At 48.3% G+C, this 54829-nt stretch carries 30 protein-coding genes (1 of these 30 running past the window's edge); 29 read left to right on the top strand and 1 reads right to left on the bottom strand.

The window, feature by feature from the left end; genetic code table 11:
* The 29 genes from MHI21_RS00275 to MHI21_RS00415 all read left to right on the top strand — a co-directional run.
* A protein-coding gene (locus tag MHI21_RS00275) for a serine/threonine protein kinase (protein ID WP_342420161.1) crosses the window boundary here: on the top strand, positions 1-296 show its end. Its footprint begins 643 nt before the window's first position; the window shows 296 of its 939 coding nt (coding positions 644-939); the start codon falls outside the window, past its left edge; it ends in the stop codon at positions 294-296.
* A gap of 66 nt (positions 297-362) precedes the next feature.
* Positions 363-1811, top strand: a complete 1449-nt coding sequence (tilS, locus tag MHI21_RS00280) for a tRNA lysidine(34) synthetase TilS (protein WP_053324327.1) — start codon at positions 363-365, stop codon at positions 1809-1811.
* A gap of 47 nt (positions 1812-1858) precedes the next feature.
* Complete coding sequence (gene hpt / locus MHI21_RS00285) at positions 1859-2398, top strand: hypoxanthine phosphoribosyltransferase (protein ID WP_025721686.1); 540 nt, start codon at positions 1859-1861, stop codon at positions 2396-2398.
* 97 nt (positions 2399-2495) lie between these two features.
* Positions 2496-4535: an ATP-dependent zinc metalloprotease FtsH gene (gene ftsH / locus MHI21_RS00290; RefSeq protein ID WP_069290759.1), complete on the top strand. Its 2040-nt coding sequence runs from the start codon at positions 2496-2498 to the stop codon at positions 4533-4535.
* A 277-nt stretch (positions 4536-4812) separates the two neighbouring features.
* The gene (gene nadB / locus MHI21_RS00295) at positions 4813-6426 is read left to right on the top strand and encodes an L-aspartate oxidase (RefSeq protein ID WP_342419181.1); all 1614 of its coding nucleotides are present in this window, start codon (positions 4813-4815) and stop codon (positions 6424-6426) included.
* Positions 6416-7306 (top strand): carboxylating nicotinate-nucleotide diphosphorylase, encoded by an 891-nt coding sequence (gene nadC / locus MHI21_RS00300; protein WP_061831244.1) that lies wholly within the window; start codon positions 6416-6418, stop codon positions 7304-7306. Before nadB ends, nadC begins: the two co-directional genes overlap by 11 nt.
* Positions 7307-7312: 6 nt before the next feature.
* Positions 7313-8080: a type III pantothenate kinase gene (locus tag MHI21_RS00305; RefSeq protein ID WP_076294550.1), complete on the top strand. Its 768-nt coding sequence runs from the start codon at positions 7313-7315 to the stop codon at positions 8078-8080.
* A gap of 218 nt (positions 8081-8298) precedes the next feature.
* Positions 8299-9183, top strand: coding sequence for an Hsp33 family molecular chaperone HslO (gene hslO / locus MHI21_RS00310; protein WP_061831243.1), 885 nt, complete (start codon positions 8299-8301; stop codon positions 9181-9183).
* A 20-nt stretch (positions 9184-9203) separates the two neighbouring features.
* Entirely contained in the window at positions 9204-10136 is a 933-nt protein-coding gene (locus tag MHI21_RS00315; RefSeq protein ID WP_342419182.1) for a peptidyl-prolyl cis-trans isomerase, read from the top strand.
* A 250-nt stretch (positions 10137-10386) separates the two neighbouring features.
* Complete coding sequence (cysK, locus tag MHI21_RS00320; RefSeq protein WP_342419183.1) at positions 10387-11325, top strand: cysteine synthase A; 939 nt, start codon at positions 10387-10389, stop codon at positions 11323-11325.
* A 126-nt stretch (positions 11326-11451) separates the two neighbouring features.
* A complete protein-coding gene (locus MHI21_RS00325; RefSeq protein ID WP_069290762.1) occupies positions 11452-13074 on the top strand; it encodes an anthranilate synthase component I family protein in 1623 nt (540 codons plus the stop codon).
* Positions 13075-13079: 5 nt separating this feature from the next.
* On the top strand, positions 13080-13655 hold the full coding sequence (gene pabA / locus MHI21_RS00330; protein ID WP_013308153.1) for an aminodeoxychorismate/anthranilate synthase component II: 576 nt from the start codon (positions 13080-13082) through the stop codon (positions 13653-13655).
* A 3-nt stretch (positions 13656-13658) separates the two neighbouring features.
* Positions 13659-14555 (top strand): aminotransferase class IV, encoded by an 897-nt coding sequence (locus tag MHI21_RS00335; protein ID WP_342419184.1) that lies wholly within the window; start codon positions 13659-13661, stop codon positions 14553-14555.
* Positions 14552-15418 carry a dihydropteroate synthase gene (folP, locus tag MHI21_RS00340; RefSeq protein ID WP_075153520.1) on the top strand — a complete coding sequence of 289 codons (867 nt, stop codon included), beginning with the start codon at positions 14552-14554 and terminating at the stop codon, positions 15416-15418. Before MHI21_RS00335 ends, folP begins: the two co-directional genes overlap by 4 nt.
* Positions 15419-15587: 169 nt before the next feature.
* Positions 15588-15950, top strand: coding sequence for a dihydroneopterin aldolase (folB, locus tag MHI21_RS00345; protein WP_023986457.1), 363 nt, complete (start codon positions 15588-15590; stop codon positions 15948-15950).
* A gap of 9 nt (positions 15951-15959) precedes the next feature.
* The gene (gene folK / locus MHI21_RS00350; RefSeq protein ID WP_069290765.1) at positions 15960-16508 is read left to right on the top strand and encodes a 2-amino-4-hydroxy-6-hydroxymethyldihydropteridine diphosphokinase; all 549 of its coding nucleotides are present in this window, start codon (positions 15960-15962) and stop codon (positions 16506-16508) included.
* A complete protein-coding gene (locus MHI21_RS00355; protein ID WP_235306857.1) occupies positions 16460-16660 on the top strand; it encodes a helix-turn-helix transcriptional regulator in 201 nt (66 codons plus the stop codon). Before folK ends, MHI21_RS00355 begins: the two co-directional genes overlap by 49 nt.
* 45 nt (positions 16661-16705) lie before the next feature.
* The gene (dusB, locus tag MHI21_RS00360; RefSeq protein WP_250259961.1) at positions 16706-17734 is read left to right on the top strand and encodes a tRNA dihydrouridine synthase DusB; all 1029 of its coding nucleotides are present in this window, start codon (positions 16706-16708) and stop codon (positions 17732-17734) included.
* 214 nt (positions 17735-17948) lie between these two features.
* Positions 17949-18425 carry a transcription elongation factor GreA gene (gene greA / locus MHI21_RS00365; protein ID WP_013308160.1) on the top strand — a complete coding sequence of 159 codons (477 nt, stop codon included), beginning with the start codon at positions 17949-17951 and terminating at the stop codon, positions 18423-18425.
* 110 nt (positions 18426-18535) lie between these two features.
* Complete coding sequence (lysS, locus tag MHI21_RS00370) at positions 18536-20056, top strand: lysine--tRNA ligase (protein ID WP_061831234.1); 1521 nt, start codon at positions 18536-18538, stop codon at positions 20054-20056.
* A 90-nt stretch (positions 20057-20146) separates the two neighbouring features.
* On the top strand, positions 20147-21484 hold the full coding sequence (locus MHI21_RS00375) for a TrkH family potassium uptake protein (RefSeq protein WP_342419185.1): 1338 nt from the start codon (positions 20147-20149) through the stop codon (positions 21482-21484).
* A gap of 293 nt (positions 21485-21777) precedes the next feature.
* Positions 21778-22311 carry a hypothetical protein gene (locus tag MHI21_RS00380; protein WP_165179770.1) on the top strand — a complete coding sequence of 178 codons (534 nt, stop codon included), beginning with the start codon at positions 21778-21780 and terminating at the stop codon, positions 22309-22311.
* Positions 22312-22771: 460 nt separating this feature from the next.
* Complete coding sequence (fabI, locus tag MHI21_RS00385) at positions 22772-23542, top strand: enoyl-ACP reductase FabI (protein WP_013308164.1); 771 nt, start codon at positions 22772-22774, stop codon at positions 23540-23542.
* A 12-nt stretch (positions 23543-23554) separates the two neighbouring features.
* Complete coding sequence (locus MHI21_RS00390) at positions 23555-25015, top strand: class I adenylate-forming enzyme family protein (RefSeq protein ID WP_053324333.1); 1461 nt, start codon at positions 23555-23557, stop codon at positions 25013-25015.
* Positions 25016-25059: 44 nt separating this feature from the next.
* On the top strand, positions 25060-26283 hold the full coding sequence (locus tag MHI21_RS00395) for an aldehyde dehydrogenase family protein (RefSeq protein WP_103049295.1): 1224 nt from the start codon (positions 25060-25062) through the stop codon (positions 26281-26283).
* Positions 26280-27980 (top strand): thiamine pyrophosphate-binding protein, encoded by a 1701-nt coding sequence (locus MHI21_RS00400; RefSeq protein WP_165179773.1) that lies wholly within the window; start codon positions 26280-26282, stop codon positions 27978-27980. Before MHI21_RS00395 ends, MHI21_RS00400 begins: the two co-directional genes overlap by 4 nt.
* 23 nt (positions 27981-28003) lie before the next feature.
* The gene (fabF, locus tag MHI21_RS00405; protein ID WP_342419186.1) at positions 28004-29245 is read left to right on the top strand and encodes a beta-ketoacyl-ACP synthase II; all 1242 of its coding nucleotides are present in this window, start codon (positions 28004-28006) and stop codon (positions 29243-29245) included.
* Between the two features lie 4 nt (positions 29246-29249).
* Entirely contained in the window at positions 29250-29657 is a 408-nt protein-coding gene (locus MHI21_RS00410; protein WP_025721676.1) for a 3-hydroxyacyl-ACP dehydratase FabZ family protein, read from the top strand.
* A 93-nt stretch (positions 29658-29750) separates the two neighbouring features.
* Positions 29751-53477, top strand: coding sequence for a non-ribosomal peptide synthase/polyketide synthase (locus MHI21_RS00415; protein WP_342419187.1), 23727 nt, complete (start codon positions 29751-29753; stop codon positions 53475-53477).
* Between the two features lie 110 nt (positions 53478-53587).
* Here MHI21_RS00415 and MHI21_RS00420 read toward each other — a convergent pair whose 3' ends face one another.
* Positions 53588-54622 carry an alpha/beta hydrolase gene (locus tag MHI21_RS00420; protein WP_165179908.1) on the bottom strand — a complete coding sequence of 345 codons (1035 nt, stop codon included), beginning with the start codon at positions 54620-54622 and terminating at the stop codon, positions 53588-53590.
* Positions 54623-54829 lie beyond the last annotated feature (207 nt).

Consider the following 54829-nt stretch of genomic DNA (forward strand, 5'->3'; position numbering starts at 1 on the left):
TGGAGAGCGAATCATTAAAGACCGCTGCGAGTAGGCTGCCTCAGTTGCGTAATACGGCAGAATTGACGGTCATCATTCGACGTAGCCGTGTATTGCGCCCCTATGCCGAATGGCTGCTGGGTGCAGTGCGTGGAGAATATTCCGATACTCGTGCAGCGGCCCGATCTTGGTCACGTTTGGCTTCCGCACATGTCAGGCAATCGTCGGTCAAAAAAGGGAACCCACGCTGGCTGGGATATGCTTTCACGGTATCGCTTTTGCTGCTTGCCGGAGCGCTCTGGATTGCGTTAAGGTAGCAGCATGACTTACATAAGATAACAGATGATCATCATTTTTACGGTCGGGAGAAAAGAGGGTCGTAAATGGGAACAACAAAACCGACCGGTGTTGTACAGGAAGTGCTCGCCTTGGCGCGAGATCATTCACTGTGGAGCCCCGGAGACCGCATTGTGGTTGCTGTATCCGGTGGGCCGGATTCGGTGGCCCTTTTGCACATTTTACATGAAATATCCGTTATACATATGCCTTTACAACTCGTCTGCGCTCACGTTCATCATGGCTTCAGACCAGAGGAATCGGATGCGGAGGCTGAAGAGGTACGCAATATTGCCCGAAAGCTCGAACTACCATTTGAAATGACTCGGGTGGATGTACCCGCTTATATGAAGGAGAGCGGGAAGGGACCACAGGAAGCAGCCCGCGAGCTGCGCTACAGCTTTTTACATGATATGGCTACAAAGTGGGAAGCACAGCATATTGCAATGGCTCACCACGGCGACGATCAAGCCGAAACGGTTCTCTTGCACTTGCTACGTGGTAGCGGCCCAGCAGGTTTGGCAGGTATGCGTTTGGCGCGCAGGGAAAAAAATGTGCAACTCATTCGCCCGCTGCTACGTATGTACAAGGCTGACCTGATTGAGTTTTGTAACTTTTATGATCTTTCCTATGTGATAGACAGCACTAATTTATCATCCAAATACCGTCGTAACGCCATTCGCATGGATGTGCTTCCTTTTTTGGGGCAATATAATGAGCGACTGACACCGTCCCTAAACCGGCTGGCCGAAACGATGGCTGACGAAAATGACTTTATGGAGGCATCCACGCTGTCGGCATACGAGAAAATGGTGCGCTTGGATAATGGCAGGTACATGTTTCCCATCGCTTCATACCGTAAGCTATCCGTTGCTTTACAACGGAGGTTGATTAAACTAATATTAAATTATCTGCCTTCGGACAGTGAAAATTTTGATTTTCGTAAAATTGAGACCGTTCGACTAAGACTTCTCCAAGAGGCATCGTCTACATGGAGTTTGGACTTAGGAGGCGGTGCGGTTGGAGTCCGCGAATATGACCAGGCGGTTTTGTTTGACCGTACGCAAGTCGTTATGGGCGAATGGTGCTATGGACTAAGTGTATTGCCTTTTTCCGGTGAGCTAGAGTTGCCTGAGGCAGGTGGTATACTTCGGTGGCGAAGGGCTTCCTATTCGGATGCGGACCATCCGGCGAATAAGGAGGAAGCGTGGTTCGACGCAGATCAATTGAGTCTGCCTTTGACTGTACGCTCGCGATTACCTGGAGATACCATGTATGTAATGGGATTAAACGGAAGAAAAAAGGTTAAAGATATTTTTATTGATGAAAAAATACCTCCTTCAATGCGTTCCGTTACTCCCATCGTCTGCGACCACGCTGGAGCTATTCTCTGGATTCCGGGCGTACGACGTTCTGTACATGCCGCAGTGCAAAAGCACACGTCTTCGGTTATATATATGTCATGGCAAAGACGAGAGAGTCCGGGGCACCGGTAATTGCGCAGGAACGGCTTTCATAGTATAAACTTAGGAGGTTTACACCGTTGCAAAATGATATTCAGGAAATATTGATCAGCGAAGAAGAAATTCAGAGTAAAATTAAGGAATTGGGTGCACAGCTCAGCGTGAAATATGAAGGTAAAAATCCATTGGTGATTTGCGTACTGAAAGGTGCGTTTATCTTTATGGCTGATTTGGTTAAAACCATTACAGTGCCGTTGGAGCTTGATTTCATGGCTGTATCAAGTTACGGAGCATCCACAAAATCCTCAGGTATCATCAAAATCATTAAGGATTTGGACGCATCTGTGGAAGGACGCGACGTTCTGATTGTCGAAGATATTATCGACAGCGGCCTGACGCTGACGCATTTGATTGAATTGCTTAAAAACCGTAATGCCAATTCGGTATGTGTCGTAACCTTGTTCGATAAGCCTGCACGCCGGACAGTTAATCTTGAAGCAGATTATACTGGATTTACGCTTCCAGATGCGTTTGTTGTCGGCTATGGTCTGGACTATGCCGAGCACTACCGGAACCTCCCATACATAGGGATTTTAAAGCCGGAAATCTACACCAGCTAATCTCAGCCTCCAGTCCTAGGACTAAATAAGGCCCTTTGTTGAGAAGGACTTACAGGCTATGGTAAAATAACTTAAGTGTCTCGAGAGGAGGTAGGGGATGAATCGGTTCATCCGGAATTCTGGTTTTTATTTGATTCTTTTTTTAGTTGTGGTGGGTATCGTTCAGTTTGTTAGCAACAGTAACGAAGCCTCCGATCTCCCTAGATATGACCAATTACGGCAAGAGGTTAAAGCTAATAACATCTCTAAAGTAACGGTCCAATTTGACGGTTACGCCTATCTTGTAACCGGTGCATATAAGAAGCAGCCGGCTAATGCTAAATCGACCAATTTTTCCGTATATGTTCCACCAACGGATCAAGCACTAAGTGAACTGGTGAACGCCAGCGAAACGAACGGGTTTGAATACGTGCAGAAGAAAATGGAAGGCGAAAGCATTTGGCTGACGTTTTTGACTTCTATCATTCCTTTGGTGATCATGTTCCTGCTGTTCTTCTTCCTGTTTAATCAGGCACAGGGCGGTGGCGGCAAAGTTATGAACTTCGGCAAGAGCAAAGCCCGTCTGTATAACGAAGAGAAGAAGAAGGTTACGTTCGAGGACGTGGCAGGGGCTGACGAAGAGAAGCAAGAGCTTGTCGAAGTTGTAGAATTCTTGAAGGACCCACGCAAGTTTGCAGCTGTGGGCGCTCGTATTCCAAAAGGTGTTCTGTTAGTAGGCCCTCCAGGTACGGGTAAAACACTCTTGGCGAGAGCTGTTGCAGGCGAGGCCGGAGTACCGTTTTTCAGCATCTCGGGTTCTGATTTTGTAGAAATGTTCGTCGGGGTCGGTGCTTCTCGTGTTCGCGATTTGTTCGAGAATGCGAAGAAGAACGCGCCTTGTATCATCTTCATTGATGAGATTGATGCCGTTGGACGTCAACGTGGCGCCGGATTGGGTGGCGGACATGATGAACGTGAGCAGACGCTCAACCAATTGCTCGTAGAGATGGATGGATTCGGTGCAAACGAAGGTATCATCATCGTAGCGGCTACAAACCGTCCCGATATCTTAGACCCGGCGTTGCTTCGTCCAGGACGTTTTGACCGTCAAATTACGGTTGACCGTCCAGATGTTAAAGGCCGTGAAGCAGTATTGTATGTACATGCTCGCAACAAGCCATTAACGAAGGATGTTAAATTGGACGTAATTGCGAAACGTACAACAGGCTTTACAGGCGCTGATCTGGAAAATCTGTTGAACGAAGCTGCTTTGTTGGCGGCTCGTCGTAACCGCAGAGATATCTCGATGCGAGAAGTAGATGAAGCTATCGACCGTGTTATCGTAGGTACCGAAAAACGCAGCCGCGTAATCAGTGACCGCGAGAAACGAATTGTTGCTTATCATGAAGCAGGCCATACGATTATCGGCTTCTTCTTGGAAAATGCGGATATGGTTCATAAGGTAACGATTATTCCACGTGGACGTGCAGGCGGATATGTCATCATGCTTCCGAAGGAAGACCGCATGTTGACAACCAAGCAGGAATTGCTGGACAAAATCACTGGATTGTTGGGTGGACGCGTATCCGAGGAACTGTTCATTGGTGAGATCGGAACGGGAGCCTATAGCGACTTCCAGCAAGCGACAAGCATTGCACGCAGCATGATCGTAGAATATGGTATGAGTGAGAAGCTTGGTCCGATGCAGTTCGGTACTTCACAAGGCCAAGTATTCCTTGGACGCGATATCGGTCATGAGCAGAACTACAGTGATCAGATCGCTTATCAGATTGACCAGGAGATGAATCGCTTCATCACTGAGTCTTATGAGCGTGCTAGAGAACTCCTGACCAAGTATTCCAAAGAGGTTCATTTGATTGCTCAAACCTTGCTGGTAGAAGAAACTCTGGAACTTGAACAAATCAAACGTTTGATCGAGACAGGTTCTTTGGATGGTGGCACGACTGAGGGAGAAGGAACACCGGAAAACGGTGAGCCTGTGATCGACAACATTGGAGACGTCCGTGTACGTATTCAAGGTAAGGATGACGAGCCTAAGAATACAACGGATCAACCGAATGATATCCCTAATCTGAAAAAGCCAGAGGATGATAACAATTCGGGCAACTCCGGTGGTACTCCACCGACAACAACCTAATCATCCGATGGATAGTTGAATAAGCGTATAGGTAAGCTCCGGGGAACCAGGTATTATTGGTTTTCCGGAGTTTTTTAAATGGAAGATTATTGCTAACGTGATTTGACAGACATCGGAACGTTGTGTACATTTATTGTTAAATAAACGGCTGTCGTCTTCTTAGCGTATAAAAGCCAACAGTCGCTGCAATCGACTCTCTATCATTTTGAACATATACGTGAGCGCATACTGTAGAACTTATGGTGTGCGCTATTCTTCTGTGAAATCAGGTGAAGGCATGATTCCAAGATATCTAGTTGATTTTGATGTAGCGGACTTGACCCGATTGGAGGCCGACGTGTTAATTATCGGCTCGGGGATTGCGGGCTTATATACGGCGATTAAGGCTGCGGAGAATCGGAAAGTGTTGCTGATTACCAAGAAGACTTTGATGGAAAGCAACACGCGTTATGCTCAAGGCGGCATTGCTGCTGTCACATCGGACGAGGATACACCAGCTTATCATATGGAAGATACTCTGATTGCTGGTGCAGGTCTGTGTGAATCTGAGGCGGTCAGTACCCTTGTCCATGAAGGTCCAGTTGGTATTCAAGAGTTAATACGTATGGGAACGGCTTTTGACCGTGTGGATGGTGAACTAGCGTTGACACGGGAAGGAGCGCATAGTCACCGGCGTATTTTGCATGCGAATGGAGATGCTACCGGTTATGAAATTGTACGTGCCTTATCAGACCAGGTTGCTGCCCATCCCGGTATCGAAGTGTGGGAAGAATGCATGGTAATTGATCTGCTGACGGAGCATGGTGAGTGTATTGGAGCCCTCGTCCAAAAGCCAGGTGGGGAAAGGTCGTATATCACTGCTAATGCAACGATTTTGTGCTCAGGAGGTAGCGGGCAATTATACCGTTATACGACCAACCCGGATATTGCAACCGGGGATGGTATCGCTATGGCATATCGTGCAGGGGCGATTGTACGGGATATGGAATTCATACAGTTTCATCCTACGGCGTTGTGCCATCCGGGCGCTCCAAGGTTTCTAATTTCCGAAGCTGTACGGGGAGAAGGAGCCGTATTACGCAATATTCACGGAGAACGCTTCATGGACAAGTATGATTCCCGGCAGGAGCTTGCACCCAGAGATATCGTAGCTCGTGCTATCATTCATGAAATGGAACGCACCCAAGCTGCGTTTGTATACCTGGATATTACGCATGAGCCACCTGAGCGGGTGAAGCAACGTTTTCCAACCATTTATCGGACATGTCTGTCATTTGGTTTGGATATGACGACAGACTGGATCCCCATTGCGCCTGCTGCCCATTATATGATGGGTGGTGTTCAGACTAATCTACACGGGGAAAGCTCCATTGCGCGTTTGTTCGCCTGCGGGGAAACTTCTTCTACAGGTGTTCACGGAGCTAATCGTCTGGCGAGCAATTCGTTATCTGAAGCTATTGTATTCGCCAGCAGGATTATTGAGCGACTGCATTCATTGCCACCGCTAGTCGGCCATACGTTGATATCTTATAGCGATAACCGTACAGAGTTCCCGGCTTCATCCGTCGCGGAGCAGCGGCATAGGCTGCAAGAAGCAATGGTTCGTTATGCTGGAGTTCGTCGGCACGGCGAAGGGCTGCAAGCAGCATTAGATGAGTTGCAAGGGCTAATGCCTATTTTTGAGGCTGCGATCGCTAGCCGGGAAGAGATCGAATTTGCCAATTTGCTCACCTGTGCTTTATTAGTAACAGATGGTGCGCTGCTGCGTGAGGAGAGCCGGGGAGCGCATTATCGCGAGGATTTCCCTGAGACAGATGATAGCGTCTGGCGAAAGCATGTTCAGCAGCGACGTGAGCAAGGGATAACGGAGGAGTACGTTCATGACATCTAACAGCGAGCTTTATGGAGAGTTTAGTGGATATCAGGAAGAACTGACGGCACAAATTCGCAGCTGGCTGCGAGAAGATACGGGCTCTGGCGATGTGACCACGCGCTGGACAATTGAGCAGGGCCACCAATCCAAGGCTGTCATTCATGCCAAGGAGAGCGGCGTGGTTGCGGGGTTACCCGTGGCTGCCCTTGTATTTCAGGTAGTGGACCCTTCCTTGTCGTTCACTCCGCTGGTAGTCGATGGACAGTGGATTGAAAAGGGGAGCGTTTTGGCAGAAGTAACGGGGAGTACCCATGCAATCCTGACCGGGGAGCGATTGGCGTTAAATCTGCTCCAACGGATGTCTGGTATTGCCACGCGGACTCGGGCTTTTATAGATCAATTGCATGGTCTGTCCACTCGCTTGGTGGATACACGTAAAACAACACCGGGACATCGACTGCTGGAGAAGTATGCTGTTCGTGTAGGCGGTGGCTCGAATCATCGTTTTGGCCTGTACGATGCTGTTATGATTAAGGATAATCATATTAAGGGCGCAGGTGGGATTGAACAAGCTGTGAGTCGAGCGCGCGCGAATATACCGCATACGATGACGATTGAAGTAGAGACGGAAAACATGAAACAAGTTCAGGAAGCCCTAGAAGCTGGGGCGGATATCATTATGCTGGATAACATGTCTGCCCCAGATATGAAGGAAGCCGTTCGGTTCATTCGGGAACGGGCACCACATGTCAAAACAGAAGCCTCAGGCAATGTATCGCTGGATACAGTGCGTGAGATGGCTGAGAGTGGCGTAGATGTAATTTCTGTAGGCAGGCTGACATACTCTTTTCATAATTTGGATATCAGCCTTGACCTTAACGCAAAGAAAGATAGGTGACACCCATTGATTCTTGTAGTGGATGTAGGTAATACCAATATTGTTCTGGGGATATACGAAGGGCGGGAGCTGTTGCACCATTACCGGATCAGTACCTCCAGACAGGCAACCGCAGATGAATACGGCGTACTCATACATAATCTTTTTAGTATGGGTGGCGTATTAAAGGATGACATCCAGGGAGTTATTATTTCCTCTGTCGTTCCGCCATTGGTCCGTGTATTAGAAGAAATGTGCGATAAATACATAGGCAAAACGCCGTTAATCGTCGGGCCGGGAATCAAGACTGGTCTTAACCTGCGTTATGAGAATCCACGTGAAGTAGGTGCGGATCGGATCGTGAACGCTGTTGCGGCTGTCGAACGGTTCGGCGGGCCGCTGGTTGTGGTGGACTTTGGAACAGCGACGACGTTTGATTGTATTGACGATAAGGGAAACTACTTGGGCGGTGTTATTGTGCCGGGGATCGGGATTTCGACGGAGGCACTGTATCAACGGGCTTCCAAGCTGCCCCGCATCGAGTTGGAGAAGCCCAAAAAGGTTATTGGTCGTAATACGGTTCATGCCATGCAAGCTGGGATCATCTTCGGTTATGCTGGGCAAGTGGATGGCATTGTGAGGCGCATTAAGGAAGAAATGCAGGCGGAGCCTACGGTTATTGCTACCGGAGGTCTTGCAGAGCTAATCGCATCAGAGACAGAGAGCATACAGAAAGTGTTGCCGATGTTGACGCTCGAAGGATTACGCATCATTTACCAACGTAACGCCGAATAAAAAAGTGGATATAAGCTGCCGCTGAGTCCAACCGATGATCTTATCGGTTTGGATTAGCGGCGTTTTTCGTCTATACTGAAATATGTTACGTTTTTGAACAATTCGCGTGATCTGTCGATGCAGGTTGTTTATATAATAGGAAATTATGCTTCAATGATGAGCCATACTAACGAAAATAAGCAGCATAGCTGTCCTGGAGAATAGGGGAGGATATCAATATGGAAAATAAGCAGGATCGACTTATTCGTGGCACAGCCATGGATGGAAGGGTTAGAGCTTTTGCTGTTCGGACAACTCAATTGGTAGAGGAATTGCGGAGAAGGCATGATACTCATCCTACGGCAACCGCTGCTTTGGGGCGAACCCTCACAGCAGGTGCTATTATGGGGTCTATGCTAAAAGGCAAAGAGCGATTGACCATTCAAGTTAAAGGTGATGGACCGATTGGGCAAATCGTCGTTGATGCCAATGCTGTAGGGGAAGTGCGAGGTTATGTTACTGAACCGCATGTGCATTTGCCGAGCAATAGTATGGGCAAACTGGATGTAGCGGGTGCCGTGGGTACAGAGGGTTTCATTCATATCATCAAGGATTTGGGGTTAAAAGAACCGTATCGCGGCAGTACTCCGATTATTTCCGGTGAACTGGGTGAGGACTTTACCTATTATTTTGCCAAATCGGAACAGACCCCGTCAGCGGTGGGCTTGGGTGTGCTGGTAGATACTGATAACTCGGTTATTGTGGCCGGTGGATTTATTATTCAGTTGCTTCCAGGCTTGAATGATGATGAGATTACTGCGATCGAAAATGCAGTCAGCTCCATTCCACCCGTTACTGCTTTGCTGGATCAAGGGTTGGAACTGGATGAAATGCTGCGCTGGATGCTGCCGGACGTTCGGATTCTCGATGAATTGGATATCCATTTTCAATGTGAGTGTTCACGTGAGCGCGTGGAAAAAACATTGATCAGTTTGGGAGAAAGCGAATTAGAGCAGTTGATTGAAGAAGAAGGACAGGCTGAGGTCGTATGTCACTTTTGTAATGAGGCTTATCAGTTTAATAAAGATGAATTGCAAAATCTGTTAGATCAAGCCAAAGCCTAACCGGATGGGCGGTGCAAGCGATGACTACACGGGAAAAAGGATTATGGACAGCTGTCATTATTCTGACCGTTAGCGTCGCCGCCTTGGGTGGTCTTATCATGCTTCGGGGGCTGTCAAAGCCGGGTGATGTAAGCAAGGATGACGGCGATCATACTGTGGCGGAGATGGGTCAGGAAGGCATATCGGAGGAACAGTGGGTAGCGGAACTGAAAAAGCGATATGGAACCAATACGCTGTTGCAAATGTTGAATCGTAAAGCCGTGCAGGCTGAAACCAAGCGTCTCGGTATCAAGATCACCCAAGAGGATCTACAGCAGGTGCTGGAGCAGGATAGTAAAGGGTATGACTCAGATCATGCCTATTTTGATGAAATGCAGCGACAGTTTGGCTTAGGTCCGGTTGATTTGCGGAATGAAGCGGAATACCGGATTGGTTTGGAGAAAATAGCCACGCAAGGTATTCAGGTTCAGGAAGCGGAGATTGACGAGTATTGGGAGCAGCATCCTGAGGAATTTGCCGTCGGTAAGCAGATCCAAATGGCAGCTCTTTATGTGGATAATGCGGAGGAAGCAGAAGCGTTGCTAGATCGGGTTAAGCAGGGGGAGAGCTTCGATGTGCTGATTCAAGAGCATGCAGGTAAACCTTTCGACAAATATAGCAGTGGACAGCTGGGATGGGTGGATGAATATGATCCATTGCAACCGGAGGCGATCATGAAGGCGGCGAGAGAGCTAAGCTCTGGGGATGTTGCAGGTCCGATCTCTGTTAACGATGGCTATGCTGTCATTTATGTACAGGATGTAAGGTTGAAGAATTCTCCGGATAAACAGCTGATCCGGCAGCAAATTCGCCGATCTCTTGCGCTTGCACAAGCCGCTCCTTTGGAAGAGGTCGAGAAGGGTCTGCGTGATAAATATGGAGCGCGTATTTTATCTGGAAAGAATGCATCCTAAACTTCTCTGCAACGTAGTGAAAGAATATTGGTTTGAAGGAAGCACGATGCTGATAACGCGGGTTGCCAGCATCGCGGCTTATTCACTCGTATTGACATTGGAATTGAAGATTGTTATGATTAGTGTATAAAACCAACTATTTTTATCGGAAATTAATGAACGGCACAAAATGAAAGTAATTGACTAAGAATCATCTACAATATGATTTCGCAATTTTTAATATATCATCTACAGTCAGGGAGGAATTATCATGGCTAAAGTTGTTAATAACATTACCGAACTTATCGGAGAAACACCCCTCGTTCGCCTCAACCGGATCGTACCGGAAGGTAGCGCCGAAATCTATTTGAAACTGGAATATCAGAACCCAGGCTCCAGTGTAAAAGATCGTATTGCGATTAGCATGGTAGAAGAAGCTGAACGTGAAGGTCTGCTTAAGCCAGGCGGTACCATTATTGAAGCAACAAGCGGTAATACAGGAATCGGCTTGGCTATGGTAGCTGCTGCGAAGGGCTATAAGGCAGTCATCGTTATGCCAGAAACGATGAGCATAGAGCGTCGTAATTTGTTGCGTGCTTATGGAGCCGAGCTTGTGTTAACACCAGGATCAGAAGGCATGAATGGGTCCGTTAAGAAAATGGAAGAATTGCTGAGTGAAAATCCGGATTATTTTGCTGCTGAGCAGTTCAAGAACAAAGCTAATATCAAAATTCACCGTGAAACGACCGGTCCTGAGATTGTGGAAGCCATTCGTTCCATTGGCGGAACTCTGGATGCTTTTATAGCGGGAATAGGCACTGGCGGAACCATTTCTGGTGCCGGAGAAGTGCTTAAGAAAGAATTCCCTGATATTAAAGTTGTGGCTGTAGAGCCTGCCTCTTCCCCGCTGTTAGCAGGCGGTAAGCCAGGACCCCACAAGATCCAAGGACTGGGTGCCAACTTTATTCCTGAAATTTTAAACCGTGATATCTATGATGAAATTATTCATGTAGAAAACGATGAAGCTTTCGAGGTAGCACGTAGAGTGGCCAAGGAAGAGGGCATTTTGTCCGGTATTTCATCTGGCGCGGCTGTTCATGCGGCTTTGAAACTTGCTAAGCAATTGGGCAAGGGTAAACGGATCGTTGTCATTGTTCCAAGTAATGGAGAACGTTACCTGAGTACGCCACTATACAATTTCGAGCTGTAATTATGTCGTAATTGTGTATACTATACGTAAGGATTCCCTCATTTCCCTGTTGCAGGGGGGTGGGGGTTTCTTTTTAAGGAGAGAATGTAGACTTTTTGAAAAGTAGGGAAGGGGAAGCACACACGGATGAAATCGACAGCTAGAGTGACGGAGGCGCAGTGGCAGGTTTGGCAGGAGGAAGGCTGGAGCATACTTCCCTATATCGCTGAGTACCCATTACCTGTGGGAGGGCTACCGTCATCGTGGCGGAAGGCATGGGAGGATTCGTCGCCATATGCCTTTTTGCTGGAGAGCGCTAAAGGTGGGCGGTACACCTATCTGGCCTTAAATCCGGTTGCTATATTGGAAGGCAAGGGAGAACATGCAGTTTGGACTGATTTGCAAAGTGGGAAACATGGAGATATACATGGTCAACCTTTGAAAGTCATGAACAACTGGATCGCTCCTTACCGTGCACCGCGTGTACCTGGCATGCCTTTTTTCTCTGGGGGATTTGCGGGTTATCTTGGCTACGATGTAGCTCGCTCGTTGGAGCGTTTGCCATCTCAAGCTGCAGACGATACGGGCATACCTGATTATGTATGGATGAGGGTGAATGAGCTATGGATTTATGATCACGAAAAATCCTGCATATATTGTGCTGTTCATATGCCTGCTCCTGCGCATTCCGATAAAGTCAGCCGTGATACCGATTTGACCAATCCCGTTATACGGGATGGGCCAAATCCCATACTTTGCGAGCATTATGCGGAAGCTGCCCAACGTGCAGAACGTATGCTGATTCAGTGGAATAACATCATAAATGCAGGAGAGATTGATCCTGCGTACCCTCGTCGTTGTGCTAGGCTTGCCGAAGAGGGGTTAGAGGCTGCTCATCAAGAATCTGATGGTTGGACAGCGGCATTCAACCAACAAGATTTTGAACATGCCGTAAGACGTGTGCAGGAATACATTGCCCAAGGGGATGTATTCCAGGTTAACTTGTCGATTCGTCAGCAACGTGCCCTTACAGCCCTCCCTGAAAATATATATGAATGGCTTCGTCTGCTGAATCCTTCCCCTTATATGGGTATGCTGCGTATGCCAGATTTACGGATCGTCAGTGGCTCGCCAGAATTGTTGGTGAAGCTGGAGGATGGACGTGTGAGCGCCCGACCTATTGCAGGTACGAGAAGAAGGGGGCTAACACCGGATGAAGATGCCGCTATGGCAGCAGAGCTTCTATCAAGCGAAAAAGAACGCGCCGAGCATATTATGCTCGTCGATCTGGAGCGTAACGATATCGGACGGATTGCTGAATACGGATCGGTGCATGTGCCTGAACTGCTGACTGTCGAATACTATTCGCACGTTATGCATCTGGTATCTCAGGTTGAGGGAAAATTAGCCCAGGGTCGTACAGCTATAGATGTAATTGCTGCTACCTTTCCAGGCGGAACCATTACCGGGGCACCCAAGGTGCGTACCATGGAAATTATTGAAGAATTAGAGCCCGTTCGCCGGGGTCCTTATACAGGGTCTCTTGGATGGATTGACTATAACGGCAATATGGAATTAAATATTATAATAAGAACACTAGCTGTTAAAGGCAGCACTGCCTATTTACAGACAGGTGCGGGGATCGTCATTGATTCAGACCCGTACAGGGAATATCGGGAATGTCGGAACAAGGCCAGAGCTGTCATGAAGGCGGTACAATGTGGTGAAGAAGAAGCTGCTTTGAGCAGAAGCGGTATCACAGGAGGGTGAGTCGTATGATTTTGGTGATTGATAATTATGATTCGTTTACGTACAATCTTGTTCAATATTTGGGTGAACTTGGCGAAGAAGTAACCGTAAAACGGAACGATGAGATTGATGTGAAAGGCATAGAAGAGCTGGCACCAGAGCATATTTTGATCTCGCCGGGTCCATGCACGCCGAATGAGGCGGGGATATCACTGGATGTGATCAGCCATTTTAAAGGTCGCATTCCGATTTTTGGCGTTTGCCTCGGCCACCAGGCCATCGGACAGGCTTTTGGCGGTAAGGTTATCCGGGCTGAACGACTCATGCACGGTAAAACATCACCGATTCTTCATCACAATACATCGGTATTTGAAGGCTTACCTTCTCCGTTCACAGCAACCCGGTATCACTCATTGCTGGTGGAGCGCGAGAGTCTGCCTGAGTGTCTAGAGATTACCGCAGAAACCGCAGAAGGTGAAATTATGGGTTTGCGGCATAAAGAATTTGCCGTAGAAGGAGTTCAGTTCCATCCAGAATCCATTATTACAGATTACGGGCATCAACTATTACGCAATTTCCTAAAACGCAAGGTAGGCGTCTGATTCATGAAATATATCGGAGTCAACGGCGTCCTCACGGAAGCCGCAAAAGCCGTGATTCACGTAAGTGATCACGGCTTTTTATACGGAATGGGCTTGTTTGAAACATTCCGCACCTACAAGGGTGTTCCATTCTTGCTGGATCGGCATCTGCATCGACTGCAGGAAGGTTGCCGAATGCTCGGCATTCCTTTTCAACCGGATGAGGAGCAACTTACGAGACACATCCAACATCTGATGGTGGCGAATGGACTGGATGAAGCCTATGTTCGTTACACCGTATCGGCGGGCGAAGAGGTGCTAGGCTTGCCGACGGGGGACTATACGCGCCCCAACCATATTTTGTTTGCGAAACCGTTGCCCTCTACCAATACACAAACCGGGCAATCCATTTCCCCATCGGCGCTTCAGTTGTTGCGAACCCCCAGAAACACTCCAGAGGGTGAGGTTCGTTTAAAGTCGCTCCATTATATGAATAATATTCTTGCGAAGCGGGAACTTCAGCAGTATGCCGAGGCTGTCCGTTATAAGGCTGAAGGAATGATGCTTACGGCGGATGGTTTTCTGGCAGAAGGAATGGTCAGCAATCTGTTCTTTGTACGGAACAATACGTTGTATACCCCTGACTTGTCTACAGGGATTCTGCCAGGCATTACGCGTGAGTTCATTTTGGAGCTGGCGCATCTGCGAGACATTCCTTGTGAGCAAGGCCTGTACCGCTGGGACGAGCTGAAACAGGCTGATGAAATTTTTATGACCAACTCTATACAAGAAATACGGCCCGTGGATTTGTTGTTGGAGCCGGGAGGAGCAACGAACCACTTATCGGTTCTCTTGACGCAGCCCAGGTCCATAACAGCTTTGCTGTTGCACGATTATAGACAGAAAGCAGGGATCAAGTGAACATACCGACCCTTTATCAACGTAGTTACCGAATGGGGGATGCCGAGCTTACGCTCGGACATTCCACACAGATCATGGGTATACTGAATGTGACCCCGGATTCATTTTCCGATGGAGGATTACATTATAGTCCCGAGATTGCTGTTTTACATGCATTGAAGCTGGTGGAAGATGGAGCGGATATCATTGACATTGGTGGGGAGTCTACTCGCCCGGGTCATGATCCAGTAGGTGTGGAAGAGGAGCTGGCTCGGGTCATTCCGGTCGTCCAGGCCATCCATCGTATCGCACCGCACATTCCGTTATCTGTAGATACTTACAAAGCCGAGGTAGCCAGGCAGGCGCTTGAGGCTGGCGCACATATCATTAATGATGTGTGGGGGTTTAAGGCAGACCCCGATATGGCACGTGTAGCTTCGGAATTCGATTGCCCGGTCATTTTGATGCATAATCGTCATGACCGTAACTATAGTGATTTAGTTTCTGATATGCTGTCCGATTTAAAAGAAAGTATCCGATTAGCGCTGGATGCGGGGGTACGTGAGGAACAGATCATTTTAGACCCAGGTATCGGTTTTGCCAAGGATTATGATGAAAATATTCATGCCATGACTTCTCTCGATACATTGAGTCAGCTGGGCTTTCCGCTGTTATTGGCTACGTCGCGCAAAAGGTTTATTCGTACAGCACTGGATTTGCCTGTGAATGATGTGGTGGAGGGCACGGCGGCTACCGTTGCTTTTGGCATTGCTCAAGGGTGCCAGATTGTGCGTGTACACGATGTGGCGCAAATCAAGCGCACCGTACGTATGTGTGATGCGATGGTGTACGGGTCTAAAAATGCACTGAGTTATGACGGGTAAAGCTCGCTTCACGAATCCTTTGATCCTACGATCGCTGTTGCAACGGGATTCTTTGAATTGGTAAACATATGACTGTTAGAATCCCGTTGCAAAGGCGAACGCTCCGCTACCACCAGCATAAAGTCACTTGATTAGAAAAATCTAATAAAAAACAGGGGGTCTACCCACGATGGATAAAATGGTTTTGCATCGTATGGAGTATTACGGATATCATGGCGTTTTTCCAGAGGAGCGCAAGCTGGGACAGCGTTTCTATATTGATTTGGAACTGGAGCTTGATCTGCGTGAAGCGGGTGAGCAGGATGCTTTGGACAAAACGGTTAATTACGCCGAGGTGCATTACACCGTTAAAGATATTGTAGAAAAGGAATCTTACCAATTGATTGAAGCTTTGGGCGAACGTATTGCATCTTCCCTACTGGACACTTATACTAGTGTCAATGCACTGACTGTCAAAGTCACAAAGCCGCATCCGCCGTTTGATATTCATTTTCAAGGCGTGACGGTTGAGCTTTATCGCGCAAGAAAGTAGGAACGATACATGAATGCACATTCGACCTCTGAGGGATCAGAGGCTTATATTGCTTTAGGGGCTAATTTGGGGGAGCGCGAGCATACCCTGTATGAAGCCATTACGGCGCTGGACGAACATCCGGGTATACGGGTGCTTCGGTGCTCCAGCCTGTACGAAACAGAGCCTGTTGGGTATCTGGATCAACCTTCTTTTTTGAACATGACGGTAGCCGTATCTACAACACTTGCTCCAGAGGAGCTTCTGGTATATATGCTGGAGGTGGAGAGTCGTCTGGGGAGAGTGAGACATATTCCTAATGGTCCACGAACCATTGATCTGGACTTGTTATGGATGGGAGCGGCGCAACTGGCTACACCGGATTTGGAGCTTCCTCACCCTCGTATGTTGGAGCGTGCTTTTGTGCTGGTTCCTTTGGCTGACATCGTTCCGAACCAAGATCCGTCCGGTCTGTACAGTATCGTGCATACTGCATTGAATTCTGTGGATGGAAAGGACGGCATACAGCTTTGGAAAACATGCAGCTGGCGCAACGACTCCGCGCCTTTCGGAAGCTAAAAGGGTTCACACAGCAGGAGTTGGCAGAACGTACTGGTATATCTTTGACTGTATTAGGTGCTGTGGAGCGAGGCAATCGTACAGTAGACCCAGACATGCTGAACATCATCGCCCAAACGCTAGAGATTGAAGTCCGGGAATTGACGGATTGACGATAAGTATACGATATAAAAGAAGGAATAAAGGGGTGAACAGATATGTTGAAAATCGGCGATATTGAAATGAAAAACCAAGTCGTCTTGGCACCCATGGCAGGCGTGTGCAATCCTGCTTTTCGCTTGATCGCCAAGGAATTCGGTACAGGCTTGGTATGTGCAGAGATGGTTAGTGATAAGGCCATCATTCACGGCAACAAGCGTACACGTGAGATGCTGTTTGTAGATGAGCGCGAGAAGCCGCTTAGCTTGCAAATTTTTGGAGGCGACCGCAAATCTTTGGTGGAAGCTGCGAAAGTCGTAGACCAGGAGACGAATGCAGATATTATTGACATCAATATGGGCTGCCCGGTTCCCAAAGTGACCAAATGTGATGCAGGCGCTCGTTGGCTGCTTGATCCAAACAAGATTTATGAGATGGTATCGGCGGTAGTGGAATCGGTAAGCAAGCCGGTTACCGTCAAAATGCGTATTGGTTGGGATAGCGAGCATATTTATGCCGTAGAGAACGCTCGAGCTGTTGAACGTGCCGGAGGTCAGGCCGTTAGCGTACATGGCCGTACACGGGAGCAACTGTATACGGGACATGCGAATTGGGATATTATAAAAGAAGTTAAAGAAGCAGTTTCCATTCCTGTAATTGGAAACGGTGATGTGGCATCACCGGAAGATGCCCGCCGTATGCTGGATTTGACCAATTGTGATGGCGTTATGATCGGACGTGGTGCTCTGGGGAATCCGTGGATGCTCTACCGTACGATTGAGTACCTGCAAACGGGCGAGCTGTTGCCCGATCCTTCACCGGAAGAAAAAATTCGTATTGCCATTCTGCATATGGATCGTCTGGTTGCATTGAAGGGTGAAGCAGTAGCTGTCCGTGAAATGCGTAAGCATCTGGCTTGGTACCTCAAAGGGTTTAAAGGTTCGGCACGTATTAAGGATGTTATTATGGAAGAAACAAAGCGCGACGATATGGTACGCATTTTGGATCAATTTGTATCTCAATTGCACATGGTAGATAACGATGAGCCTTCTACAAGCGCTGCTTCTCCTGCTGCTGTTGCGCAATAAGGAAGCTGTTCCGGCCTGTGCACGCGATTGACTTTTCCAATTGCTTGCCCTATAATCGTTCAGTATAAAATCTTGATGTATGCTACAAATTGTGTGCAGCTCTCAAGACAACAGCAGGAAATGTTCTCATTCCCTCAGAGTGGCATATTATGTTTTGAAAGCGTGCATTCCGATGCACTTTTAAACTTTTCCCATGACAGGAGAATCGGTTAAGATGAGCGATAAAGAAGTCATTCTGACACAGGAAGGTCTTAGAAAGCTCGAAGATGAGCTTGAGAACTTAAAGTCTGTCAAACGCCGCGAAGTGGCTGAACGGATTAAGGTAGCCATCGGATACGGAGATATTAGTGAAAACTCCGAATATGAGGATGCGAAGAATGAGCAGGCCTTTATTGAAGGCCGTGTAATTACGTTGGAAAAGATGCTACGCAATGCCCGCATTATCAATAGTGATGAAATTGACACCGATGTTGTGGGAGTAGGCGCAACTGTGACCGTTGAAGATTTGGAATTCGGAGATATTACAGAGTATGCTATCGTAGGTTCAGCCGAATCTGATCCGCTACAAAACAAGATTTCGAATGAAAGTCCGGTTGGCAAGGCAATTCTCGGTAAGAAAAAGGGAACTGTTGTGGATGTCACCGTTCCAGCAGGCGTTATTCAATATAAAATCGTGGATATCAAGAAATAAGACACGGACTTTGGAATTTAATGTAAAAGCTTCCTTGTGGAAGCTTTTTTTCTCTACACCCGGACGGACCCCGGCCCGTCTATTCATATTGAAGGAGCTGATTTAGCACCATGTCGGATGAAACTACTAACCAGGAATCACAAGAAAATCGCGAGGAATTAAGTGAACTATTGCAAATTCGCCGTGCCAAATTGGACGAGCTTCGCTCATTGGGCATTGATCCTTTTGGACGCAAATACATACGCACGGCTGAAGCGGGCGTACTACTGAGCAAGTATGACAGTTTGACTAAGGAAGAACTGGAAGAAAAGAATATTGAAGTTAGCATAGCAGGCCGTATTATGGCTAAACGTGTGATGGGGAAAGCCAGCTTTGCTCATATACAGGATCTTAGTGGACGTATTCAAATTTATGTTCGTCAAGACACGGTACCTGAATCCAAATATAAAGCATTTGGTATTTTGGATCTGGGCGATATTGTTGGTGTTAAGGGTGTGCTCTTTAAAACCAAAACAGGCGAAACGACAATCAAAGTGCTGGATATTGAGGTCTTGTCCAAATCCTTGTATCCATTACCAGAGAAATATCATGGCCTGAAGGATGTTGAATTACGTTACCGTCAGCGGTATGTCGATTTGGTTATGAACCCTGAAGTACAAAAAACGTTCATTACACGGTCCCGTATTATTCAATCCATGCGTCGTTATCTCGATTCGCTCGGCTATTTGGAAGTTGAAACTCCAACATTGCATTCTATTGCTGGCGGGGCGGCAGCGAAGCCATTTGTTACGCACCATAATGCATTGGACATGCAGCTTTATATGCGTATTGCTATTGAACTCCATTTGAAACGACTAATTGTCGGCGGAATGGAGAAAGTATATGAGATCGGTCGTGTTTACCGTAATGAAGGTATTTCGACCCGCCATAACCCTGAGTTTACGATGATTGAACTGTATGAAGCGTATGCTGATTATAAAGATATCATGCAATTGACGGAAAACATGGTTGCACATATTGCGCAGGAAGTACTAGGCACACAACACATTCAATATCAAGGCCAGGAAGTGGATCTGACGCCGCAATGGCGCAGAGTCTCCATGGTTGATGCTGTTAAAGAAGTAACAGGCGTAGACTTTAGCGTGCAGATGAGTAATGAAGAAGCTCATCGTCTTGCGAAAGAGCATAAAGTTTCGGTTGAACCGCATATGACATTTGGCCATATCCTGAATGCATTCTTTGAGCAGTTCGTAGAGGAAACGCTTATTCAACCGACCTTTATTACTGGACATCCGGTTGAAATCTCACCGTTGGCCAAGAAAAACGAACAAGATCCGCGGTTTACGGATCGCTTCGAGTTGTTCGTGGTTGCTCGTGAGCATGCGAATGCGTTCACTGAGCTGAATGATCCAATCGATCAGCGCCAACGTTTTGAAGCACAATTGCTGGAACGTGAGCACGGTAACGACGAGGCGCATGAAATGGATGATGACTTTATCCGCGCCTTGGAATACGGGATGCCACCAACAGGTGGACTGGGCATCGGCATCGATCGTTTGGTTATGTTGCTGACAGATGCGCCTTCCATTCGCGATGTGCTGCTTTTCCCGCATATGCGTAACCAACAGTAGAATAACATAACATTATGAATATAGAGGATCAGCCGGGCTTCCCGTGTCTTGTTCCTCTTTTTCATAAGAACGGATGGAGAGAATACTCTAATGAAACGCAGCGTCAAGCTTAGTCGGTTCGCATCGCCTCCTTTTATATTGGTCATCGGATATTTATTGATTATTGCATTGGGTACTTTGCTACTGATGCTTCCTGTTGCCAATCATAGTGGTCATGCTCCGCATTGGATTGATTCGCTTTTTACGTCCGTCTCAGCCGCTTGTGTCACAGGACTGGTCGTTGTTGACGTCGATTCAACGTATACGATGTTTGGCGAAACCGTCATTTTGGTGCTGATGCAGCTAGGCGGTCTGGGGTTTATGACCTTAGCGACCTTGTTTGCGCTGTTGTTGGGGCGACGATTATCGTTAAAGGATCGATTGCTGCTTAAGGAGGCTATTAATGCCGATAGCATGGAAGGGATCGTGCGTATTATTCGCAAGGTGCTGATCTTTTCTTTTACCATTGAGACGATAGCTGCTGTCGTCTTGGCTTTGCGGTGGATGCGAGAGATGCCTGTCGGACAAGCGATCTATTATGGAATATTCCATTCCGTATCCCTCTTTAATAACGGGGGATTCGATCTGTTTGGGACTAGCTTCCAACAGTACGCTGGAGATTTTGTTTTCAATATGATTGCATCTGTGCTCGTTATATCTGGAGGCTTGGGTTTCCTTGTACTTAGTGATTTGTTCGATTTTCGCCGTACCCGAAGACTGTCTCTACACTCCAAAATGGTGCTTAGCGTGTCGGGAGTGCTCATTGCGATTGGTGCGCTGGTTATATTTATTTTTGAGTTTACCAATGCACGAACCTTGGGCGCGCTGAACTGGGAAGGCAAAGTATATGGAGCTGTCTTTCAATCGGTCTCCACGAGATCATCGGGTACGAGCACAGTCGATATCAGCGGGTTAAGGCAAGCAAGTCAGTTTTTTATTATGTTGCTGATGATTATCGGTGCTTCTCCAGGCTCCACGGGAGGAGGAATCAAAACGACTACGTTTCTGCTTATGGTAGGTGCGCTAATCGCCGTCATGCGAGGACAGAAGGAAATTGTGTTTTTCCGCCATAGGGTCCCCAAAGATATCATGATGCGGGCGCTGACCATTATTGTACTAGCCCTATTTATATTCTCGATTGTGGTTATACTGCTCTTAATGACAGAGGATGCCCCATTTCTCTCCCTTGCATTTGAGGCTGCTTCCGCAATCGGAACGGTAGGCTTGTCCGTAGGAGTAACGCCAGGATTGTCTGATGCAGGCAAGCTGATTATTTGTGTGACCATGTTTATTGGTCGGATTGGTCCTCTTACGATTGCCTATGCCATTCGTCCACGCTCGACCAAGACATTGTACCGTCGTCCCGAAGGGCATATTGTAATTGGATAGTGTATCTGTAGAAAAGATGTACCCGTGCTGATTAGCATAGGTACATCTTTTTTCATTTCAGATCATCATAATTCTTTATGGGTAGCATATCATGTAAAATGCCCATTTTGAGAACAAAACGAAATGTTCTGAACAGATACTGTTTTTCGCAGAAAAAAACGGCTATTTGTTTCCTTTTATGTAATTATAGACAAAATACTAGGAATATTATGTATAATATTGTATGATAGTGGGCATGAAAGGGGGATAGTTTTGGTAAATACCAATTTCTAATTTGAAAGGAATCATCTATTATGTATTTATTTATTATTAGTGCTGAAGTTTTATTTTGGGTTTTTGTTGTTGCAGGCTTGATCGCAAGGTATATGTTTGGCTTGAAGAAGTTAGGCGGTCTTCTTTTACTATTTACCCCCATTATTGATATCCTGTTACTGATTGCGGTGTTCATCACGGTGAAAAGTGGCATGGAGATTACGACTGCTACTGGCTTGGCGGCCTGTTATTTTGGTATTACAGTAGCATTTGGTCATAGGTTAATTAAGTGGGCGGATGTACGGTTCTCCCATTGGTTTGGTAAGGGACCCAAGCCTGAACGCAAGTATGGTGCTGCTCATGCAAAAGAGGAACGGATAGGTTGGTTGCTTCACCTTTTGGGTTGGGCTATAGGTAATGCTTTGTTGCTCGCCATCATTGTGTATGTTGATGATCCTCAGCGTACGATGTCTTTGGAGGGCATTATGCAAACATGGGCAATCGTTCTGGCAATCGACTTTGTTGTCTCCTTTAGCTATACTTTAGCTCCCAAAAAACAAAAGCGTAGTCTATAAAGGTTAAGGCTTACACTTAGATGATATCTGGCTGGTCACTCAGGATGTTCAAATCGGAAGAGTCATTGTTGGTGAAAATGAAGTGGTTACTTCCGGTAGGTGGGTGATTCTGTCATCGGGATGTAAATATTTACAAAAATATACGGATTTTATGTTTAACTCGCTTTGACAGTCACCTTGTTTTTGCCTCGCTACCTTTTTTCACATACATGTATTCCTTTCGATTTGAACACAGACCAACAGAAGCAACACAACTATTTCTTGTGAGATGACAGACAGCATACAAGATGTGTTACACAAATTTTAAAGTAAATTTTGTGATTTGCCTAAAACGTCGCCTATCCAAGTTTGGCAATTAACGCGATAATATTCCAGGAAAGATTACATATGTCTATAAATGTAGACATACGCAATTAAGTTGTTATTTTGTTTAAAAATGTAAAAAAGAAAGGTGGTTTCTGTGGCAGTACTACTGAGCGGTAAGAACATTTTGATTATGGGCGTGGCTAATAACAGGAGTATTGCCTGGGGGACAGCTCAATCTTTAGCTGCTGAAGGAGCACAGCTCATTTTTACTTACGAAAATGAGAGGGTTGCAGAGCGGGTACTAAAGCTCGTTGAAACCATTCCGGGAGCACTGGTCTGTCCTTGTAATGTACAAAGCAATGAAGAGCTTGATGCATTGGCGGATTTTCTAAAAGAAAAAGTAGGCGTATTGCATGGTTATTTTCACAGTGTCGCCTATGCTAAGGCTGAGGATTTGGATGGCTTGTTCGTTGACACTTCTCGCGAGGGGTTCGCTGTTGCACAAGAAATCAGTGCCTATTCTCTGGCTGCTGTATCCCGTCGAGTATACCCACTGATGACAGAGGGTGGAAGTATCGTCACCATGACGTATATTGGCGCAGAACGAGCGATCAAAAATTACAACGTTATGGGTGTAGCGAAGGCTTCACTGGAAGCCAGCATGCGCTATCTGTCGAATGATCTGGGCACATATGGCATTCGTGTAAATGCGATTTCCGCTGGTCCGATACGGACCTTGGCTGCCTATGGCATTAAAGATTTTAACACAATGCTCAAACATATTGAAGAAACTACGCCCCTACGCAAGACGGTTGATACGTCGGAAGTCGGAGATACGGCGTTATTCCTATTTTCCCATTTATCGAGAGGCATTACGGGTGAAGTTATCCATGTAGATGCTGGATACCATATTACGGGGATGTAAGGAGGGAACGTTGTGCTTATTACGCATACGGATTGCCGTATTATCTCACCTGAAGGAGTTATGACTAGGGAGCGTCTGGAGCGAGACGTTACGATCTTCTCCCGGATGTTGACGCTCAGAGGAATTCCCGAAGACGGTAGAGTGATTCTGAAAGCGGCCAATTCCTATTGGTTTGTTGTGTCTCTGTTCTCCCTGTGCAATATTGCTGTTTCGGTGACTGTGGTGGACGAGCAGACTGTGCTCGATGAGGTGGCCCAAATCTATGATGAAGCGGGTGCCTGTTGCATCCTTACGGATTCCGATTTAGAACTTCCTCATGCTCTCGTTATTCTGATTCAAGATCTGATTCAAGAAGAAGCAGTACACCCGGATTGGGTGGGAGAGCCAAAGCTTGAAGCCCTCGACTTTAGCAAGTGGTGCGAGAGGTCAGATGCGCTCATTCTGTATTCTTCAGGTACGACGGGCAAACCCAAGGGAATCGTGAAAGCTGGTTCAGCTTTTATGGAGAATATCAGGCATTCCATACACGCCATGAACTACCTACCGTCTGACCATATGCTCCCCGTTGTGCCTTTTTCTCATTTTTATGGAATCTCACTTATCTTCTCCTGGTGGTTAACTTCATGTTCTCTCATCATCTGCAATCCAAAAAACCTCTGGAGCGTCATTGCAAGTATTACGAAAGACCGGGCGACGGTCGTAGACGCTAACCCCTCTGCTTTTTACACCTTGTTGCGTATGCTAAACCGAAAACCCGAACAACTGGAAATGGTCAAGGAAGCTCCGGTGCGCATGTGGTGCGTAGGCGGTTCCCCACTTACCCAGGACCTTGAAGAGAAATTTAACAACATATTTGGACAGCCCCTGCTGAATGGTTACGGCCTTTCTGAACTGGGCAACGTTACGCTGGGGACGCTAGAGTGTCCGAAGGGTTGTGGCCTACCCTTACCTGGTGTGGATCTGAAAATACTAGATTCTACAGGCAACCAGCAGGCGGACGGTATCGTAGGCGAAGTGTGGATACGCAGTGCTGGATGCATGGAAGGTTATCTAAATCGTCCAGACCTGACGCAATCCGTTCTACAGGACGGCTGGTTCAAGACGGGGGACCTGGGCTATCTGGATGACGGAATGCTGTATGTCATTGGTCGTAGCGGTAAGACGGTCAACCGGATGGGCTATATGGTCTCTCCAGTCTATATCGAGGACCGAATTGGTTCGCTAGGCTACCGATCCTGCGTGATTACCTTGGAGGATGAGGCTAAAGGGACATTGCTTGTCGCATTCATCGAAAGTGATTCCTCACAGGTCGTGCCTGTGCTCCGCAAAGAGATGAGTCAGGTACTCCCTTCATACATGTTTCCCGATCTTTTGCTTCCGCTCGATCATTTTCCTTTAAATCGCAATGGAAAAGTAGATCGTCTGGAGATGGAGCGTGTTGCTCTAGAGAAAGCTGCTTCTCGCAAAGCATAACAAGATATATACCAAAACTGCATACAGGAAAGGGAGAATGTGCCATGAGTATAAATCCAGAACTGGCAGAAAACACACTGTTTCTGAAAAGGCATGAATCTATTCTGAAATGCCTCAATTATTTGATTGAAAATCGGCAGGAAGTGATGGATATTCTCACACAATTTTCATCCTATCGGGCTGCCAATGCAGAAATTGACTCCACGATCCTCACACTTCAAGGTGCTCTGCAAGAAGTGCAGACCTATCAGCCAAGCTGGCAACGATCTATGGCTGTATTTATGCCTTCCAACGTCATTTTGTACTCCTATGCATTATACCTCTTGATTCCGTCCCTGTACGTTGAAAATATAGACTTTCGCCCTTCTTCTCACGTAAACGAGTACGTCAACATGCTGCATGAAAAGCTTCAGGCTGTACATGGATTACCCATCTATATTCGTAAAGTTAGCCAGAAGGTGTTCATGGAGAATTCCGTGATGCCAGCTGATATTGTGGTGTTCACGGGAAGCTATACCAATGCAGAGAAGATCAAAAAACAGATTCGAAAAGATCAGCTCTACATTTTTTACGGACAAGGACTAAATCCTTTCATCATCGGACCTGATGCAGATCTGGAGCTGGCGGTTACCGATGTGATCCGAATGAGATTGTTCAACTCTGGACAAGACTGCCTAGGCCCCGACATCATTCTGGTACATCAAGATGTGAGTGAGCATTTCAAAGATCTGCTGATTCAACAGCTTGACCAACTCGTGTTTGGTGCCAACGATGATCCGAACGCAAACTATACCCCTATATTCTATAAAGACACGCTATATTCGGTTTCCGAATATTTCAACACGAACGATAAGTTTATTATTTACGGCGGCGGCATTGATTTCCGTACAAAAAAGATGGAGCCAACGGTTGTATATAGTGAATTGGATCAGAATCTGGAGATTATTGAGTATTTTTCGCCAGTCTTCAATGTAGTTAGCTACCAAGACGACGAGCAATTGATCAAGCGTATTTCCTCCAGTTATTTCAGTGAACGTGCAATGGGTTGCAGCTTATACGGATCGGAGCACCTGACTGACGTTCTGCGAAAGAAGCACACGCTGACCATTAATCAGACGCTTGAGGATGTGGATCAAGGTAATAAGCCTTTTGGTGGCTACGGCACGATGTCGAACTATATTTTTTACGATTTCAAGCTCATTTCGAAGCCGATCTTGATTTCAGAAATTGTCGCAGAATATTTGTCGGAAAAGAGGAGTTTGGTATGACTGCGAGCTTCTTTCCCTGGGATGCCATCATTGGGTACTTAAAATCGGCTGGGGTTCAGCATCTCTTTGGATTACCAAGTGATGATCTCAAAATCGTATCGTCACTCCCCTCATCCGGTATGGATTTTATCCTGTGCAAAGATCAACGTAATGCTGTGTTCATGGCAGCAGGTTATGCGCTCACCACCAACCAGATGTCCGTGTGTGTTGTGGGGAAAGGCCCTGCGCTCAGTAATACACTCACAGGGCTGCTGGAAGCCAAAAACCTGGGCGCTCCGCTTCTGCTTCTGGCGCTTGGCACTGGTGGAGACAAGCTGGGTACCCGATCCTTTCAGGAAGCGGATCAAATCTCACTCGTGAAGCCGCTCGTAAAATGGGCTTATCGTGTCGAGCATGTGGATCGGCTTGTATGGGCGATGGAGCGGGCTGCCTTTTTGGCTATCAATGGAGCACCGGGTCCTGTCTATATCGAACTCCCTGAAAATCTGATGGACCAGCCTGTGCCAACAGGGCTTCAGTTTACCCCACCAGAAAAGCTGTCGTGCTCTCCGTCTCGTCGGGAGTTGGATGCATCGTGGGGAATTATTGAGAACGCCCGCAGGCCACTCATTCTAGTCGGAGGCGGAATGAAGTCAGGTACAGGTGATGTGATTGAGCGGTTTGCTAACCAACATGGAGCGGCCTTGTTCGCAACCGCCTCGGGACGGGGTGTAGTTGATGAAGACCACGAACTCTTCTGTGGTGTTGCGGGACTCTATACAGATCTTAGTCTAAGACAAATCTGGAAGGAATCTGATGTGGTAATCACACTGGGCAGTCGATTGGAAGAAACGGCTACTTTCGAGTGGGATATTTTGCTACAGGATACACCTTTGATTCAAGTCAATGTAAATCTGGAGGATTTTGCACACGAGTACAGGGGTATCAAGGTGCTTGGTGATGGATATGCAGCGGTGGAGCAGTGGCTTGAACGGCGCGGCCAGGAGCCTGATGGAGTGTGGCTTGAAACGATTAGGAGCTGTAAACAGGAGGCTTTTTCTCACAGGGCTATTTATTTGGAAGAGCTGAAAAAGACCCCTGGAATCCACGTTCCTGAGCTGCTGGACATGATTCAGACGGAGTTCCCTGAAAATCTGGTGCTTCTTCAAGAGAATGGATTGCAGGATATGTGGTCCTATTTTTATCCATATTTTCGCTTTGCCCAAGGCTCTCTTTCGATTGTTCCTAGTGATCAAACGAGTCTTGGATTCGGTGCGGCTGCTGCTCTGGGAGCAAGCGTGGCAACACAACGTCCAGTAGTGGCACTTGTAGGTGACGGTGCGTTCAATCTCTTTTGTTCGGATTTTATGACGGCGGTGGAGTATCAAATACCGTTAATCTATCTCGTACTCAATAATGGTGGGTATGGTTGGTTACAGAATCAGATGAATTATAAGCATCTCACAGGGCAGTCCCTCCCGTTTGTTTCTGAGGCGGCCAAGACAGGAATTCAAATTCCTCAGTACGAGTTTGTGGAAAGTCTTGCAATTCGGAGTAAGGGAGAGGCACGGGAACAGCTTCAGCTTGCTTGGCAAAAGTATCAGGAGAACAAGCTTGTGATCGTCGAGGTATATGCTGATCTTGCGGATGTGCATGAAAAAATCAGTCATGTGTATGGCGACTTTCCTCTCTACGAGCAACAGGCTTCTAAGAATTAATTTCAACGAAGGACGTGGATACAGTGAGAAGACGTGTTGTAGTGACTGGACAGGGAGTCGTAACGCCGATCGGGCTTAATCTTACGGATTTCTGGAATTCACTGTTGGAAGGGAAAAGTGGAATCGGACCTGTCACTGCTTTCGATACAGCGGACATTCCGACAAAGATCGGTGCACAGGTTACGGGCTTTGACCCATTGCAATATATGAGCAAGAAGGAAGCTAATAAAGTCGCACAGTTCACTCAGTTTGCTTTGGCGGCTGCCCGGCAGGCAGTGGAGCAATCAAAATTAGTGATTGATGAGCGGAATGCAAGTCGCGTGGGAGTTATTGTCGGCTCTGGAGCAGGCGGCCTCGACGTTATAGAGGAGAACTTTGGGAAATTAACAAAGCTTGGTCCCAAAAGAGTTTCTCCTTATTTTGTTTCCTCGATGATGATTAATTCAGCACCTGGTGAAATCTCCATTGCTATTGGAGCCAAGGGGCCTTCTTTTGCTGTGGTTACGGCTTGTGCCACAGGAAGTAATGCCATTGGTGAGGCATTACGTACGATCCAGTACGGCACGGCTGATGTCGTGGTTGCCGGTGGAGCAGAAGCTAATTTTAGTCAGCTCGATCTGGCATCTTTTGCGAATATCCATGCTCTCTCCAGACGTAATGATGAGCCGCAGAAGGCTAGTCGTCCGTTTGATGTGGATCGCGATGGATTCGTCATCGGTGGAGGAGCAGGAGTCTTGGTGCTGGAGGAGTTGGAGTATGCTTTGAACCGCGGAGCCACCATTCTGGCCGAAGTTGTGGGTTACGGATGCACAACTGATGCGTATCATATCACGGCTCCAGATCCCTCTGGCTCCGGCCCGGCAGATGCGATCAATATCGCACTGCAGGATGGCGGCTTAACACCGCAGGAAATCGACTACGTCAATGCCCACGGTACGAGTACGCCATTTAATGATCGTATGGAGATTAATGCTATTCAAAAAGTATTCGGGGAGCATGCCCCCCGTTTGGCGATATCGTCTATTAAATCCATGACTGGTCATTTAATGGGCGGTGCAGGGGCAGTCGAATTAATTGCGACTGTGCAGAGTATGATTCACAGCAAAGTACCACCGACACTCAATTGCGACAATCCTGAGGCTCCTGAATTGAACTTTGTGCCGCATGTATATCAGGAACGCGAGGTCCGCGCGGCGATTAGCAATTCATTTGGTTTCGGAGGGCACAACGTCTGCCTTGCTGTTCGCAAGTGGGAAGGGGAATAAGCCTGTGAGCGAAGAGCTAATCCATATCCCGGATGTGCTTCCGCACCGGTACCCATTTCTTCTGTTGGATGGCGTGACCGGGTACGAAACGTCGCAATGGGCGAAGGGATACAAGCTTGTCACCTGGAGTGAGTGGTTCATTACTGACACTAACCCATACATGCCTCCTATGTTGATTGTGGAGTCGCTTGCACAATTAGCGGCATTCGCTGCGATTGATAAAAAAGGCATTTCATACCTGACTAACCTCAATGGAATTCGATTCCACAGCTTGGCCAAGCCTGGAGACCGAATTGATCTCTATTTTGAAGTGATCAAGCGTCGGCGGGGCTATATTCTCGGAAGCGGTCGGGCTTCCGTAGGGGATCGATTGGTGGTTGAGGCGGAAGAAATTGTTTCACTGGATCAATGACGGGGTGGAAGCGCACGTTAAACTGTCCTTTTGTCCTCCTGACTGCCAGGTGCAGCGGGAGGATATTCACATCATGGAATAGGAGTGAATGAGATGAATGACATGCAGTTATATGATTTAACAAATGCGCAGAAGCGTATATGGTATACCGAATTACTCTACCCAGATACGTCAGTGTCACAGCTTTCCGGTACAGCTAAGATGAAGGGGCATATCAATATTGCTGCCTTTATGCAGTCCATTAATTTGATTATCAAACAGTATGATGCGTTCCGCATCCGTATTACCTCAGTGGATGGAGTGCCTCAGCAGTACGTCGTTCCTTATGAAGAGAGACAGTTGGAGTGCCTGGATCTTAGTCACTATGAAAGTGTATCTGAGGTGGAAGCTTTACTTGAGCAACACAAAAGAAAACCCTTGCCCCTGCTGGATTCTGAGCTCTTCCAGTTTTTAATTGTGAAGATTAGCGAGGAAGAGTATTGGATTAATATCAAGATGCACCATATTATTTCTGACGGGATCTCAATGGTGGTCTATGGCAATCAGCTGACAGCATTTTACATGGAGTTAATTCAAGGAAATGAACCGGAGCTGGGCGACGATTGCTCGTATATTCAATATATTGCAGATGAGAATGCATACGAACTTTCTGACAGATACCAAAAGGATAAGGCTTACTGGCTAGATAAATTTTCCGATTTGCCTGAGCTTACGGGTTGGAAGTCATATAATCCGTTATCTTTAAGCACTCACGCCGTTCGGGAGCATTTTACCGTACCAGAAGTGCTATATCACGAGCTGCAAGCATTTTGCCAACAGAATAGGATTTCTTTGTTCCAGTTCTTCATGGGTGCGATGTATATCTACATACACAAAATGACGAATCAGCCGGATGTGGTGATTGGCACTTCGTTCGCTAACCGGGGGAACAAAAAAGAGAAGCAAAAGATAGGTATGTTCGTCAGCACCGCTGCTGCCAGAACATACGTCAAAAAGGATATAGATGTGTTGAGCTTCCTGCAGGATGTAGCCAGAGATCAGATGTCAGTCCTGCGGCATCAGAAATATCCATACAATCAGTTAATTCAGGATCTTAGAGAAATGCATGGGAACAAGGATATTCAGCGGCTTTTTGGCGTTTCAATGGAATATCGTCTTATCAATTGGGTTGATTTGGATGATGTGCGTATTTTGACAGATTATGATTTCTGCGGGGACGAAGTGAACGATTTCGTGCTTCATATCGTGGAGATCCTGGATGAAGGCGAACTGGTACTGGATGTCGATTATCGGACAGAGCTGTTTGAACGCAGTGAAGTTAAGGACATGGTTTCCCAGTTGCTTACGATCGCCGAGCAGATCATTCATTCACCTCAGCTTTCTATCGCAGAGGTAAGCTTATTAGGTGAACCAGAAGAGCAATCCATTTTGGCTCTTTCGGAAGGCGCCGCAGTCGATTATCCACGAGAGAAGACCATTCATGGCTTATTCGAGGAACAAGCCGAGCGCACGCCAGATCACGTAGCCGTTCAGATGGACGAGCAGAGCATTACATACCAAGCTCTAAACGAGCAGGCTAACCAGCTTGCGAGATATTTGCGCTCCGAGGGAGTAGGGGCAGATACGCTCGTAGGGATTATGGCTGACCGTTCCTTGGAGATGGTCATCGGGATGTTGGCCATTTTGAAAGCAGGTGGTGCCTATGTACCAATTGACCCCGATTATCCCGAAGAGCGTATCCACTATATGCTGGAGGATTCAGGTGTAAGTCTGTTGCTCACCCAAAGTCATCTATGGGAGAGCACCACTTTTGACGGAAAGCTTGTGAGTCTGGACGAAGCTGCAACGTATACAGGAGATGCTTCCAATCTGGAGAGTATTTCGGGACCAAGCCATCTGGCCTATGTTATCTACACGTCGGGTACGACTGGCAAGCCGAAGGGCACGCTGATTGAACACAAAAATGTAGTTCGACTGCTCTTTAACGATAAAAATTTATTTGACTTCAACTCTCAGGATACGTGGACGCTGTTCCATTCGTTCTGCTTCGATTTCTCCGTTTGGGAGATGTACGGAGCGCTTCTTTACGGAGGGAAATTGGTGATTGTTCCATCTCTCACAGCCAAGAGCCCAGCAGCTTTCCTGGAGTTGTTGAAAGACAACCAAGTCACCATCTTAAATCAGACGCCGACGTATTTTTATCAGGTGCTACAGGAAGAGTTAATGCACTCTTCGACAGAGCTTGGCCTTAGAAAAATCATTTTTGGTGGAGAGGCTTTAAGTCCATCTCTTCTGAGAAACTGGCGGGTCAAGTATCCTGATGTGCAGCTGATTAATATGTACGGAATTACGGAAACAACGGTTCATGTCACCTATAAGGAAATCACGGAACATGAGATTGAAGCGGGGAAAAGCAATATTGGCAGAACGATCCCCACACTTAGCGCTTACATTCTCGATGAGCAAAGACGCCTGCAGCCTGTTGGGGTTCCAGGAGAGCTATACATTGCGGGAGACGGTCTTGCCCGTGGGTATTTGAATCGGCCGGATTTGACGTCTGAGAAATTCGTTGAGCATCCGTATCGGGTGGGAGAGCGGCTGTACCGAACTGGGGATCTTGCTCGTTGGTTGCCTGATGGCAATATTGAATATTTGGGGCGGATCGACCATCAGGTCAAAATTCGCGGCTACCGAATTGAGCTTGGCGAGGTAGAAGCCCAAATTCTCAAGGCTCCAAGCGTACGAGAAACGATTGTCCTCGCACGGGAAGACGAACAGGGCCAAAAATTGCTGTGCGCCTACTATGTAGCCTCCAGTGACCTTTCGCCGGGGGAATTGCGGTCTCAGCTGGCGGCGGAACTCCCCGCTTACATGATTCCTTCTTATTTTGTCCGGCTGGAGCAAATGCCGCTTACACCAAATGGCAAACTGGATCGCCGTGCGTTGCCGGCTCCTGAAAGCAGCGTACAATCCGGTGAGGCTTATTTGGCTCCGAGAACTGCTGTGGAAGCTCAGATGGTACTCATCTGGCAAGATATCTTGGGCGTTGCTCGTGTCGGTGTCAGAGATAATTTCTTTGAAATTGGTGGTCACTCTTTGCGGGCAACAGTGCTCGTTTCACGGATTCACAAAGAATTGGGATGTAGCATTTCGCTGCGTGAGGTGTTTCAGTCACCTACGGTCGAATCCTTGGCGCAACTTGTGAAAAAACACATTCCGACCATGTACGAATCCATCCCACAGGCAACGGAAAGCGAGGCTTACCCAGTGTCCTCAGCGCAAAAGCGGTTATACGTGCTGAGACAGATGGACGGGGGAGAGCTCAGCTACAATATGCCAGGGGTCTTCACAGTGGATGGACCGTTGGATCGCACGCGGCTGGAGTCTGCGTTCCAGGCACTGATCCAGCGTCATGAATCCCTGAGAACTGGCTTTTATATGCAGGATGGAGAGCTTGTTCAGCGTGTGCATAGGAATGTGCCGTTTGCGTTGAACTACACAGAGGCTTTGGTGGAGGAGACGGATACGCTCATTCACAACTTTATTCGTGCCTTTGATCTGAGCCAGGCTCCATTACTGCGTGTTAGCTTGGTGAAGCTCCAGGAGGAGCGTCATCTGTTGCTGTTTGATATGCATCACATCATTTCAGATGGGGTTTCTATTCAAATATTGATAGAGGAACTTACTCATTTGTATCAAGGAGAACAGCTCCCAGAGCTGCACATCCAGTACAAGGATTATGCCGTATGGCAACGGGAACAGTCAGAGAACCAATGGCAAGATCTTGAGGAATATTGGTTGCAATCCTTTGAAGGAGAGTTGCCGGTATTGGATTTGCCTACAGACTTCCAACGACCTTCAGTTCGGAGCTTCGAGGGTAGCCGAATTGATTTTACATTGGATGAGTCTGGCAATAAGGCGATACAAGAGCTTGCATCCCGTACAGGTACTACACTGTATATGGTATTGCTGGCCGCCTATTCGGTACTACTGCACAAATATACAGGACAGGAGGACATCGTCGTAGGTTCTCCAGTAGCCGGAAGACCGCAGGCTGAGCTTGAGGGCATCATCGGGATGTTTGTCAACACACTGGCCTTGCGCAGCTACCCGGCAGGAGATAAAACCTTTCAGGATTATCTTCTGGAAATCAAGGAAACGGCGCTCAAGGCGTTTGAGCATCAGGATTACCCTTTTGAAAAATTGGTCGAAAAGCTGGGCGTAGGACGTGATGTCAGCCGCAATCCGCTCTTTGACACCTTATTGGTATTACAAAATACCGAGCAGGAAGAGCAGGAAATGGACGGAGTGCACTTTACTCCTTACTTGATGGACACCGTCACAGCCAAATTTGACCTGTCCCTCAATGTAGAGGAGAAGGGGTCAAAATTAGCCTTTGGCCTCGAGTATAGTACGGCTTTATATCGGCGTGAAACCGTAGAGCGACTTGCAACGCACTTGCTCCGGGTTCTGCATGCAGTCGCGGCCAATCCTCAGTTGCAACTGGCCGAGATAGAAATGATCACACCGGAGGAGAAAGTACAGATCGTTGAAGTATTTAACGCGACATCGGCTCCTTATCCAAGGGACAAGACCATTCATGAGCTGTTCGTAGAACAAGTCAATCGTACACCAGAGCAGACGGCGCTTGTATTCGGCGATGTCCAGCTAACGTACCTTGAATTGCAAGACAAGGCGAGCCGACTGGCCCAAACACTGCGTCGTTTGGGAACGTTGAGGGAGCAGCCTGTGGCCGTGATGGGCGGACGAAGCATTGAGATGGTCATTGGTATGCTCGCGGTGCTTCAAGCGGGTGGAGCCTATGTGCCGATTGATCCTGATTACCCGGAAGATCGGGTTCGTTATATGCTTAATGATTCCGACGCCAAGCTATTATTGGTGCAAAAGGGCGAGCTTATAAGTGTAGACTACGGTATACCGATTGTCGATCTTAGCAGTGAAGAGGCCTATGCAGCTGAACCTGCCCAGCCGGAGACTGCTCAGGGATCGCAGGGGCTTGCTTATGTCATCTATACATCGGGTACGACGGGTAGACCGAAGGGCGTTATGGTTGAACACCGGAACGTGGTCCGTCTAGTCAAAGAGACCAACTATGTGGAGCTGAATGAATCCACACGAATTTTGCAGACAGGAGCCGTGGCCTTTGATGCTTCTACATTCGAAATATGGGGAGCGTTACTTAACGGTGGGCAGCTCTATTTCGTGGAGAACGACGATATCCTGATTGCCGATAGGCTAAAAGCGTCCATTACCAAGTACGGGATTACAACAATGTGGCTTACTTCACCGCTTTTCAATCAGCTTTCCCTGCAGGATGAGTACCTGTTCAGAGGGCTAAAAACATTGCTGGTCGGCGGAGACGTACTGTCCATATCTCATATGAATCGTGTAATCGAGGCTAATCCTGATCTTGTCCCTATCAATGGCTATGGTCCGACAGAGAATACGACCTTCTCCACCACCTACAAGATTCTGGGTCGTGCCGAAGGGGTCGTGCCGATTGGTCGCCCAATTAGTAATTCTACCGCTTATGTGGTCAACGGATCACTGCAATTACAGCCTATTGGTGCTTGGGGTGAACTCATTGTCGGCGGTGAAGGTGTAGCGCGCGGATATCTCAATCGTCCTGATCTCACAGCAGAGAAATTTGTTCCTAGTCCTGTGAAGGACGGAGAACCCTGCTACAGAACTGGGGATTTGGTACGCTGGCTTCCAGATGGGAATTTGGAGTTTAAAGGAAGAATTGATGAGCAGGTCAAAATACGTGGTTACCGCATCGAACTCCCTGAAATCGAGGCCCAACTGGCCAAGGTGGAGTCAGTAATCGACGCCGTAGTGGTCGTTCGCGCGGATGAGCTTGGCGAGAAGCAGCTTTGCGCTTATTATGTGGCGGATCGTACGCTCACGGCAGGCGAAGTACGTCTTTCCCTATCGCAGGTACTTCCAGGCTATATGATTCCATCCTACTTTATCCAGATGGATCGTATGCCATTAACATCAAACGGAAAAGTGGACCGCAGGTCTCTGCCGGCTCCTCAAGTAGGCGCGCATACAGGACGGAAGTATACAGCTCCTCGTACACCGGCTGAAGAAGCTTTGGCATCTGTCTGGCAAGGGGTGCTGGGTGCCGAACAGGTGGGTATCCATGACAATTTCTTTGAATTGGGCGGAGACTCCATAAAAGCTATTCAGGTGTCGTCACGGTTACTGCAGGCCGGCTATCGGTTAGAGATGAAGCAGCTGTTCAAATCGCCAACCATTGCCGAGCTAGGCGCGGAAATACAAACGGCTGTGCATATGGCTGAACAGGGAGTTGTGCGTGGAACGACTCGCTTGACTCCAGTCCAACAGTGGTTCTTTGGACGGAAGCAGGCAGAGCCTCATCACTTCAATCAAGCGGTTATGCTGTATCGTGAACAAGGGTTTGAGGAAAAGGCCTTGCATCAGGTGCTAAGAAAACTCGCTGAGCATCATGACGCCCTTCGCATGGTTTTCCGTCAGACAGAGCATGGCTACGAAGCTTGGAATCGTGATCTTGAAGAAGGAGAGCTGTATAGCCTGTTCACCGCTGATTTACGGAATGAATCCGATCCGACTGCAGCCATTACATCGCTGTCGGATGACATTCAGCGCAGTATCAATCTGGCAGAAGGTCCGCTGCTGAAGTTAGGACTTTTCCATTGTCAGGATGGAGACCACCTTCTAATCGTGATCCACCATTTGGTGGTGGACGGAGTATCCTGGCGGATTTTGTTCGAGGATATTGCAGCAGGCTATGAGCAGGTGATTCAAGGACAAGCGCTGACATTCCCGCAGAAGACGGATTCCTTCCGTGATTGGGGAGACGCCCTTGCTCGTTATTCGGAAGGTCCTGAAATGGAGACTCATCGGGCGTATTGGAGAGAGCTGGAGGATCAGCCACTCGGACAGTTGCCGAAGGATGAGGCTGTGGAAAGCCTTCTTGTACAGGATAGCAAAGTAGTAACAGCACAATGGACTCTAGAAGAAACCGACCAATTGTTGAGAAAAGCCCATCGTGCTTATCAAACAGAGACGAATGATCTGCTATTAACTGCTCTGGGCATGGCGGTATCCCAATGGTCTGGCATCGGAAAGGTTGCTGTGAATCTGGAAGGACACGGTCGTGAGCCGATTATACCGAATATCGACATCACCCGTACCGTAGGCTGGTTTACAAGTCAATATCCGGTGATTTTAGACTTGGGGAATAACCCGGAAGTGGCCTCCTTGATCAAGTCTGTGAAAGAAGGGCTGCGCCGAATTCCGAACAAAGGTATTGGCTACGGGTTGCTCAAAACGATGGCAAGTCAGTTGGATGAAGGCAACTTCAGCTTGCAGCCTGAGATTTCTTTTAACTATCTGGGACAATTTGATCAGGATTTGCAAGGAAGCTCGTTGCAGATTTCTCCTTATCCGACCGGAAGCGCGCAAAGCTTGTTGGAGGAACCGGCCTATACGCTAGATATCAATGGCATGGTGACGGACGGAGCCCTGACTCTGACGATTACTTATAACGGAAAACAGTATAAGTCATCTACGATGGAACAGCTCGCTGGATATATTGAAGAAAGCCTGCGAGAGCTTCTCCAGCATTGCGTAACCCAAGAGAAAACCGTATTGACACCAAGCGACGTGCTTGCGAAGGGTCTAAGCATTGCCGATCTGGAGGAGCTTTCTAAGCAGACCAGCCACATAGGCGATATTGAGAATGTATATAGTCTGACTCCGATGCAGAAGGGCATGCTGTTCCATGATATGTTTGAGCCGCATACAGGTGCTTATTTTGAGCAGGCTGCCTTTGACTTTAAGGGTAGCTTTGATCCGACTGCATTCGGACACAGTCTGGATGCCGTGGTGGAGCGTCATGCCATCCTGCGCACGAACTTTTACAGCGGATGGGGCAGCGAGCCTTTGCAGGTTGTATTTCGACACAGAGGCGCTAAATTGGTGTACGAAGACCTGCGTGAGATGAATGCATCGCAGCGCGAAGCTTACCTGAAGACATTTGGTGCTAAGGACAAAGCACAGGGCTTCAACCTAGCTGAAGACGAGCTTCTCCGTGTATCCATTTTACAAACAGATGAAGAGAGCTTCCGTCTCTTATGGAGTTTTCACCACATCGTCATGGATGGGTGGTGTGTTCCGTTAATTACGCAGGAGGTATTTGAACACTATTTTGCCCTCCTGGAAGGAAGAGAGCCGCAGTTGGCAGAGGTTCATCCGTACAGTCGATATATCGAATGGCTCGAACAGCAGGATGAAGCAGCTGCGTCCAACTATTGGATCCGATATCTGGCCGGTTACGAGCAGCAGACACTTTTACCTCAAGTCGGTGGAGCAAGTAAGGGAGAAGGCTATATAGCAGAAAAGCTGAATTATCCTCTCAGCAGGGAATTGACTGAGCGCCTTGAAAAGGTGGCCAGGGATGCTCATGTCACGATGAATATATTGCTGCAGTCCCTCTGGGGCATTGCGCTTCAACGCTACAACGGTAGCAAGGATGTCGTGTACGGAAGTGTAGTATCAGGCAGACCAGCAGAAATTCCGGGCATTGATCGGATGATCGGTTTGTTCATCAATACGATTCCCGTTCGTGTGAAGACAGAGGAGAATCTCCCCTTCACAGTTCTGATGAAGCAGCAGCAGGAACGATATATGGCTTCTCATATGTATGACACCTACCCGTTGTTTGAGATTCAGGCTCAGACGGATCAGAAGCAGGATCTAATCTCCCATATTATGGTGTTTGAAAACTATCCTGTGGAAGAGGAGGTAGAGCGTCTGGGTGGTGGCGAGGCTGCCTTTGAGATTGAGGAAGCGGAGCTTCTTGAGCAAACGAATTATGATTTTAATTTAATTGTCCTCCCTGGCGAAGAAATGAGATTGCTGTTCCAGTACAATGCACTTGTTTATGACCCAGTGACAATTGAGCAAATCAAGGGCCATCTGGTTCACCTCATGGAACAAATTGTAGAGAACCCTGCCATTTCCGTGGATGCACTAGAATTAGTCACGCCGCAGGAGAGAGAACAGATTCTGAACGTATGGGGAAATACAAAAGGCATTTACGAGCACTGTAACACGTTCCACGGGCTGTTGGAGGAACAGGCGGGACGAACGCCGGATGCGACTGCCCTTTGGTTCGAGGACGAGAGTCTGACCTATGCCGAGCTCAATGCAAAAGCCAATGGACTGGCGAGAAGGCTCCGTACTCAGGGAATCAAGACGGGAGATCTGGTGGGACTGATTGCTGAACGGTCGCTCGAAATGATCGTTGGGATCTACGGCATTATGAAAGCCGGGGGTGCCTATGTTCCAATCGATCCAGAGTATCCGAAAGAACGAATCAGTTACATGCTTGAAGATTCCGGGGCGAAGCTGATCCTTACACAGGCCCATCTCTTGGAGCATCTCGGATGGACGGAAAATGTTTTGCTGCTGGATGAATCATCGACCTATGATGCCGACACCTCGAATTTGGAGGCTACTGCTGGCCCGGATGATCTGGCTTACGTGATCTACACTTCAGGTACGACGGGTCAGCCTAAGGGCGTATTAGTCGAGCATCGGGGACTACCGAATCTTTCGGACGTATACGGGACACACTTCGAAGTTACACCGCAGGATCGGATCGTTCAGTTTGCAAGTCTGTCGTTTGATGCATCGGTTTCGGAAATTTTAACGGCGCTGAGCCACGGGGCTGTTCTGTGCATCCCTTCTACACAAGATATTTTAGATCATGCCCTGTTCGAGCAGTTCATGAACGATAAGGGGATTACGGTAGCGACTTTGCCACCCGCTTACGCTATCCACCTTGATCCAGAGCGTTTGCCAACACTGCGGTGCCTGCTAACCGCTGGATCGGCCGCATCCGTCGAGTTGATCGATGAGTGGAGGAAGCATGTACGTTACTCTAATGGCTATGGCCCAACAGAGGACTCCGTATGCACCACAATCTGGTCTGTCCCGGACAGTGAGGAAGCAACGGATATTGTATCTATTGGGCGACCTATTGCTAACCACAGTGTGTACATCTTGGATGACCATTTTAGATTGCAACCTGTCGGTGTAGCTGGAGAGCTATGCATTTCGAGTATCGGGTTAGCACGGGGGTATCATAATCGGCCTGAGTTAATGGATGAGAAGTTCGTGGACAATCCGTTTGCTCCAGGAGAGCGCATGTATCGGACGGGTGACCTGGTTCGCTGGTTACCGAATGGAATCATCGAGTACTTAGGTCGAATAGATCACCAAGTCAAAATCCGCGGTTACCGTATCGAGCTGGGCGAGGTAGAAGCACAAATGCTCAGAGTGCCGTCCGTTCAGGAAGCCGTAGCCATGGCTGTAGAGGGCGATGACGGCTACAAAGATCTAGTCGCTTATTTCGTAGCTGCTCAGAAACTTGAGGTATCCGAGCTTAGGGCCGTCCTGTCGGAGATATTACCTGGATATATGATCCCTTCCCGCTTCATACAACTGGAGGATATGCCTCTGACGTCGAACGGAAAAATCGATCGAAAAGCGCTGCAGGGCGAGCATGGATGGGCAGCGGCTTCATCTGAGGCTCCAAGGACACCTGTGGAAATTCAATTAGCTGAAATCTGGCAAGAGGTGCTGGGTGTAGAGAGCGCGGGAGTGAAGGATAATTTCTTCCATTTTGGAGGTCATTCACTGCGTGCAGCCCTGCTAGTCTCACGAATTCGCAAGGAAATGAATCGCGAGATTAGTCTGAGAGCAGTGTTCGAGTCTCCTACTATTGAAGGATTGGCTCGTGCCATTGAGGGCTATACACCGCTGAATTTCGAAGAAATTCCTACAGCGGGAGCGAGAGAGCATTATCCATTGTCCTCGGCCCAAAAACGACTGTTTATTCTAAGTCAGCTGGAAGGTGGAGAGCTGAGCTACAATATGCCGGGGGTCCTTACCGTTGAGGGAGCTTTGGATCGGGAACGGCTAGAGCAGGCATTCCGTCGTCTGATTCATCGTCATGGTTCGCTGCGTACTCGCTTTGTGACCGTGAACGGTGAACCTGTACAGCAGCTCCTGACAGATGTTCCGTTTACTGTGGAATATGCGGAGTTGAGCGAGGAAGAGGCAGGAGCTACCCTTCAGCAGTTTGTCCGCCCTTTCGATCTAGGTGTAGCTCCATTGCTGCGGGTTGGCCTTATTCGAATTGCACATGAGCGCCATTTACTATTGTTTGACATGCATCATATTGTCTCAGATGGGGTTTCTATGAATATTCTCATAGAAGAGTTTCTCCGCTTCTACCAAGAGGAGGACGTATTTCCTGAGCTACAGATCCAGTACACAGACTATGCTGTATGGCAGCAAGAGCAGCTCGGAAGCGAGCGTCTTAAGGCCCAGGAAGCTTACTGGCTGGATGCTTTCCGTGGAAGCTTGCCAGTGCTGGATTTGCCAGGAGATGAAGTTCGTCCTGCGGTGCGAAGCTTTGCGGGCGATCGAATCGACTTCCAAATTGATTCTTCTCTGAGTGCTTCACTTCAGGAGCTGGCTACCCGAACGGGTTCCACTCTGTTCATGGTACTGCTGGCAGCCTATACAGCGCTCTTGCACAAGTACACAGGTCAGGAAGATGTCATTGTCGGTTCACCTGTGGCAGGAAGATCTCATGCGACACTCGAAGGCCTCATCGGTATGTTCGTCGGCACAGTGGCACTTCGTACTTATCCAGAAGGAGAGAAGCCTTTCGAGGCTTATCTGCAGGAAGTGAAGGAAACAGCGCTGCGGGCCTATGAAAACCAGGATTACCCGTTCGAGGAGTTGGTAGAAAAGCTGGAGCTTCAGCGTGATTTGAGCCGTAACCCACTATTTGATACCATGTTTGTCCTGCAAAATATCGAGCAGGGAGAACAAGAAATAGAAGGATTGCGCTTCACTCCTTACGATAATGTACATCCGGCTGCCAAGTTCGATCTTACGCTGACCGTGAGTGAAGCAGACGGGGCATTGAACTGCACGCTTGAGTATGCGACTGCGATCTACAAGCAAGAGACTGCTGAGCGGATGGCAGGCCACTTTGTACAGCTTATTCGGGAAGCCATCGCCAATCCCGCACTGCCGTTGTCATCCCTTGATATCGTGACACCTCAGGAAAAATCAAGGCTGATGAAAGCGCCGGACCAAGCCAAGGCAGATTATCCTCGTGACAAGACGATCCATACGCTGTTCGAGGAGCAGGCCGCACGTACTCCGAATGCAGTGGCAGTCGTATGTGAAGATGCAACCCTGTCCTACAGCGAGCTGAACGAGCGGGCCAATGGACTTGCCCGAACGCTGAGGGAACGTGGTTTGCAACCAGACGGTTTGGCTGGAATTATGGCGGATCGTTCCCTTGAAATGGTGGTCGGAATTTTAGCCATCTTGAAGGCAGGCGGGGCCTATGTCCCTGTAGACCCTGAATATCCAGAGGACCGCATTCGCTTTATGCTTGAGGATTCGGGAGCCAAGCTACTGCTGACACAAGCGCATCTGGAGCAACGTGTCTCCTTCGCCGGGGATATCGTAAGTCTGGACAAAACGGCTTCCTACAAGGAGGATGTCTCAAACCTGCAGCCTGCAGCTGGACCGGAGCATCTTGCCTACGTCATCTACACATCGGGTACGACAGGCAAGCCAAAGGGAACACTGATTGAGCATAAAAATGTAGTTCGCTTGCTCTTTAATGATAAAAATATGTTTGACTTTGGTCCTCAGGATACGTGGACACTGTTCCATTCATTCTGTTTTGACTTCTCTGTATGGGAAATGTACGGAGCATTGCTAAACGGAGGACGGTTGGTCATCGTTCCATCGCTTACCGCGAAGAGTCCAGATCGTTTCTTGCAATTGCTTAAGGATCAGAAGGTCACCGTTTTGAACCAGACACCGACGTATTTCTACCAGTTGCTACAGGAAGAGCTCGGTCATCAAGCGGCAGAACTGAGCCTCCGCATGATTATCTTCGGTGGAGAGGCATTAGCCCCGGCCCTGCTCAAGGACTGGAGAACGAAGTATCCGCAAGTGCAGCTCATTAACATGTACGGCATTACCGAAACGACCGTGCATGTAACCTACAAGGAAATTACAGAGTTGGAAATTGAACAGGGCCGCAGCAATATCGGCACCACGATTCCGACGCTGCGAGCGTACATTTTGGATGAACAACGCCGTCCACAGCCGATTGGCATTCCAGGTGAACTCTATGTGGCGGGCGTAGGTCTGGCGCGAGGTTATCTGAACCGACCGGAATTGACGGAAGAGAAGTTTGTCGCTCATCCGTTTGAAGCGGGCGAGCGCATGTACCGCTCGGGTGACTTGGCACGCTGGTTGCCGGATGGCAGCATGGAGTATTTGGGACGGATTGACCATCAGGTAAAAATCCGTGGTTACCGTATCGAGCTGGGCGAAGTGGAAGCGAAGCTGCTCCATGCTCCGTCTGTAAGGGAGGCCGTTGTGCTCGCCCGAGAGGATGGAAGTGGACAAAAAGTGCTTGTCGGCTATTTCACTGCCGATCAGATGCTGACGGTAGGCGAGTTGAGAAAAGCCTTGGCTGCCGAACTGCCGACTTATATGATTCCATCTTACTTTATGCAATTGGAACAGATGCCTTTGACGCCAAATGGCAAGCTGGATCGCAAAGCGCTTCCGGCTCCAGAGGCCAATGTGCAGACTGGAGCGGTTTATGAACCGCCAAGGACGAAGGCTGAGGAAGCCTTGGCTTCCGTATGGCAAGGTGTGCTGGGAGCGCAGCAGGTCGGCATCCATGATCATTTCTTTGATCTGGGTGGTGATTCCATCAAGGCGATCCAAGTGTCCTCGAGATTGTTCCAAGCCGGATATAAATTAGAGATGAAGGATCTCTTCAAATATCCGACAATTGCCGAGCTAAGCCCGTATCTTCAGGCAGCCGGACGTACAGCGGAACAGGGCGAAATTAAAGGTGCAGCAGAGTTAATGCCAATTCAGCGTTGGTTCTTTGAACGCCATACAGCGGAGCCGCACCATTATAATCATGCCGTCATGCTCTATCGGAAAGACGGCTTTGATGAAGCTGCACTCCGGTTGACAATGGACCAAATTGCGATCCATCATGATGCGCTGCGTATGGTTTTCCGGTCTACAGAAGCTGGGTATGTAGCTTGGAATCGGGGAACGGACGAAGGCGAGCTCTACACATTGGACATTGCCGATATGCGGCAGGCGGAAGACCAGACAGCTGCGGTTCAGGCCCAAGCCGATGCCATTCAGGCAAGTTTTGACTTGGAAGGTGGCCCACTGTTCAAGCTAGGCCTGTTCCATTGTGACGATGGCGATCATTTGTTGATTGTCATTCATCACCTCTTGGTTGACGGCGTATCCTGGCGCATCCTGTTTGAGGACATTGCAGCGGGGTACGAGCAGGCATTGAATGGACAAGCAATCGTCCTTCCACAAAAGACCGATTCGTATCTTGTATGGTCTGAGCAAGCGACGAAGTATGCAGCAGGGCCTGCTCTGGACAAGGAGCGTGCATACTGGCAGCTGATCGAAGAGGCGATTTTGGCCCCACTGCCGAAGGATGAGGATCAGAAGCCGGGCACCATCCGGGATACTGAATCGGTTACGGTAACGTGGTCTGCGCAGGAAACAGACCTGCTGTTGCGGCAAGCGAACCGGGCGTATCATACGGAGACGAACGACTTGCTCTTGACTGCTCTGGGGGCAGCCATTCAGCGCTGGACAGGCATGGAGCAGATTTTGGTCAATCTTGAAGGGCATGGACGGGAAATGATCGTACCAGACCTGGATATTACCCGTACCGTCGGTTGGTTCACAACCCAGTATCCAGTTCTGCTGAACCTGCAAGGCGGACAGGAAGTATCTGCGCGCATCAAGCGCATCAAGGAGAATTTGCGAGAGGTTCCGCACAAAGGAATCGGCTACGGTCTTCTGAAGTATATGGCACCGGAGAAAAGTGTCGGATTTGGCGTGGAGCCGGAAATTTCCTTCAATTATCTTGGGCAGTTTGATCAGGATCTGGAGGGTAATGCCCTTAGCCTATCCACACATTCAGTTGGTAAGGCGCTCAGCGACCTCACACCACAGCAATATGCTCTGGATGTGAATGGCATGATTGCTGAAGGCCGGCTATCACTGACGATTACGTACAGCAGCAGGCAGTATCGTAACGAGACGGTGAGTCATTTTGCTGAATTATTACAGTCAAGCCTTAGTGAGGTCATCCGTCATTGTGTGGCTCAGGAGCGTTCACAGCTTACACCAAGTGATGTTCTGTTCCAAGGATTAACATTGGAGCAGCTTGATCGACTCACGGCGCAGACGGCTCACATCGGAGAGATTGAGGATGTGTACAAGCTGACGCCAATGCAGAAGGGAATGCTGTTTCACAGCCTGCTGGAGCCGGACTCCTCTTCATACTTCGAACAGGCAACGTTTGAGCTGCGTGGTAGCTTCGATGTAGATATCTTCTTCGAGAGCTTCCAGGCTTTGGTGCAACGACATGCCATACTACGTACCGGATTTTACAACAACATTGCTGATGTACCGCTGCAAGTTGTCTTTAAGCAACGGTTAATCCCTCTGCACCACGTAGATTTGCGTGACGCATCTATGCAGGAACAAGAAGCCCGAATCAAGGCTTATATTGCTGAAGATATGGTTAAGGGGTTCAGCTTGTCAGAAGATCCGCTGATGCGAGTGACCGTCTTGCAGAAGGATCAAAGCTGTCTTGTATTGTGGAGCTTCCACCATATTGTCATGGATGGCTGGTGTATCCCGATCATTACACAGGAGCTGTTCGATTATTATTCTGCCAAGAAACAGCAAGCACAGCCTGTCCTACCGCCAGCTCAGCCCTATAGCCGTTATATCGAGTGGCTTGATGCGCAGGATGATCAAGAAGCTTCAACATATTGGAGCCAATATCTTGAAGATTATGACGGGAACACCGTATTACCGGAAGGTAAAACGAAATCTCAAGCAAAAGAAGCGGGCTATGTTCTAAAAGAGCATGTTCTCCATCTGGGTGCATCTTTGACAGGTAAAATGGATGTTGTCGCGAAGCGCAATCACGTGACCGTCAACACACTCATGCAGACAGCCTGGGGACTGATTCTTCAACGTTATAATGCCAGCTCGGATGTCGTTTTCGGCGGCGTTGTGTCGGGTAGACCTGCTGAGATTGCAGGGATCGAAAATATGGTGGGTCTGTTCATTAATACAGTACCTATCCGTGTACAGTCATCCAAAGACGAAGCCTTTGTCGAGGTGATGAAACGTACACAGGCACAGTCATTGGCTGGTCGTGCCTACGACACCTATCCATTGTATGAGATTCAGGGGAAAACAACCCAAAAGCAGGACCTGATTTCTCATATTATGATCTTTGAAAATTACCCGCTCGACGAGCAGGTGGAGCAATCGGGTAATCAAACGGAGGACAATCTCGAAGTCGCCAACTTCACCATGTTTGAACAAACCAACTATGACTTTAACCTGGTTGTGATTCCAGGCGAAGACATCAAGGTCTGCATTCGCTATAATGCTTCGGTTTACGAGCAAGAAAGCATTGCACGTATCGGAGGACATTTGTTGCAGATGCTCGATCAGGTGGCTGCTCGTCCGCAGGCGACGATACAGGAACTGGAGATTGTAACATCCGAGGAACGGATAAACCTGCTTGACTGGGGCGGCAAGGCCCATACCTATCCAAGTGATCAGGGTCTGCATACCTTGTTTGAAGAACAGGTTGTCCGTACGCCGGATAAGATTGCGGCTGTAAATGGGGACACTCAGATCACGTATCGGGAGCTGAACGAGCAGGCGAACAGACTAGCTTCCACCTTGATAGACCAAGGACTACGGAGTGAACAAGTGGTAGGTCTGTTGGCAGATCGGTCTGTAGAGCTGCTTGTCGCCATCATGGGTGTGCTCAAAGCGGGTGGAGCCTATGTACCTATTGATCCTGAATATCCGCAGGAGCGGATTCAGTATATTCTGAAGGATTCTGGCGCTGAAATTCTGCTCACACAGAGCCACCTGACGGAGTTGGCCTCTTTTGAGGGAACGGTTATGGAATTGGATTCCCCGCACATCTACGGAACCGAGGTGGATAATCCCAATATTCCTGTTGGAGGAAACGATCTGGTGTACTTAATCTATACCTCGGGTACAACCGGAAATCCGAAGGGAACCATGATTAACCACAAAGGGATCGTGAACTACATCTGGTGGGCCAATAAGGTCTATTGTGCTGGGAAACCAACGGATTTCCCGTTGTATTCATCCATTTCGTTTGACTTGACGATGACATCAATGTTTACTCCGTTAATAAACGGAGGAATAGTACGGATTTATGATGGTATAGATAAGGCAGAGGTCGTTCAGCATATTTTGCGCGAAAATGCGGTCGATATTCTCAAGCTGACGCCGACGCATCTCAGTCTCATAAAAGACATGACCATTCCAGCAGAAAGTCGCATTCAACAGCTCATTGTGGGTGGAGAGAATTTGACCACACATTTGTCCAAAACGATTACCGATCTCTTTGGTGGCAACATCAAAATCTACAATGAATATGGACCAACCGAAACGGTCGTCGGCTGCATGATTCACCTGTACAATCCTGCGAAGGATACGCGTGAATCTGTACCGATTGGGTTGCCAGCAGACAATATATACATCCATATTCTGGATGAACAGCTTCGTCTCGTACCGTTAGGCGTGGAGGGTGAAATGTACATCGCCGGGGACGGGGTAGCCCGTGGATATCTGAACCGTCCTGAGCTTACCGCAGATAAATTCATTAGAAATCCGTTCGCTTCGGAAGGAAATATGTATCGCACTGGGGATTTGGCTCGTCGCCTTCCTAATGGAGACATTGAGTACATTGGACGCATTGACCACCAAGTTAAAATACGGGGCTATCGTATTGAGCTTGGTGAGATTGAGGCCAAGCTGCTGGACATTCCACTTGTCGAGGAAGCTCTCGTTGTTGCGTGGACAGATGCTCATGGGCAGAAATCGCTGTGTGCTTACTTCGTAGCTAATCGCGAAATGTCTGTCAGCGAGCTGAGAGACGAACTGTCTGCCGGACTGCCTGCATATATGATTCCGTCTTACTTCGTCCAACTGGACGTGATGCCTCTGACACCGAATGGTAAGCTGGATCGCAAGGCACTGCCTGAACCGAACTCGGGTATAAAGGCGGGAGCAGACTTTACCGCTCCGCGCACGGATGTGGAGAACATTTTGGCTTCAATCTGGCAGGGTGTACTCGGCGTGCCGCTTGTCGGCATTCATGATAATTTCTTTGAGCTTGGAGGTGACTCGATCAAATCCATTCAAGTATCCTCAAGGCTTCTCCAAGCAGGCTATAAGCTTGAAATGAAGGATTTGTTCGGTTATCCGACAATTGCAGAGCTGGCACAGCGCGTTAGTGTGGTCAGCCGAATTGCGGACCAAAGCGAGGTACACGGAGCGGTAAGACTGGGACCTGCTCAGCACAGATTCTTCGATGAACAGTCGATGGATCTGCATCACTTTAATCAGTCGGTCATGTTGTACCGACGGGATGGCTTCAATACCGATGCGCTCGCCGAGGTTGTTCGGAAAATTGCAGAGCATCATGATGCTTTACGACTGGTGTTCCGCCAAGGAGAGCAGGGATTGGAGGCCTGGAACCGGAGCATGGATGAGGGTGAGCTCTATAGCCTCCAGATCCACGACCTGCGGGATGAGACAGACCCGGCTTCAGCAATAGAAGCAGGTGCGGAAGCCATTCAGCGCAGCATCTCTCTGGAGGATGGACCTCTCTTTAGACTGGGTCTGTTCCGCTGTGCGGAAGGTGAACATCTGTTGATCGTTATTCATCATCTGGCTGTGGATGGCGTATCCTGGCGTATTCTCTTTGAGGACCTGCAGGATGGCTACGAGCAGGCAGCACGTGGAGAAGCGGTCAAGCTTCCACAGAAGACGGATTCGTACCGTGCATGGGTTGAGGGAATCACACAATTTGCGAATAGTCTGGCGGCTGAACAAGAACGCAGCTATTGGGCAGAGGTAGAGGGAGATGGCTTTGTCCCTCTTCCCAAAGACAAGGTAGACGGCGCTCTTCTCATCAAAGACAGTGAGGCTGTCACGGTGAGATGGTCACCAGAAGAGACAGAGCAGTTCCTGAAAGAAGCGAACCGCACTTACAATACGGAGGTCAACGATCTGCTCCTGACGGCTCTGGGTATGGCTGTTCACGAGTGGACGGGAATCGAACGTGTAGGCATCCTTCTGGAGGGACATGGACGGGAGCCTGTTGTGCCGGAACTGGATATTACTCGCACAATAGGCTGGTTTACAAGTCAATACCCTGTCGCCCTTGAGATGGGAGGGGAATTGGAGATCGGCGCCAGAATCAAGCACGTCAAGGAAGGCTTGCGTCGTATCCCGAACAAAGGTGTCGGATATGGTATTTTGAAATATTTAAGCGACGGTTCCGATATCTCCTCCTTCTCGGCTGAACCGGAGATTACCTTCAACTACTTGGGACAGTTCGACCAGGATCTTGCAGGAGGGATGATGGAAGTATCGCCTTACTCAGTAGGACCTGAGGTCAGTGAGCAGATGGTGCAGCATCAGGCATTGAACATTAATGGACTGATTGCCGAAGGACAGCTTCAACTTTCGGTCAGCTATAACCGTCATCAGCTCGACGGGGAGTCCGTGGCTAAGTTTGTTGGCATTCTGAAGAACCGTCTTAGCGAAGTTATTGGACATTGCGTAAGTAAGGAAAGAACAGAACTTACACCAAGCGATGTACTCCTCAAAGATATCAGCTTGGAAAAGATTGAGGAGTTAGAAGAGCAGACACGGCATATCGGCAGTATTGAAAATATGTATAAACTGACGCCGATGCAAAAAGGAATGTTGTTCCACAGCTTGCTGGAGCCTCATTCGGAAGTCTACTTTGAGCAGGCCAAATTTGAAATTCAGGGAGCATTCTATCCTGAGGATTTCAAACGCAGCTTAAAATATCTGATGAAACGGCATGCCATATTGAGAACGAATTTCCATGCCGGGTGGGGCGATTTCCCTATTCAGATTGTGTTCAAAGAAAGAGCGTGTGACTTCGTATACGAGGATCTGCACGAGCTGGAAGCCGATGAAATTCAAGCGCGTCTTGCAGCTTATACTGCTCAGGACAAAGCAAGAGGCTTTAATCTTGCTGAAGAAGCATTGCTGCGTGTTGCTATTCTACGTACAGCAGAAGAGGCTTACCATCTGCTGTGGAGCTCTCATCACATCATTTTGGATGGCTGGTGTATGCCGCTTGTGCTCCAGGAAGTGTTTGAGACGTATGGGGTTCTGCGTGAGCAAAGGGAGCCTGAGCTTCCTGCAGCTGTATCGTACAGCCAGTATATTCAATGGTTGGAGAAGCAAGGCGAGGAAGAGGCATCCTCTTACTGGAGAGGGTACCTGGAAGGCTACGAGCAGCAGACGAAGCTGCCACAAGCCATCACACAGCCATCAGCAAAAGCAGAAGCCTATGTGTCGGAGAAGCTAGTATTCACGTTGGATGCGGAATTGACCGATCGCCTGGAACAGGTGGCCAAACAGCATCAGGTGACGATGAATACATTGATGCAAGCAGCCTGGGGAATCGTGTTGCAGCGCTACAATAGAAGCCAGGATATCGTCTTCGGAAGTGTAGTATCGGGGAGACCTGCCGAGATTCCGGGTATCGAAAGTATGATCGGTCTCTTTATCAATACAGTTCCGGTTCGGGTTCAGGCCGAGGGAAGTGATTCGTTCTCCCATGTGATGAAAAGACAGCAGGAATTATATTTGGCAGGACATGCTTATGATTCCTATCCGCTCTATGAGATTCAAGCACAGAGCGAACAAAAGCAAGATTTGATTTCTCATATTATGGTGTTCGAAAATTACCCGGTAGAAGAGCATCTGGAAGAGAAAATTGCTAGTGAAGAGGCTGAATACAGAATTACGGATGTTCAGATGTTTGAACAGACGAATTATGATTTTAACCTCATTGTGCTGCCGGGCCGTAATCTGGAGTTCTTGTACCGTTACAATGCCCGCGTCTATGATCGGGAGAGCGTGGAACGCATTCAAGGACACTTGACGAGAATTCTGACAAGCGTTGCTGTTCAACCTACCATCCGTATTGATGAGCTGGAGTTGATCACCCCAGAAGAGAAATCGCAGATTATAGAGGTGTGGGGCGATACAGCAGCTCCTTATCCGCGTGAGCAGACCCTTCACGGTATATTTGAGGAAAAAGCAGCGCTCACACCGGATCGTACAGCACTTATTTACGGTGAAACGGAGCTTACCTATGGAGAACTCGATCAGCAGGCGAACCGTCTCGCACGTACGCTGCGTGCCCAAGGGGTCAGACCGGACCAACCAGTCGGCATCATGGTCGAGCGCTCGCTTGAGATGATCATTGGTATTCATGCCATTCTAAAAGCTGGCGGGGCCTATGTACCGATTGATCCGGAGTTCCCAGAAGATCGTATTCGCCACATGCTGGAGGATTCGGGAGCGAAGCTTCTGCTGACGAAGAACCATCTCCAAGATCGTTTTCCGTTCACTGGTACGATTCTGGCACTTGATGATCCGCAGGCGTATCATGCGGATAGCTCGAAACTGGAGCCAATTGCGGGGCCGGAGCATCTGGCGTATATCATTTACACGTCAGGTTCAACCGGCAAGCCGAAAGGGGTAATGATTGAGCATCGCGCTGCCGTCCATACGCTGAGTCAGTTGGAAGCTGAATATCCGATGTTGGCAGGCGACCGTTTCCTGCTCAAAACGACATTCACCTTTGACTTCTCCGTGCCGGAGCTGTTCTGCTGGTTCTTTGGACAAGGGACTCTCGTGATCCTGCCACAAGGCGTGGACAAAGACCCGATGGCACTGCTAGAGGCCGTGGATACGAACCGTATCACGCATCTCAATTTGGTGCCGTCGATGCTCAGTGTGCTCGTTCAATACTTGAAAGAAAGCGGCAACCAAGGATTCCTTACTCTGAAATACCTGTTTGCCTGCGGCGAGACGCTGCCTGCCAAACTTGTGGAAGAGTATTATAAAGTATCTCCTTACGCAGTACTGGAAAACATCTACGGTCCTACGGAAGCAGCCGTATATGCGACTCGGTATACAACGAGCCTTGAGACTGCGGCTCTAACGCATGTGCCGATCGGCAAACCGTACGCTAACGTCCAAGTATGGATGATGGACAGCGCTTCTCAGGTATCACCTGTGGGGGTACCGGGAGAACTCTGCATTGCGGGCGAAGGGGTAGCGCGGGGGTATTTCAACCAGTCGGACCTGACGGCAGAGAAGTTCATTCCTCACCCGTACAAACCGGGAGCACGAATTTACCGAACGGGCGATTTGGCCCGATGGCTACCAGACGGGAATATTGAGTATTTGGGGCGGATCGATCACCAGGTAAAAATCCGCGGTTACCGCATTGAGCTGGGAGAAGTGGAAGCACAAATTCTGAAGGTGCCATCGGTGCAGGAAGCGGTTGTTCTAGCACTGGCTGACTCCACCGGAAGTACTCAACTTTGTGCATACTTTGTGGCCGAAGAGGGGCTTGCAGCGGGCGTGCTACGCGAAGTACTGGCCAGCGAGCTGCCAAGCTACATGATTCCGACTGCTTTCGTACAGTTGGCACAAATGCCGCTGAATCCGAATGGCAAATTGGATCGCAAAGCGCTACCGGCACCGGAAACACTTCTGCGGAGCACAGCGGAGTATATCGCGCCGCGTACGCAGACAGAAGTAGAGCTCGCTCAGATTTGGTCCGAGGTGCTCGGCGTACAGGAAATCGGGATCAGAGATCATTTCTTCGAACTTGGGGGCCATTCCCTGAAAGTATTGGGCTTGATCCAAAGGATTTCGTCCGGTATGGGCGTCCAGCTACCACTCCAAGTCGTGTTTAATCTGCCGACTGTGGAAGAAATGGCGCATGAAATATCCAAGTTGCAGGCAACAACTGCTGCTAATGAAGAGGAAATGGAAATTATCCGCTTCCCAGGGAAAGGAACACTCAAAGTGTTTTGCTTCCCTCCACGGGTAGGCCACTCTCTGGGGTACTATGAGATGGCCAAGGAGCTGGAAGGGCTTTGCGAGGTGTACGGGATGGAATTTATCGGCGATCGTTTCCAGGGCCAAGATATGCTGGATCGATACATCGATGCCATCGTGGATATTCAAGCAGAGGGCCCGTATATATTCCTGGGATACTCACTTGGAGGAAATCTCGCCTTCGAGGTAGCTAAAGCCATGGAAAGCCGAGGTCACCATGTTAGCGACCTTATTATGGTAGATGCTATGAGAAAGATGTCCAAGGATGAATCGACACCGGAGGAGCTTGAAGAGATTGTCGAGATGGTACTGGACAGCATTAGGGACCAGTACAAAGCATTCCTCGCCGATCCAGTGGACAGGGAGCGAGTCATGGACAAAATGTTGGTGTACTCCACCTACCGCGATGAGCTTATTAACGCAGGTGAAGTTCATGCGAATATCCATGCTCTGATTGCAGAGGATGATAGTATTGGTCCGGATACATCATTAGATAAATTGTTATGGCAACAGGCGACACTTGGTCAATACAAAGAATACGAAGTCATCGGAACGCATGATGTGCTGCTTGATTCCGGTTTTATTGGGGAAAATGCTAAAGTACTGAGACAGATACTTGGCAAGGTCACAGAGGCTTCATCTAATAACAAGCCCATTTTGTCCTAAGCTCAATCAAGCATAATAAGTGATAGGCAGCAAAGACGCCCGGATTCCTTTATATAGAAGGAACTTGGGCGTCTTTTGTTTTTTTAAGCTGTCCTTAACATATAAAGTCCCTAATCATCTGTGAATGCTTTAGACGTGGTTGACTGAAAGTGACTGGTGTCGGTGATGAGTTCACGGATGACTTGGATGACAAGCTCCGGTTGATCATGGATGATCATATGCTCGCTCTTCTTGGCAACAATTAATTTGCTGTTTGTAGAGATGTTAAGCATCTCGCGCTGTCCCATTTGCCAGCTTTGTTCAATCTGATCATTTCCGCGTTTACTAATACCGAACTGAGTCAAATCTTGTTGAATGCCCCGGGCAATTACACGTACAGGGAGATTACCCAGATGCTGTCCCCGTATGGCATCTTCGGTAGTGCTCGCTAGGTCACCCTCCTCTGCAACAGATCGAAAGTATTTAGAAGAAGCGACAATATTCACAAAAGATTTTCTATCTTGATATTCGACCCGACCCGTTAGCATAAAATTGGGGAACAGGCGAAAAGCCCCTGATTTTTCTAGGAGAATGGATATTAACGGGGAGGGATTGACCTTAGGCCGTTCCTTGGCATAGATCTTATTTGTCCGTCGGGCGTCATTCTCAGGCCTGGCATCCACCAGAACCAATCCTGCCACTTCGTCTCTGTATGTCTGCGCGTACAGTCTTGAGTACATCCCTCCGAGGGAATGGCCTACCAGAATATAAGGAGCTTGGATGCCTGCGTTTTTTAAGGCGACATGAAGCTCTCGAACGATGTTTTCCCCGGTTCGTGGAGTAGCAGCCTCCTCGCTCCAGGCATAGCCTGCCCGGTCATAGGATACAACAGTGGCGAATGATGACAGCTTTTCGGGAATATCTCTCCAGGAGAGGCTACTTTCCCCGCTCCCTGATTCAAGCAATATTGTTGGAGAACCGTTACCGAGTTTACGAATATGAAGTCGATAGCCCCCGGCATCGACCAATTCCCCCGGAGGTGGGTATTGTGATTTATCCTTCTTGGATGCAATCCACTCATACACAAATCCGGAGATCACGAAAAGCAATAAGCAAGAGATAATAAGAAACACAATTCTCGTCCATGTTCGCCTTCGTTGCTTCATTAGAAAATCTACTCCTCTATACAGCTATAATTAATCATTACCTAAAGTTGCGTGAGACAATAGCTGCTACCGTATGGTTTGTGGCTAGCTCCTTATCTTTTTACCCATCCTTTGTTTGTCAAATCATCAATATTAAAGAAAAAACAGAATATGCACTTGAGTTGTAATGAGCAACCCGTATATTCTTGATCATTGAATGGAGATCAC

Origin of the sequence: Paenibacillus sp. FSL H8-0168 (assembly GCF_038592955.1) — a bacterium.
Classification (GTDB): Bacteria; Bacillota; Bacilli; order Paenibacillales; family Paenibacillaceae; genus Paenibacillus; species Paenibacillus polymyxa_B.

What these genes read in the sequence shown, in the direction of transcription:
- nadC (WP_061831244.1), top strand. Translation starts at nt 6,416, where the DNA reads ATGACATCTAACAGCGAGCTTTATGGAGAGTTTAGTGGATATCAGGAA.
- dusB (WP_250259961.1), top strand. Translation starts at nt 16,706, where the DNA reads ATGTTGAAAATCGGCGATATTGAAATGAAAAACCAAGTCGTCTTGGCA.
- hslO (WP_061831243.1), top strand. Translation starts at nt 8,299, where the DNA reads ATGGAAAATAAGCAGGATCGACTTATTCGTGGCACAGCCATGGATGGA.
- nadB (WP_342419181.1), top strand. Translation starts at nt 4,813, where the DNA reads ATGATTCCAAGATATCTAGTTGATTTTGATGTAGCGGACTTGACCCGA.
- MHI21_RS00420 (WP_165179908.1), bottom strand. Translation starts at nt 54,622, where the DNA reads ATGAAGCAACGAAGGCGAACATGGACGAGAATTGTGTTTCTTATTATC.
- MHI21_RS00375 (WP_342419185.1), top strand. Translation starts at nt 20,147, where the DNA reads ATGAAACGCAGCGTCAAGCTTAGTCGGTTCGCATCGCCTCCTTTTATA.
- ftsH (WP_069290759.1), top strand. Translation starts at nt 2,496, where the DNA reads ATGAATCGGTTCATCCGGAATTCTGGTTTTTATTTGATTCTTTTTTTA.
- folB (WP_023986457.1), top strand. Translation starts at nt 15,588, where the DNA reads ATGGATAAAATGGTTTTGCATCGTATGGAGTATTACGGATATCATGGC.
- tilS (WP_053324327.1), top strand. Translation starts at nt 363, where the DNA reads ATGGGAACAACAAAACCGACCGGTGTTGTACAGGAAGTGCTCGCCTTG.
- MHI21_RS00395 (WP_103049295.1), top strand. Translation starts at nt 25,060, where the DNA reads ATGAGTATAAATCCAGAACTGGCAGAAAACACACTGTTTCTGAAAAGG.
- MHI21_RS00325 (WP_069290762.1), top strand. Translation starts at nt 11,452, where the DNA reads ATGAAATCGACAGCTAGAGTGACGGAGGCGCAGTGGCAGGTTTGGCAG.
- folK (WP_069290765.1), top strand. Translation starts at nt 15,960, where the DNA reads ATGAATGCACATTCGACCTCTGAGGGATCAGAGGCTTATATTGCTTTA.
- pabA (WP_013308153.1), top strand. Translation starts at nt 13,080, where the DNA reads ATGATTTTGGTGATTGATAATTATGATTCGTTTACGTACAATCTTGTT.
- MHI21_RS00400 (WP_165179773.1), top strand. Translation starts at nt 26,280, where the DNA reads ATGACTGCGAGCTTCTTTCCCTGGGATGCCATCATTGGGTACTTAAAA.
- MHI21_RS00315 (WP_342419182.1), top strand. Translation starts at nt 9,204, where the DNA reads ATGACTACACGGGAAAAAGGATTATGGACAGCTGTCATTATTCTGACC.
- MHI21_RS00415 (WP_342419187.1), top strand. Translation starts at nt 29,751, where the DNA reads ATGAATGACATGCAGTTATATGATTTAACAAATGCGCAGAAGCGTATA.
- greA (WP_013308160.1), top strand. Translation starts at nt 17,949, where the DNA reads ATGAGCGATAAAGAAGTCATTCTGACACAGGAAGGTCTTAGAAAGCTC.
- cysK (WP_342419183.1), top strand. Translation starts at nt 10,387, where the DNA reads ATGGCTAAAGTTGTTAATAACATTACCGAACTTATCGGAGAAACACCC.
- MHI21_RS00380 (WP_165179770.1), top strand. Translation starts at nt 21,778, where the DNA reads ATGTATTTATTTATTATTAGTGCTGAAGTTTTATTTTGGGTTTTTGTT.
- lysS (WP_061831234.1), top strand. Translation starts at nt 18,536, where the DNA reads ATGTCGGATGAAACTACTAACCAGGAATCACAAGAAAATCGCGAGGAA.
- MHI21_RS00335 (WP_342419184.1), top strand. Translation starts at nt 13,659, where the DNA reads ATGAAATATATCGGAGTCAACGGCGTCCTCACGGAAGCCGCAAAAGCC.